Below are 57,671 nucleotides of genomic sequence, written 5' to 3'. Positions count from 1 at the left end.
TTTCTACGTCGACCTCGGTGCGTCGGATCTGGTTGCCGACGGCAGCATTCGCCTCGCGTCGGGACAGGTGGAGAAGCTGACCGAGGATGCCGTGGTGCTCGCTGATGGCACCGAGTTGTCGGCCGATCTGGTCGTCTATGCCACCGGCTACGGTTCGATGAGCGGCCGGGTGGCCGACTTGATGGGTCAGGCGGTGGCCGACAAGGTCGGGAGGTGTTGGGGACTTGGCTCCGCAACCACCAAGGATCCGGGTCCGTGGGAGGGCGAGTTACGCAACATGTGGAAGCCCACCCGGCAGGAAGGGCTGTGGTTCCAGGGCGGAGGTCTGTCTCAGGCGCGGCAGTACTCTCTGTATCTCGCTCTGCAGTTGAAGGCCAGGTACGAGGGCATCGCGACCCCGGTATACGGGCTGCCGGAGGTTCATCACCTCAGCTGATACGGCTCGACCCTGTCTGCGACCGACAAGCGCTTCGCTCCCTCTGCTGTGACATCTCCGTTGCTTCGACATATCCGGGCCGCCATGACGGCGCTCTACTCTGGGTTGCGGAGCGAAGGAGAGACCCATGACGAAGTCAGTCCTGCCGCCTTCTGACCAACTAACTCTGACCCCTCAGGAACGTGTCGATCTGTGGTTGGCGAGCTTCGAGTCCGCCCTCTCCGACCGCGACATCGACCGCGTCGCGCGCATGTTCGAGGTCGACAGCTTCTGGCGCGACCTGGTTGCCTTCACCTGGAATATCACGACCGTCGAAGGCCGCGATGGCGTCACCGAGATGCTTCGGGCACGGCTCGACGACACCGATCCGTCGAACTTCCACACCAGCGAGGTGCCGGAGGAAGACAACGGCGTCACATCCGCGTTCATCGAGTTCGAGACGGCGATCGGCCGCGGCAAGGGACACCTGCGGCTGAAGGGCGACGAGGCGTGGACCCTCCTCACCACGATGGAGGAGCTGAAAGGCTTCGAAGAGCGGCTCGGGCCCCATCGCGTAAACGGTGCGGTCCACGGTCCCCGCGGAGCCACCCAGACTTGGGCCGAAAAGCGCGAGATCGAAGAGCGGGAGCTCGGCTACACCCGACAGCCATATGTGCTGGTGGTCGGCGGCGGCCAAGCCGGTATCGCGCTGGGCGCGCGGCTGCGTCAGCTCGACGTTCCGGCGCTGGTCGTCGACAAGCATGAACGGGCCGGCGACCAGTGGCGCAAACGGTACAAGTCACTGTGCCTGCACGACCCGGTCTGGTACGACCACCTCCCCTACCTGCCCTTTCCTGAGAATTGGCCGGTTTTCTCGCCCAAGGACAAGATCGGCGACTGGCTCGAGGGCTACACGAACTTGATGGAGATCCCGTACTGGGCCTCCACGAGGTGCATGTCAGCGAATTTCGACGAGGAACTCGAGGAGTGGACTGTCGTCCTCGATCGCGCCGGGCAGCGCGTGGTGTTGCACCCGAAGCATGTCGTGCTCGCGACCGGGATGCACGGCAAGCCCAACGTCCCGGACTTCCCCGGTCAGGACGTGTTCCGCGGCGAGCAGCATCACTCCAGTCAGCACCCGGGTCCCGACGCCTACGCCGGCAAGCGTGTCGTGGTGGTCGGCTCGAACAACTCAGCTCATGACATCTGCCAGGCGTTGTACCTGAACGGTGCCGATGTGACGATGGTCCAGCGTTCGTCCACCAATGTCGTCAAGTCGGAGACGCTGATGGATCTCGGACTCGGAGACCTGTATTCGGAGCGTGCCCTCGCAGCGGGCATCACGACGGAGAAGGCCGACCTCACAACGGCGTCACTGCCCTACAGGATCATGCACGAGTTCCAGATCCCGATCTACGAGAAAGTCGCCGAACGGGACAAGGACCTCTACGACCGGCTCGCGAAGGCCGGTTTCAAGCTCGACTTCGGTGACGACGGGTCGGGGCTCTCCATGAAGTTCCTGCGCCGCGGCTCCGGCTACTACATCGACGTCGGTGCCTCTGACCTGGTCGCCGACGGCAGCATCCACCTCGCGTCAGGTCAGGTTGAACGGCTGACCGAAGATGCTGTGGTTCTCACCGACGGCACCGAGTTGCCGGCCGACCTGGTCGTGTACGCCACCGGCTACGGCTCGATGAACGGCTGGGCGGCCGACCTCATGGGTCAGGACGTGGCCGACAAGGTCGGCAAGTGTTGGGGACTCGGTTCCGCAACCACCAAGGATCCGGGTCCGTGGGAGGGCGAGCTGCGCAACATGTGGAAGCCCACCCGGCAGGAAGCACTGTGGTTCCAGGGCGGAAATCTGGCTCAGGCGAGGCAGTACTCCCTGTACCTCGGCCTGCAGTTGAAGGCCAGGTACGAGGGAATCCCTACTCCGGTCTACGGATTACCGGAAGTCCATCACCTCAGCTGAGACAGCAGGTGGGACCGCCACATGACGAAGTCAGTCCTGCCGTCCACGGACCACATGACATTGACACCTGAGGAACGAGTCGATCTGTGGTTGGCGAGGTTCGAGTCCGCCCTGGCCGGCCGCGATACCGACCGCGTCGCGGCGATGTTCGCGGCCGACTGCTTCTGGCGCGATCTGGTGGCGTTCACCTGGAATATCGCCACGGTCGAAGGACGGGATGGCGTGGCCGCGATGCTTCGGGCGCGGCTCGATGACACCGATCCGTCGAACTTCCGTACCACCGAGGTGCTCGAGGAAGAGGTGCCGGAACGCGGTGGCGTCACGTCCGCGTTGATCGAGTTCGAGACGGCGATCGGCCGAGGCAAGGGGCACGTACGGCTGGAGGGCGACGAGGCGTGGACCCTCCTCACCACGATGGAGGAGTTGAAAGGCTACGAGGAGAGGCGGGGGACAAATCGCGTCAACGGTGCGACGCCCGGTTCCGGTGGCGGCACCCGGACCTGGGCGGAAGGGCGTGCGATCGAGGCGCGAGAGTTCGATGGCACACGCCAGCCGTACGTGCTGGTGATCGGGGGCAGCCAAGGCGGTATAACGCTCGGTGCGCGGCTTCGTCAGCTCGACGTTCCGGCGCTGGTCGTCGACAAGCACGGACGCCCGGGCGACCAGTGGCGCAAACGGTACAAGTCACTGTGCCTGCACGATCCGGTGTGGTTCGACCACCTCCCCTACCTTCCGTTTCCCGACAACTGGCCGGTGTTCTCACCGAAGGACAGGCTCGGCGACTGGCTCGAGATGTACACGAGGGTGATGGAGATTCCGTACTGGGGATCCACCACCTGCCGGTCGGCGAAGTTCAACGAGGAAGCGAGGGAGTGGACCGTCGCCCTGGACCGCGCCGGACAGCTCCTTGTCCTGCGGCCGAAGCACCTAGTGCTCGCAACCGGACTGCAAGGCAGGCCCCACGTCCCGACCTTCCCCGGTCAGGACGTGTTCCGCGGCGAGCAGCATCATTCCGGCGAGCACCCGGGGCCGGACGCCTATGCCGGCAAACGTGCCGTAGTGATCGGCGCTGGTAACTCGGCTCATGACATCTGCCAGGCGTTGCATGAGAACTGCGCTGACGTGACGATGGTGCAGCGTTCGCCCATGTATGTGGTGAGGTCGGAAACGCTGACGGATGTGGGATTCGGGGACCTGTATTCGGAACGTGCACTGGCGGAGGGCATTACGACGGAGAAGGCCGACCTCATTTCCGCATCGCTGCCGTACAAGATCATGCCCGAGTTCCAGATCCCGATCTACCAGGAGGTCGCCAAGCGGGACAGGGATCTCTACGACCGGCTCGAGAAGGTGGGATTCAAACTCCATTTCGGGGACGACGGGTGGGGGTTCGCCACGGTGTACCTGCGTCTCGGCTCCGGCTACCACATCGACGCCGGCGCGTCGGATCTGGTCGCCGACGGCAGCATCCACCTCGCGTCGGGTCAGGTGGAACGGCTGACCGAGGACGCCGTGGTGCTCACCGACGGCACCGAATTACCCGCTGACCTGGTCGTCTACGCCACCGGCTACGGCTCGATCAGCGCCCGGGTCGCGGACCTCATGGGTCAGGAGGTGGCCGACAAGATCGGCAAGTGCTGGGGCCTCGGCTTCGGCACCGTCAAGGATCCGGGTCCGTGGGAGGGCGAGCTGCGCAACATGTGGAAGCCCACCCGGCAGGAAGGGCTGTGGTTCCAGTGCGGCGGCCTGGCTCAGGCGCGACAGTACTCCCTCTACCTCGCGCTGCAGTTGAAGGCCAGGTACGAGGGAATCCCGACCCCGGTCTACGGGCTGCCGGAGGTTCGTCACCTCAGCTCAGGCAGACCACTACGCCCCTGACGCACGCGACCCCGACTCCTCGACGGAGGATTCGGGGCCGCGCCCGTCATGATGCCCCCGATCGTCATTAGACTGCGGTCGTCAGGGCTGGTCGGGCCCAGAACCGACCGAGCGGAGAGCAAGGCGGTTTTCGTGGGACGGCATCGCAACGATCGACGATTTCGTGGCGTCAGCAAGGGGCCGATCATCTCGGCGGTGACGGTGATCGTCCTCGTGCTCGGCGTCGTCGGCTGGTTCCAGTTGAAGGACCGCACAAGTAGCCAGGGCACCGCGGCGGCTGGAGCGTGCGTCGAGGGTGCCGTCACACTCGTCGTCGCCGCCGACCCCGACATCGCCGGCCCGATCCGTGAACTCGCTGCCCGCTTCACCGAGACCCGGCCGGTGATTCGGGACCACTGCGTGTCGGTGTCGGTGCACGATGCCGATTCCGCCGCCGTGACGGGCGCGCTGTCCGCGGCACCGCAAGGTCCCTGGAACAACAACCTCGGCCCGGCCCCGGCGCTGTGGATCCCCGCGACCAGCGAGCCGGTCAACCGGCTCTCCGGAACCGGCGCCATCGACGGCCAACCGAAGTCTGTCGCCTTCAGTCCGGTCGTCGTCGCGGTCCCCCAGGAACTCGGCCACGCCCTCACCGCAGCCAGAATCAATTGGCAGACCCTCCCCACACTGCAGTCAGGGACAGATTCGCTCGCCGGTTTGGGACTCAACGGTTGGGGCAGCCTGAAGCTCGCACTTCCCACCGGCGCCGGATCCGCCGCTACCACGTCCGCCCTGGACGCTGTCGCCGCTGCGACCGCGAACGTCGGCACCGGGCCGCTTGACGCGGCCCAGGCCGCGTCCCCGCGGGTCACCACCGCGATTGCCGCGCTTGCCAACAGCAGCGCGGCACACGAGGGAGCACCCGCGTCCACGCCCGACGCGATCACCGCGTTGGCCACCCAACCCGACCCCGCGCGGGCGCCGTTCCACGCCGTCCCCGCCACCGAACAGCAGATCTACGCCGTCGGAGAAAGAGCACAGCGCCTGGTCGCGTTCGCCCCGTTCGGCGCCACGCCGGTCGCCGACCATCCAGCCGCGATCCTTGCGGCACCGTGGGTCGACGAGACCCTCAGCCGCGCCGCCGCGCAGTTCGTGGACTTCCTGAGCCAGCCCGAGCAGGTACAGGACCTCGTCGATGCAGGATTCCGTGTCGGCGACCAGACGCCCCCGTCAACCGACTGGACCCCGATGCCGCCGCTCGGGCAGGTGCTCGCGCCGGCCACCGGGCCCGCCGCCACCCACCTTGCCGCGACGTTTGCCAGCCCTGTCATCCCGCAGGCAACGACAATCCTGCTGGACATCTCCGGATCCATGGGCTTCAACGACGGAACGGGTACCCGAATGAGCAACACCGTCGACGCGCTCTCCGCTCGAATCGCGGCACTGCCGGATGGGGCCGACGTCGGTCTGTGGGTGTACAGCCGTGGCCTCAATGGAAACGAGCCGTATCGAGTGGAGGTCCCGACCGGGCCAATGAACGAAGACGATCGCCGGCAGCGGCTCGAGACCGCGCTACATTCCCTGCGCCCAGCCACCGCAACATCGACCTACGCGTCCCTGATCGCCGCACACGAGAGCGCCGTCGACGGGTTCGTCGAAGGCCGCCCCAATTCGATCCTGCTCATCACCGATGGACCCAACGACGACACCTCCACCACCAGAGAGCAATTGACGACGGCACTCACCGGCGGCGCCCACCCCGTACGCGTCGACGTCGTCTCGATCGATGACAACAGCGACCAGGAGACACTGCAAGCAGTCGCCGACCAGACCGGTGGCACGTTGATCGCGGTCCCCTCCACTGAAGGCCCCGCCATCGGTGGCGCCTTCGGAGAACTCTTGCTGTAGGGGATTTTTTTGGTTCTTGCGGTCCGGTGCTGAATTTGGGTATTTCATGGGTTCCGTGCGGCTCGGATTTCTTGCATGGGAAAGGCGCCATGTCGCTTTCTTCCGGAACGGGAACGACAGTGGGCTGAGCCCCTCTGGATGCCCCACTGTGCGTATCGACGAAGTCCAGGAGCGTCCGCCCCAACGTGTACACAATCTCGCACGACCGGAACCACAACTTCGCGGCCGTAGCCGGCTCCAGTCCCCTACCCCGCCAGCCGAGATCGTTCCTGTGGCGATGTCATTGTCGATTCGTCGTTGGCGATTCGTCGCTGATTTGGTCGAGCCCTACTGGGTTCGGGTATTCTAATGCTTCCGTCCCGCACCGAGTTCAGTGTGATCGCTTCCCCGGAACGGTGACGGCCCGGATGCTCGATGCGAGCATCCGGGCCGTCGATCGCCGATCGGCTAGCTGGTGAACGCCTCGATCGGCGGGCACGAGCACACGAGGTTGCGATCGCCGCGAGCACCGTCGATGCGGCGGACTGCGGGCCACACCTTGGGGCGAGAGTCACTCCCCTTTCCGCGCGGGTAGACCGCGATCTCGCGTGAGTACGGGTGCTTCCAATCGGAGACCAGGCATGCAGCGGTGTGCGGGGCGCCGCGCAGCGGATTGTCATCGACGGGCCACTCCCCCGCCCCGACCCGATCGATTTCACGGCGGATCGCGATCATTGCCTCACAGAACTCGTCGATCTCGTCGAGGTTCTCGCTCTCGGTCGGCTCCACCATGAGGGTGCCGGCAACTGGGAAGCTCATCGTCGGCGCGTGGAACCCGTAGTCGGCCAGACGTTTCGCGACGTCATCGACCGTCACGCCCGTCTCCTTGGTGAGCGGACGCAGGTCCAGGATGCACTCGTGCGCGACCATGCCGTTCTCACCCGTGTACAGCACAGGGAAGTACTCGTCGAGGCGCCGGGCGATGTAGTTGGCCGACGCGATTGCGGTCAGAGAAGCACGACGCAGGCCCTGCGCGCCCATCATCTTGATGTACATCCACGTGATCGGCAGGATCGACGCGCTGCCGTACGGTGCCGCGGACACCGGGCCCGAACCACCGAGTTCGGGGGCCATCGGATGACCCGGGAGGAACGGAGCGAGGTGTTCACGGACACCGATCGGACCGACGCCCGGGCCGCCGCCGCCGTGCGGGATGCAGAACGTCTTGTGTAGGTTCAGGTGGCTCACATCACCGCCGAACCGGCCCGGCCGAGCCAGTCCGACAAGCGCGTTCAGATTCGCGCCGTCGACGTACACCTGTCCGCCGGCGTCGTGCACCGCCGCGCAGATCTCACCGACCTCTTCCTCGTAGACGCCATGCGTCGACGGGTAGGTGATCATGATCGCCGCCAAGCGTTCGGCGTGGTCGGCGATCTTGGCACGCAGATCGTCGAGGTCCACGTCGCCGTTCTCACGGCATGCGACGACCTCGACACGCATTCCGACCATCACCGCCGACGCCGCGTTGGTGCCGTGCGCACTGGATGGAATCAGGCAGGTGTCCCGATGGTGGTCCCCGCGGCTGAGATGGTAGTTGCGGATCGCGAGCAGCCCCGCGAACTCGCCTTGACTCCCCGCGTTGGGCTGCAGGCTCACCGCGTCGTAGCCGGTGATGGCGACCAACCAGTCCTGCAGATCGGAGATCACCTTCAGCATGCCCGGCGCATCCTCGGTCGGCGCGAACGGATGAAGCCTCGCGAAGGCGGGCCATGTGATGGGCTCCATCTCGGCGGTCGCGTTGAGCTTCATCGTGCACGAGCCGAGCGGAATCATGCTGCGATCGAGTGCGATGTCCTTGTCGGACAGAGCCCGCAAGTAGCGGAGCATCGCTGTCTCCGTGCGGTACTTCGTGAAAGCCTCGTGCTGCAGGAATGCGGTGGTGCGGTCCCCAAAAGAAGTCGGTGCATACGCGATCTCGACGCCGGATGGCAGCCCGAACGCCGCGAGCACCGACTCGAGGTGCTCCTCGGTGGTTGCCTCGTCGCACGCGACGCCCACGTGATCGTCGTCGACCAAACGCAGGTTGACGCCCCACGCCTTCGCCTGCCCGACGACGTCGGCGGCGCGCCCCGGCACCCGCGCGAGGACGGTGTCGAAGAAGCGTTCGTGGACGACCTCCACGTCGGCGGCGCGCAGTCCGGCCGCGAGATAGCCGGCCCGATCGTGCACACGCTGCGCGATCGCCTTCAGGCCCTCGGCGCCGTGGTAGCTGGCGTACATGGCCGCGACGACGGCGAGCAGCACCTGCGCGGTGCAGATGTTGCTGGTCGCCTTCTCACGGCGGATGTGCTGCTCGCGGGTTTGCAATGCCAGCCGGTAGGCCTTGTCGCCGTCAGCATCCACAGAGATACCGACGAGCCGGCCCGGGAGCTGCCGCGCGTGCTTGGTGTGAACGGCCAGATAGCCGGCGTGCGGACCGCCGAAGCCCATCGGCACGCCGAACCGCTGGGTGGTGCCGAAGCACGCGTCGGCACCCATCTCACCGGGAGGGGTGAGCATGGTCAGCGCCAGGAGGTCGGCACCGACCGCCACCAACGCGCCTCGCTCGTGCGCCGCCTCGATCATCGTCGAGTAGTCCACCACGCGGCCGGACGCACCCGGGACCTGCGCGAGGACACCGAAGAACTCGCCGTCCGGCAGGCCCTGCGTGAGGTCTGCTTCGACGATGTCGATGCCTAGTGGCTCGGCCCGGGTCACCACGATGGCGCGGGTCTGCGGGAACAGATCGGTGTCGATGACGAACCGAGACGACTTGCTGCGCGACGCGCGGCGCAACAACGTCATCGCCTCGGCTGCCGCAGTGCCCTCGTCCAGCATCGACGAGTTCGCGATCTCCATGCCGGTCAGGTCGCCGACCATGGTCTGGAAGTTCAGCAGCGCCTCGAGCCGCCCTTGGCTGATCTCCGGCTGGTACGGCGTGTAAGCCGTGTACCAGGCCGGGTTCTCGAGGATGTTTCGTACGAGAACCGGCGGAGTCAGCGTGTCGTAGTAGCCAAGACCGATCATCGACGTCGCGACGGTGTTCTGGTCAGCAAGTGCGGCAAGCGCGTTGAGCGCCTCGTGTTCGGTCAGCGGCTCGTCGAGCGTGTCGAGACCCGCAGCGACACCCTCGGTCGCAGGATCGAGAATGCTCGCGGGCACGGCACGAGCCGCGAGTTCGCCGAGCGAGTCGACGCCGACGACATCGAGGATGCGTGACAGCTCGGCCGAGTCGGGACCGACATGGCGATCGGTGAACGAGTGGCTACGAGGGTCGATCAAGTGAACTCCCAAGCGGTAAGTCAGGTTCAGGATGCGTTCCACCGGTGGAACGTTCCTCCCCCTCTGTCACCTGCTCGGGAATCCCGAGCGCCTGAGAGATTCGGCTGCCGCCGCGTCCACAACGTTCCGCGGACGCTACGCGCCTTTCCCCGTGGGCGGGTGGGTGCTCCCACCGCTCTCCAGAGGCGTCGTAGCCCGCACGGTCCTCGGTGCCTGAGAGATTGACGGGGAGGTGTTGCTCCTTCGGCGTCCGAACAGCCCTGACGGCCTGCCCAGAACTCTCCCGTACGGCGGCGACGCTACGTCAGTCTATGCCACTGGACGACACCTGGACGAATGCCCAGAACACGGCTACCCGGTCTTGCGATCGCCACGATTTCTGCGTCGGGACGCCAGCTCGTCCTCGGGACGTTCAGTGGCGTCGCCTCCGCTGGCGCGCTCGGCGGGAAAGCCGGCGATCTTCCCGGTCAGCTCGCGCATCGCGCCGCTCACCGCTATGCCGAAGACGCCTTGGCCGCCCTGCAGCAGGTCCACGACCTCCTCTGGCGACGTGCACTCGTAGACCGTGGTGCCGTCGGAGAACAAGGTGATGTGTGCCAAGTCGCCTACACCTCGTTGGCGGAGGTGGTCGACCGCTACCCGGATGTTCTGCAGAGAGATACCGGTGTCGAGCAGTCGCTTGACGATCTTCAGGACGAGAATGTCCTTGAACGAGTACAGACGCTGGCTGCCGGATCCGGCGGCTCCACGAATCGAAGGCACGACGAGGTTGGTACGGGCCCAGTAGTCGAGTTGCCGGTAAGTGATGCCCGCGATCTGGCATGCGGTCGGCACGCGGTAGCCGACGAGTTCGTCAGGAATGGAGTCGTCGGGAAACAACCCTGGCTGCACGTCCTCGTCGAGGGCGGGCGCCCCGATGGTCATTTCGCCAACAAGGTCCAACTGGTGTTCCTCTGGTTGATCTCCCACGGACTACTCCCTCTCGCGTTCAGTGGCGACCAGCAAGGAGAGGAATGAAACACTTCTCCACGCTGCTAGCCACCCACTCGTGACATAGAGCAAACCCGAACGGTGGATCCACTCAGCGTACGCCCGGGGCACCCGGCGTGGCTGACGTTTACGGACCCAGACGCTAGAACCCCGGACACACGCGGTCAATGCGACACGCCCATAACTCTCAACCTCAACTTGAGGTTGAGCAGTTCGGTCAACCGTCGGTCGCCTTGAAGTCGTCCGGCGACACCGACTCGAGAAATTCCTTGAACTTCTCGACCTCGTCCTCGCGCTCGTCCGGCATCACCAGGCCAGCCTCCTCGAGAACCGCTTCCTCCACGAAGATCGGCACACCGATGCGCAATGCGATCGCGATCGAATCCGACGGTCGCGCAGACACTCTCACATTGTCCTCGAACACCAGATCCGCGTAGAAGGTGCCGGCCTGAAGATCCACTATCCGCACTTCGAGCAGTGTGTGCCCCAATGCCTCGAGCAGGTCCTTGATGAGATCGTGCGTGAGCGGACGGGCGGGTTCGACACCCTGCTGCTCCAGCGCGATCGCGGTGGCTTCGGTCTGCCCGATCCAGATCGGCAGATATCGATCCCCGTCGCTCTCACGCAGCAGCAACACCGGTTGGTTCTGCGGCTGTTCGACACGGATTCCGATCACACGCATCTCACTCATCGTGTCCTCCACCTCGTACCGGTGACCGGGTCCACCTCGAACGGCGAACGAGCCCCGTTTGACGTACTCCCCGATTCTATTCGTTCCCGCTGTGGCCGTCAGCGATCGAGAGCCCCACGCACCGCACCTTTCACGAGGCACGTGTGCAATGTCAGCGAGAGCGCGGCGAGTTCACGAACCATCTCCTCGGCACGATCTCGGGCACCGGCGTCGCGTCCTTTGGCGACGGGTCCCGCAATCTGCGCCACGAGGCCGGCCTCACGATCTGCGGCTAGCTTGAATGCGCGCAGGTGTCGGACCTCGAGACCGAACTCCGACATCGACTTCGCCGTGCGCGCCAGGGTAACCGCGTCCTCGTCGAAGAACCCGGCGGGCCCGGGGACCACGAGACCGCTGCGGAGCAACTCGCTCAGGAAGCGGTCGTCGATGCCCGAGCGGCCGATCAGGTCATCGCGACTGATACGGACCGCGCGATCCGTCCGGAACTCTTCGGGCGACACCTCACCCGGGGCGACGGCCAACGCGCGGGGGCGCCGCGGAACCGAGTCCACGGCGCCCACCGTCGCAACACCCCTGTCGATCGCCTCCAACTGCTCCTTGATCACCTTGAGCGGAAGGTACTGGTCCCGCTGTGCAGTGAGGACGTAGCGCAAGCGTTCGATGTCCGCGGCTGAGAACCGCCGATAGCCCGACGGTGTCCGCTCAGGACTGATCAATCCCTCGGCCTCGAGGAACCGGATCTTGGAGATCGTCACGTCCGGGAAATCTGGACGAAGTCGATCAAGTACCGTCCCGATGGACATGCCTGTAGCGGCGCCCTGCCGAACGGCTGTCATTGGTTGCCCGCACCAGCCGCGGACTCACCGATCGGCGAACCGCCTGCGTTGTCGCGGGGACCGGTCAGGAACACCAACCGGAACTTGCCGATCTGAACTTCGTCGCCGTTCGCGAGCACCGCAGAGTCGACCGGTTCACGGTTGACGTAGGTGCCGTTGAGACTACCGACGTCGACCACTTGGAACTCGTCGTCATCTTGGCGGAACTCTGCGTGCCGACGACTCACCGTGACATCGTCCAGGAAGATGTCGCTGTCGGGGTGACGCCCCGCGGAAGTGGTCGGCTGATCCAGTAGGAAGCGCGAGCCCGCGTTGGGTCCCCTCTTGACCACAAGCAGTGCAGACCCGGCGGGCAAACCTTCGACCCCGGAGACCGGAGCCTCGGCCGCCTGAGACGTCCCGCTCTCCATCTCGGTGAGAAAATCCGCACGAAAAACCGATGTGGTCTCGGCCGGTGTCTCCCCGTAACCCGCATCGTTGTCGTTTTCGCTCACCGCTTCTCCTCCTCAGTCCGTTTGCCCAGAAGGCCTCTCGCGCCCCGGGGCCACGCGATACAACTCGGCCCAGACGGATCTCGGCCACGATCACATTCCGATGCGGAACTGCACACCGACACGGCATTGCGCTCACCTTGACCGTACCCTGACAGTGGCAGCGCGTGTAGGTGGACAGGCCGTTCCAGGACCGGTCAAGTCTCGCAATTATCCCCGGGGATCAGCTTTCGGAAACCGCGCGGTATGCGTCCGCATCCAACGTCCCGGCAAGCGCCTCATCCAGCGCGGCCTCGCTCTCGACCTCGAGGTCGACGAGCCATCCTCCGCCGTAGGGCTCGCCGTTCACCAGTTCTGGGCTGCCCTCCAGATCGGCGTTCACACCAACTACTTTCGCGGTCAGTGGCGCGAAGATGTCGGACACGCTCTTGGTGGACTCCACCTCGCCGAACGACTCGGCCTTGGTCACGTCTTCGCCCTCGGCGGGAAGCTGCACGAACACCACGTCACCGAGCTGCGACTGCGCAAAGTCGGTGATGCCGACACGCACTGTCGTCGGGCCGGTGCGTCGCACCCATTCATGCTCTGCTGTGTATCGCAGATCGGCAGGGGTGGCGAGGTCGCTCACGGTGGATTCCTTTCGGGGACAACTCGACTGTGGATCAAAGAAGATCAGTTCTCGGGTTGAGCGTATTTGCGTGGTTTGATCTCTCGCAAGGCGGCGATGGTGACCTGCGTGGATTGCTCGATCTGCAACCGGCCTCCTGTCCGTGCGACCGCGTCCACCGCACCTCCGGGGATGTTGAGAGCGGCCGCCAGCGTCGGCGGATCACCGATAGCAGTCACCTGGAAGGGCGCGGCGACCCTGCGTCCGTCGATGGTGACGTTCCCACCGCCGCCGCTGATCCACGAGTCGACGCCGATCCGGATCGAAGCGGCTTCCGACCCGCTGATCTCGATCGCCTCGGCACCGGCAGCGCGCAGTTCCTGCACGACGTCGAGCAACACTTCGGAGCCCACCGCATTCCCGGGATCCTGCACGGTCAACTCGACGCCGGGGCCGGTCGCGGCGACCGTTCCCACCTGAATGGCCAGTGCCGACAGCCGCGCTCTCGCCTCGTCGAGCGCAGCGCTCGAACTCCCGCCGCCTGCCTCGAGCTTCGACAGCGTCTGCTCGAGGTCCGCGATCTCCTGCCGCAGCGCCGCCTCGCGCTGGTTCAGATTGCCCAGCACCGCGAGCAGATCCGCGGGACGCGCGGAATCGAGGTGGTCACCCGAACCGGCGCTACTCACTTGAGTCGCGATCCCGACACCGAGTGCCGCCATCAGCAACAACGCCAACAGACCGAATCCGAAGCGGGAGCGCGTCCGCCCGCCGGTCGGCGCAGGAACTTCGTGCCGCCCCTCGCTGCGGGGCCCCATAGTTGTTTCGGAGTGTGCCTGTGCGTCGGGCTGTGCCTGTGCTTCGGGCTGTGCCTGTCCGTCCATCCGCGTCATGCCCCGAACAGGCGGCGACGGAGAGCCGCGGCGTTGCCGAAGATGCGTATGCCGAGCACGACGACGATCGCGGTCGACAACTGAGTTCCGACGCCCAACTGGTCGCCGAGCCACACGATCAACGCCGCGACGAGCACGTTGAACACGAAGGACACCACGAAGACCTTGGCGTCGAAGATCTCATCGAGGTACGCGCGTAGACCGCCGAACACGGAATCGAGGGCCGCCACGACGGCTATCGGCAGATAGGGCTGGACGATGTCGGGTACCTGCGGGCTGAACACGATCCCGATCCCGATTCCGGCGACGAGCGCGAGCACGCCGTAGAGCGCGTAGCCGTTTCTCAGAGTTTTCACGGTCCTCAAGGCGCCCCCGTTTCCTGTACGAATTCCTGCGCGAACCTCGTTTGGCGACCTGTCGCGGCGGGCAGCGTCAGATCATCGGACCCGGCGATGGTAAACCCCACCTCGTACAGGTCCCGGACCGCTTGCATCCTGAAGAACGCGTCGCTGACGACGAATCCCGTCTCCAATCTCGACGGCGACCCGATCGCGGCCACCCGGTACGGCGACGGTACAGGCTGATTGTCCACGAGCATCGCGCCGCCGGCCTGTCGGATGGTGACGTCGGGCCCGACTCGTACTTCTCCGACTGCGATGGCCTCCGCGCCGCTCGCCCACAGCGAGTTGACGACTGCCTGTAGATCGCGGTCCAGGACTCCGGCTTGCGGTGAACCGGGCACGCGTTGTGACGAGTCCGACAGGTCGGGTCGGGTGGACGGGTCGGTGAGGGTGACAACCAAACCGGGCCCCCGCACCGATTCGTTCGCGGCAGCAGCCTGGAGATCGCGCAACTCGCCGAGCACCTTCGCGCCCTCGGCATCGTTGGCGAGGACACTCGCCTGCAGCTGCTGGACCTGGACGGTCAGCTCTTCACGATTCGCGGCGAGCGTTCGGCCCTGCTCTTCTGCGGCACGCACCTTGGTCAGTAGTTCGGTCCGAGTCTGGTCGACGTCACTCGCGGACGACGACGCCTGTGCGTACCCGATTCCGAATACCAACCCGACCAGCGCCGCGCCCACCGCGATCCAGGCGCGTACGCCCACCCGCCCACGTTTGGCGTGACCCAGTCTCCGATCCTCGGCAGCCCCCGCATACCCGGGGTCGAGGTGATCGGTCATGAGCGATTTGAGCAGTGAAGGGACCGGATTCCGTCGGACCTGCCGTGGGGTTTCCGTCATGCGCCACCCCGAGTACCGATCGGCGGCAGGTCCCGAGCCACCCCGACGGCCTTCGCGATGTACAGCCCCGCTGTCCACACGTACAAGGCGGTTCCCCAGATGAGCAGTGCGTAACCCAACGCCTGCGCGGCGTCGGCAAAGCCCCAGTCGCCCTGAGCCGCAAGCAGGAGCGGCAGCGCGACCATGAGCGCGAACGTCGCGGCCTTGCCCAGGTAGATGACCTCGGGCGGTGGGAGTCCGCGGCGACGGTAGATGGGCAACGTCAGGGCCAGTATCAGGTCACGGCCGATGAGGATCGCCGCAAGCCACCAGGGGATGATGTCGCGTAGAACGAACGCGATCAGCGTCGTTACTACATACAGGCGGTCGACGAACGGGTCGAGAAGCTCGCCGAGCCTCGATGTCTGGTTGAGCAAGCGCGCAAGCTTGCCGTCGGCCCAGTCCGTGAATCCACTCAACATGAGGACCACGAGCGCCCAACCGTCGGCTTGCAATCCCAGCAGCAGGTACAGGAACAGCGGCACCCCCGCGAGCCGCACGACGCTGAGCAGGTTCGGGACCGTCAGGACGCGGTCGGTACGCTGACCGACACCGGGCTTGTCCTGTCCCACCCCATCCAACGGCATTCCCCTCAGATTCGTCCGAATTGTCGGTGGCCAGCTTGCCACATGTCAGAAACTGGCCCTCCACCAGCGCATATTCGCCTAGCCAGCGCCGGCAACGCCAAATCCTTCACGAAATCGCGGTTCGCAGCCGCTGATCTGTTCGGCCACGTTGCGTTCGGCTAGGTTGCCAGTTCGCTCCTCGGCACCCGCGCGACAGTCCCAGCGGTCAGGCTCCCAAGGTAGATCCAGTCGGGCGTCTCTCGAACTCCGGTGACCGGCGCGTAGCTGCCCTTGCCGCCCCGCAGGCTGTGCACGACCCGGCCGTCGCCGTCGAGTCCCAGCACCCACGCCCGGTGTTCAGGGTCGGGCTGGATGAAGTCCGGCAAGTTCGCCGTGAGGATCCGCAGCGTGGGGTGCGGCGCCACCTGATCGAGCAGTCGCATCCGGGGGCTGTACAGCGCGACCCAGAAGATGCCGTCCGAGGTTTGCGAGGTGACGTTGTCCGGGATTCCGGGCAGATTGTCCGCCAGCACGGATACCGTTCCTGCGCGAGGACCGGTCAGCTCGACTCGCTGTATCCGGTAGGAGCCGGTCTCGGCAACAATCACGTAAGACTCGTCGCTGGACAATCCGACACCGTTTGCGAACTGGAGTCCGTCGGCGAGCAGGTCCATCTCGCCGGTACTTGGATCGAAGCGAAGCAGACGCCCGGTGCCGCTGTGTTCGAGCAGATCGAGACGGTGGTCCTCGATGGTGAACCGCGCAGAGGAATCGCTGAAGTACACGACGCCGTCCCGGCCGACAGCGGAATTGTTGCACGCCAACACAGGTTGCCCCAGCGCCGTGTCGGCGAGCAGTTCGACCCGGCCCGCCTCGTCGACGCGCAACACGCCGCGCCGGCTGTCGCACACGAGGTAGCGGCCGTCGTCGAGCACCTCGACACCGAGCGGGCGCCCGCCCGTGTGCGCGAGTTCGGTTGCACGCCCGTCGACGTCGAACCGCCACAGACGCCCGTCGTCGCCCCCTGTGATCACACGCCCGTCACCGTCCACGGCGACATCTTCGGGACCGCGCCCGGTGGGCAGCTTCCACAGCTGAGCTCCGTCGAGTTCCCGGCTGGGGCCGAACAGCCCGGTCTCGGGCGGGGCGGGCGGCGGCTGCCAGGCCACCGGTTCGATGCCGGTGCGATCGACGGAACGCAGAATCGATCCAAGGATGCTCACGGTCCTGACGCTAGTCGTGTTGGCAGGCGCCCACCGGGATTTTCGCGGCAGCGCGCCGACATGGGCGGCTGCGATCTGAGTTCACCCGGAAGAAAACCAGCCTCGTCTGGCGACCCGAATGCGATCGCCTAGCACTGGTAAGGCAAGATCTCGCATCGTGATTCGAACCGCCCGGCTCGGCCTCGCCGCACTCAGCACCGCGCTCCTGGTCCTGACAGGATGCAGCAGCTCACCGGAAGACGCTGACCCTGTCGAGCTCGCGCAGACGTCGCCGAATCCGACGACGACTCATCAGGTCCAGGAAGCACCTGACCCTGCCCCGGCCGCACCCGATGCGGACCCAGCCGATGACTCCGTCGCCGAGCCCCCAGTTCCCCAGGAGCCAGCCACCTCCCAGGATGGCCAGGTCTCCGTACCGAACCCGGTTCTGGGCGGCGAAGATCTGATGTTCCTGTCGTACATCACCGATTTCAACCTCATTCAGCGGCCCGAGGCCGACCAGATCCGACTCGGGCGGTCGATATGCGACGGGCTGACCGGGGGTCAGAGCAAGCCCGATATCACCGCCGAATTGGTCACCGGCGGAGGCTATTCCGAGGGAGAGGTTGCCAACGTTCTCATGGCCGCAACTGTCGCGTACTGCCCCCAGTTCGCGTGAGCGGCTTGGCCGAGCCGACCGATCTCCGAGCATGAGATGCGTGTCATTCCGGTTTCCGTGAGGCGCCCGCACGCTCAGTGCACGGTGCTCTAGGTCCCTACCGGAGAACCCGCCGGGCAGCGACGGACCTGGTGGACTGCAACGTCGAATCAGGTTCTGGTCGGGGCATTTTCGGGCTTGAACTTCAGAGACGACCTGCATGCCCGCGGGTGTAGGACGCCAGTGCTTCTTTGATCAGAGCCTCCCCCGAGGAGAGGCTGCCTCACCGAACCGGCTACAGAGCGAAGCCGTCGCCGGCACTCGAGTCGGCGATGGTGAAGACCGGATACTTGTCTCCGGGTCGGTGCTTCAGGTACCGGACGCGGACACCGGATTCGCCGCGACGCCGTCCAACGACTCGGGCCATGCACCAGTTACCGCTGTCCAGCGCAATGAGCGTCTTACGCCCGCGCCCCATCATCTCAGTCACGCTCCAAAGGTCGGTCTGAACGACTAGTTCCAGACTGCCGCGCGAATGGGGACTACGGGGACGTGAGGACTACCTGTTCGACTACCTGTATTCGCCCCACCGGCGCAAGACAGGATGCAGCTGCTCGTCCACCTGGGCAGCGATGCGGGCGGTGCCGATCCCCATCAAATCGGCACCGCCCGCGCCCGCCCCCCTTTTACGAGCAGTGGAATCAACCCACGCCCGACCCACTGTCCTTCCGGTCGAGAAGGGCAGCGAGTTGGACGATAGTCCAAGTAGCGCTTCTTCGCCAGATGCTTGCGAAAGAACGGCGCTGGGGCGGATCCATCGTTGTCTACGCTCCGTTGTCGTTTCCTACTTCGCGACCACGACGGTGACGTCGTGGTCGGTACAGAGTCGTTCGAGTTCGGGGTCGTCTTGGTCGGTGATGAGCACGTCGACGTTGCCGAGTTCACACACGATGGCGAAGTCGCTGACTCCCATCTTGCTGCTGTCCATGGGGACGATCACCCGGCGTGCCTGCTCCATCGCGGTTCGTTTGACTTGGGCCTCGGACAAGTCCGCGACGGTCAGGCCAACTTCGTTCAACCCGCTGACGCCGATGAATGCGGTGTTGAGGGTGAACTGCTGTAGCGCGGAGATGGCTAGGGGTCCGACAAAACTCCCACCCGCACTTCGGTACTGCCCGCCCACGACGGTGTGACGGGTGGGCGAGTTCGCGAGCAAACGCGCGACGTCGATCGAGTTGGTGAGAACGTTGACGTTTCGAGGAACGCGGACGCCGTCGAATCGTTCCGGGCCAGGCGAACCAAGCAGTCTAGCCAGGGCACTGACTGTGGTTCCCGAATCGAAGAACACGGCGTCGCCGTCGACGATTTCTTCCAGGCATGCCCGGGCGATCGCCGCCTTGGCTGCCGCGTTCGTACCCACCCGTTCGCTGATGTCCACCTCGTTTGACGGGGTGATCGCGACTGCCGCGCCGTGGACGCGCTTGAGCAGTCGAGCCGCGGCGAGGTCGGTGATGTCCTTGCGAACCGTGGGTTCCGTCACCCGCAGCAGCGCTGCCAAATCGCGAACCCGAACTCGGCCCCGCGCTTGCACAATGTCGACGATGCGTTGACGGCGTTCGTCGGCGAACTCGGGTTTCTCGATCGCATCCCGGGTTCGGGCGGAAGTTCTCGGATGAAGTCGTGCGCGAACGCGATGCCGGGGTCCGCCCCCCCGCCGACCATCCGGCGACCCCAAGGCCGACCGGCAGCGCTACTACGTACTCGGCCACGGCAGTCGCCTGCTCGACACCGCGCGCGGCGTCCGGGTCGGGCAGGTCGCCGAGTTCGACGCCGCCGACCACCAGGGCGCCGAGCAAGCGTTCTCGGTCAAGGATGAACAGTTCCACCAGCCGATCGGCGCCGACGCCAACGTGTTCCGCCTGCGGATCGAGGACCTCGCCAGGGCCGCCCGTACCGGGTCCACTCCTCGCGGCGCCACCGCCGTCGACGGGCTGGCCAGTGTCCGTGGCATGGTAGCCCTCGCCCGCTCCGTCGAATCCGGTGACTGGGTCCGTCTCGCCGACGTCGAGGGTGGCCTGTGATGAAGCTCGGCATCTTCGCCAAGACGTTCCCCGGCGACATCGACGAGAACATGGCCGCGGTCGCCGCGGCCGGCATTCGCGCGGTCCAGTACAACCTGTCGATCGCCGGCATCGGCACCGTGCCCGAGCAGGCCCCGCCCGCTGTGCTCACCCGAATCGCGGGGGCCTCCGCAAAGCACGGCGTCGAACTCGCGGCGATCTCCGGCACCTTCAACATCACGCACCCCGACCCCGCGGTTCGTCACGCCGGGATCACGCGATTCCCGGTACTTGCGGCCGCCGCCGACGAACTCGGCGTGTCCGTCATCACCCTGCGCAGCGGCAGTCGACACCCACAGGACATGTGGCAGCACCATCCGGACAACTCGACCCCGGAGGCTTGGGAGGATTCGCGGACAAGCCTCCAACAGCTCGCCGTGATCGCCGAAACCACCGGCGTCAAAGCTGCCTTCGAACCCGAGCACACAAACGTCGTCTCGACCGCCGAGCTCGCCCGAACCATGCTGGACGAGGTCCGATCCGACCGCCTGAAGATCGTGTTCGACGCCGCGAACCTGCTCGATGCCGCCGACCTGAGTGCCCGCACTATCGGGGCGGTGATCGATCGGGCCCTGGACCTTCTCGGCCCGGACCTCGCATTGGCCCACGCCAAGGAACTCGTCGTCTCTCGGGAGCAGGTCGCGCCAGGCGAGGGTGTGTTGCCGTGGCAGCACATCATCGACAAGCTCACTGTGGTGAACTACATCGGGGCCGTCGTCATGCACGGCCTGCCCCCTTCCGGAGTTCCGATCGCGGTCGAGACCCTCGCACCGCTTATCGACACCGAAACTGGCGCGCCGCCCAACAATAGGAGCGTGTGATGCCGCGGATCATCCGAGACGACGGCGCCCGCGTCGAGTAAGAGGTTCGTCCCGCAGCCAGCGGTACGACCACCACCTCGTTCCTCTTCCAACACGGAATGGGCGGTAGCTGGCAACAGCTCCCGGGCTACGTCAGCGCCCTGCCCACAACCGATCTCATCTCGATGGCCGCACGGGGACACGGCAACGCAGCGACATCATCGCCCCGTCCCGGTAGAGATTCGATGCCTTCGCCGACGACGTCATCGCCCTGGCCGACCACCTCGATCTCGAACGGTTCGTCATGGGCGGGATCTCCCTCGGCGCCGCAGTGGCACTCAACGTCGCGAGGCACTCGAGCTGTTCACTCAGACCTCGACCTACGAGCAAGTCGAGGCCGAGTCGCTTCCTGCCGCACAATCACTGCGTCACCAGATCACCCGACCTCGGGCAGCGGTGAACGCTTCTCGCGAGGGTGACCGCGCCCTGACCTGTATCACCGCCGCAACACCCTCGCCGTCGGCGTGCACAGTGCCGTTCTTCAGTAGCTACCCTTATGCCAGCGAAATCCCGCCCCCATGGCCGCTCCCTATCGGGTGACGTGGATCGTGTTGATGCCGTTGCGTTCCCACATCTCGACGATCCTCGGATCGTCATCGGCGGCGAAGACGATCTCCTTGCCGGACTCACGCAGTTGTATGAGAATCTCCTCCTTGACGACATGCCCGGGACGCCGGTCACCTTCCGGTCGCATGAACAGTCCCGCGTGCCGGGGGAAGTGCTTGGCGAGCCAGCGTTGGGTCTGACCGATCCACGCCCCGTCCCTCCCGGTAACGATGAGGGTCTCGTATCCGCGTTCGTGCAACCATTCGGCAGTCGCGAGGACGGCCTCGTTGGGCGGGCAGAACTCGCCATACGTATAGAAGGCGTCGTAGTTGCGGGGCTCCTCGAATAGGTGATGCACGATCGAGCGGGTATCGACCAGCGTGCCGTCCATATCGAAGATCACAGTGCGCGTGGCACCTTCGGTCATATCAGCTTCCTTTGGTTCATGGCCCAGCCAGGACGTTCATGGCCCAACCAGGTAGTGCCTCTCCGGAACATTCGGGTCGCGGACATACCGCAACGGGCTTGCCGTCACGAAGGTTGAATGCCTCATCAGCCCTTCTCAGGGGTCCTCGCGTGGACGGGGCAAGCGTGATCTGCGGGTCGCAGCGATCTCGACAACCGCGAGCATCATCGAGGTGTCGTTGTTGAGGCGTCGTTGTTCACTCGCCTGGGACAAACGAGTCGAACCCGCCTCCGATCATGTCAATCACCCCGTCGGGCCCCGGCGTCGTCAACTCGTTTACGGCACCGAGCGAGTCACCGGCCGGCGGTTCGCATCTCGGACAACCTCATCACACCCCCCGTTAGAGTCATTTCATTTCAAACTTTAGCGCAGTATCGCGCTAATCAGCAAAGGTGCGCTCTTGGACGCAGTACGGGCGGCAAGATGCCGACAGCAAGGCTCTCACCGAACTACCCGTGGCCGGGTCTGCCGGCTAGTCCCGTGGGCATGCTCACGGAGTTGAGCGGCGCCGAGCATCCTCACTCGCTTGGTAGTCTCTTGCTCGTCAAACGCGACCTGGATGGGCCGCGACAGAGATTCGTAGCGGGGCGGCGAAGTGGCACAAGGCAGTGACCGGTGGGTCGAGGTGTCGAAATCGGCGTTCGCCCACGAGACCGAGGGCCTGAACTTCCTCCGCGAAATTGTTCCCAATGCATCTCCGTACCGGGCGTGGACGAACTTCGAGTTCATGGACAACCACGGCATGTGGCATGAGGTTGATGCTCTGGTCCTGGGCCGGCGCCGCCTGCACCTGATCGAGTTGAAGCACTTCGCGGGTAGCCTCGGCGGCACCGAGACCAACTGGGTCCGTCGTTGATGACGGTGTAGCAGGTGGTAGCCGAAAGCGCCCACTGCTCGGCCGTGTACACGCCCCGAACGAACACCGATGGGTGACCCTGATACGGAACGCGACTCGCCTCGTATTCCCGCCAGTCCGGAAGACGCCGGGAGTCGACGGCGGCACAGTTCAACAACTCTCCGGCGTCGACTGTCGTGGAGAGTTTGCCGTGAAGGAGCACGGCATTGGGGCACCCATCCTCGGTGATGTGAGCGGGATTGACGAGGACGGTGTACGCACCGGGCACCGCGTCCGGTGGGGCCGGGACCCACCCGCAGAGTTGCGGAATCGCCACAACCACCGGCTCGGCGGTGTCCGGGTGACACGGGGAACAGGTCACCTGCTGCGCATCGAGGTATTCCGCCACGGTCATCGCCCCCGACCTGCCGGGGAATTCAGCCATCGGACACCGCCTTCTTCGCCTGTCGTGCCGCGCGGAAGCGTTCGCGCAGCGGCGGGGGTGTGAGCAGTTCGCGTGCGTCGGGCCGGGCGACGATGTCGCGTTGGTCGGGGCTGTCCTTCAGGAACCGGAGCAGGGACAACAGGGTGTTCGGCTCAGCCACGAACAGTTTGGCCATCAGAGCCAACTCGTGGGTGCTCTCGAACTTGAGGAGCATCCGGTCCGGAACATTTGAACTGTTCTGTAGCTTGATTATTGGATGGCGAACCGCAGATTGACCGTTTGCGATTACAATCTCGTCGGCGACTACATTTTGAATGTTATCCCAAGGTAGGAATATTTCAGAACGCCTGACGGAGAATAACATCCGCTTTCGGGTGAATCGCTCGACTCCACCCGGATAGATGCGGAGTGTCGTAGAACTTCGGAACATGAGAAGAACTGTGGCGATCACCAATGCACCCACGAAAAGGACCGCCATGTACGTTCGTCCAGTTTCCGTGTCTCGGCCCGCGGGTAACAGCTTGTTCCCCAAACCCGAGTAGGAGGCAATTACGGCGACCAGCGCGTACGCACTGCAGCCAACGAACATGACGCTCAGGCTCAACACGCCTGCGCGTCCCGTCGGAATCTGTATTCCCTCGCCGTACTCGCTACCACAACGAGAAATCCTGCGCGACAACCCGATCCATCGAAATCCAGAAAGCATGATCGTGGAGAGTAGTAGGCCCACAAAGAGAATGAACCCACCCGCGGTCCCGACGGCTATACCAGGTTCCTCATCGCGAATGTCTGTAATGGTGGAGAACCCCGAAACCACTGCCAACATGAACATGAGCGCGGCGAGAGCGAGCCAGGCGACGCGGAGACTCTGCGGCCAAACGGTGGCCGGGGGCTTGCCCACCAAAGACCCGGAGTTCGTTTGAGATGATCCGGCAATCACGTTTGTCGATACTCCTCGGATCGGTCAACCTAGCAGGGCGGCGCACCAGTCATCGGCGCGGCAGGACGCTGACGAGGGCCGTCTGCTACGCCGGGTCGCCAGTCAGCTGGTGGTGATGGTCAGTCCGAGGTTGATCACGGTGACGTCGACGTCGAGGTCGTCGGCCTGGTCGAGCAGTGTGGTCACGGTCAACTGTGTCAGGTACTGGTGGGGTCCGTCGTTGACGACGGTGTAACGGGTGGTAGCGGACAGCGTCCACTGTTCGACCGTGTAGACGCCCCGGACGAACACCGATGGGTGACCCTGATACGGAGCGCGATTCGACTCGTATTCGCGCCAGTACGGAAGACGCCGGGAGTCGACGGCGGCACAGTTCAACAGTTGTTCGGCGTCGACTGTCGTGGAGAGTTTGCCGTGCAGGAGCACGGCATTGGGGCACCAATTGTCCTTGATGTGGTCGGGATTGACGAGGGCAGTGTAGGCGCCGGGGACTGCCTCGGGTTGGGCGGGGACCCATCCGGGAAGTTGCGGGATCGCCACGGTCACCGGCTCAGCGGTGTCCGGGTGACATGGGGTACAGGTCACCTGGTGGGCCTCGAGGTATTCCTGCACGGTCATCGTGTCCGACCCGGTGGGAAATTCAGGCATCGGGTGCCGTCTTCTTTGCCAGTCGTGCGGCGCGGAATCGTTCGCGCAGCGGTGGGGGGGTGAGGAGTTCGCGGGCGTCCGGCCGAGCGACGATGCCGCGCTGGTCGGGGTTGTCCCGCATGAACTGAAGCAGGGCGAGCAGGGTGTTCGGTTCGGCGACGAGTTGATAGGCCATCAGGGTGATCTCGTTCTCACCGTCGAAACCGAGTTGATGCTCGGCTGGAACGGGAGTCGCTGACTTCAGTGTGATGCGGGGTCTGCCGGTTTCGCTCGACCCACCGCCAACGACCAACTCATCAGCCGAAATTCGTGCGATGTCGTCCCACCGGAGGAACGCGTCGTATGTCTTGAACGAGAGTCCCCGCCACTGGCGGACGTGTCGGCGGACGCCGGTGGGGTGGATGCTGACTGTGGTCGGCAAGCGAATGGCGAGGAGGAACAGGGCAGCGATCAGTGCGACGCCACCGCAGACCCCCATGAAGTTGGCGCCCGCGTTGGTCTCGCGTCCGAATGGCAACAGGGTTTCGCCGATCCCGAGGTACCAGGTGATCGCGGTTGTCAGCCCAGCGGTCGCGGCACCAAAGAGGGCAGTGATCAATGCCGCGTGCTCTAGACGTTCCTTAGGGATCTGAATGCCCTGGCCGTATCGGTCGCTGTCGCAGGCGGTGATTCTGCGCGGCAATCCGATCGAACGAAAACCGGACTTTCCCAACATTCCCATGGAACTCAGTCCGAGCATGACCACGAGCGAGATGAATCCGACGACCAACCCGGGCTCGTCGTCTTCGACTGCCTTGACCACGGCAAACAAAATCACCGCAGAAACGCAGACTACAAAAACGGTATAGAGCAGCCAGCCGACTCTCAGGGGCTGTGGCCAGCGCGGTGGTAGACCACTTTCAGGTAAGGGCGATCGCAGTGGTGTAGCCGAGCCGGACTCGGTACCGGTCATTCCAACCTCCTCGAGAGTTTGTTCACGCGGCCGGCCCTAGTCCCACACCGCTTGAATTCCCTTTGACGTAACCCACGTCGCGGCAGCCCCGAACACGGCTCCAACAACCAGACCCGCGGCCGTGCCTGCACCTGGAACTACCGATCCGATGGCAGATCCTGCCACCGCATAGCTGGCAACCATGCCAACCCCCGTAGCTACGCCTACACCCACCGCGGTGCCAGCGCCTTCGGACACGATGGCTTTCGCGGGATCCATTCCGCCCTCGATGTCATTGGCGATCGCGGGCACGGTGCCGATGACGGCACCGAACGGGCCCAGGCCACGCCCGATCGTCCGCGCCACGTCGTCGGCCGAGGCGGCCGCGGCGCTGGTAAGGGCCTTACCGGTCGTGTCGGTCATTACCCCGATCGTGGATGCGGCGACGGTGGCCGGCCAGTCCGGTTCCCAGGAGAACTCACCGTCACCGCGGTCGACGACATTGCCCGGCGTGGCCGCCAGCCCCGCCTGTTGCAACGCATCGACTGCGGTCTGGATGCGAGCGGCCGCGTCGACCGCAGACTCGTCTGCCTGCCTCAACGCATCGGCGACGACGAGGGTGAGTTCGGCGGCCTCCTGCAGGATTCGCAGCCGGACAGCCTCTCGGCTGTGCTCCGGGGCCAACACAACCCAGGCGACTTTGCCGGTCGGGTCGACCCACCCGTCGTCCTCGACAGCGAATCCGCGTGCGCGCGCATCCGCGACGACGGAAACCAGATGTGATCGCGCCCCGTCCACGATTGCCGCCGCTTCCCGAAACTGCGCGGCCACTTCCTCGAGAGCGCCGGCCACGGCCCGGCCCAACGATTTCTCCTGCACCACCCGTTCGGCCGCCGCGGTGGCCGCCGCGCCGTGCCAGGTTTCGGCGAGCGCATCCTGTTCGGCGGCCACGGAGTCGAACTGTCCGTCCAGTCCGGTGACGATCGCGTCGATCCCCTCGGCCGTCGTTCGGAGCGACTCGGGCGTCCACCCGGTGACCTCGGAGACGGTCAGGCTCACGCCGGAACGTCCATCGCGTGCAGCATGCCGGTGAAATCGGCCTCGGACACTTCGTACTCACCCGCCGTGCCGTGGGCGAACTCGGTCCCCGGCAGCGCGGCCTCGGAGTCCGCGAACGGAGTGCTCACATCGGCACCGATGATCGAATCCGCCACATCGGTGATCGCTGCAGCGAACCGCCGCAGCATCTCCACATCGACGTCCAACGAAACGTCCCCCCTCGAATCGGTGACCCCGGCGGATAACCTAGCAGGACGGCCTACGCACCGGTCGTGGGAGCGTGTGTCGGCTCCACCGGAACCCGTCGAATACCCTTGGGACGAAGGGTTTCGGCGACGGAAGGCCGGCAAGGTTCCGGCGTAGAGGTAGCCGCGAGTAGGAGTGTGAGAGAGCCGGCGGTCGTCGTCTACTCGTCATGCCGCGCTGTTCACAACCAGCGTCGAAGATACGCTTCGCGCTTCCGTGGTTGCTTCGTCCCGCTGCTCCCTCGAGAGGACTGCGCCGATGCAGGTGGTGGCTTCATCTGGTTACGCGGCACCCGTCCGCCCTGCACAAATCGCAGTGTTCTGGGATATCGCTCACCGTTCGTGGCCCGGCCACCACCCGAACCCCGACCTGGGGTGCACCGCAATTCACCCCACACATGGCACCATGGACCCGCGCGGAGCCGACTCGTTTGGCACGCACCACCCGCAGGAACCCTGCTCGAATGGAGTGCAGACCCTGATGTTCCCCGGCGCAACGCCCAGCAACGCACGCACGCTCAAGCCCGAGCTGGCGGACGACCTTGTCGGGGAAGAAGTCTCGACGTCCAGCATGTGCATCTCGGGGAGGAGTTCCGATGCGGCGGCAGCGAAGAGTACGTGCTCTGGGCCAAGCGACTGCGTGGGCTGGCTGAGGGTGGACCGTCCCCGTGGAAGGGCGACCCTCAGTTCACTGTCCGCGTTGCCGACAGCCCTGAGGAACTCGAGCACCTTCTTGCCCAACAGATCGAGGGCGGCTACGGGGCGCGTATCACCGCCGGCTACTGCTGGCCGTGGAGCGACGCCCGCAAGGATGGCACCCTCATTTCTGACGTCGCCATCGACGACTGGGCTCGGCCATGGAACAGTAAGAGCGACAGACGCATCGGTGACGTTCCCCCGGCACCGATGTGGGCCACCGCGGAGGGCGGCTTCGAGCAGGTCGGCTGTGTCTACACCGCGCAGGGCTTCGAGTACGACTGGAACGGTGTCATTCTCGGCCCGGACCTGGTCTGGCGCGACGGTCGATTCACCACAGTGCGAGCAGCCAACCGGGATCCCGACTTCAGGAATTCTAAAAGGGTCAGTGAACCGCACTTCGGCAAGTTGGTCCGCAATGTCTACAAGGTGCTCCTGACCCGCGGTATGGTCGGCACGGTCATCTACTCGACGGATGAGCAGACGAGGGACGCGCTCCGCACATTGATCCCCGAGTCCGCTGACGCTTACTCGGGACGTCCTCGCTGAGCATCTTCGAATCTAGCCATTCGGCACCGTAACGGCCCCTGCCCCTTGGCGGCCACGCCGAACAACGGGTCTAGCCGAGGATGTAGAGGGCCTGATTCGTCGCTGCGTAGGCGGTGTCGCCCTCGCCGCCCCCCGCACCCCAAGCCGATTCGGTGGCTGGCCCGGTCGAGGCCTATGCGTGGCCGGCTGCGATCGAGTCTGCGTGGCCGGGCTCGACCTTCGCGGCCCTCAGGTGTCCCGAACGCTCGAGCCTGTGCAGTGCCGTGGCGCAGCCCACGCCGATGGCGATCAACATCACCCAGATCACCGAGCCCATCTGCGCTGCCTGCAGGCTCCCGAACACCGCGCCGGTCCCGAGGTTGCCCAGCAGGATCCCGATCCCGACGACGGTTTGGTAGAACCCGTAATGAGTGGCGACCAACCGCCCACCCGACAGCGCGACAACGGTGTCCATCTCGAACGGAAACACCGCCGCGGTACCCACCGCCAACAGCCCAGCCGACAACAGCAGAGCCACCACCGCGGCAGTCACCCCCAACGGCGACGTCCCGGGAACGATTGCCAACGGCGCGAAGCCAACTGCCATGACGGACATGCCGATCACCAAGCTGCGCTGCGGCCCCCATAATTTCGAGAACCAGGCGGTGATCCGCATCTGCCCAGCGATGGCCACCAGCGACGAGATGACGAAGATCGAGGTCACCAGAGCAGTCGACGACGCAGCCCCGGTGATGACGGCAGCCTGCAGAGGCAGCGCCAAATAGATCTGGAACAACAGAACGTACGACCCGACCATCGCCACAGCGAACAGCACGAACGGCCGATTCGTTGCCACCGTCCGCCAATCGTGCAGCACCCGGTTCGGCTGATGGACATCATCGACCCGTGCAGCCGGCAACGCCCAGATCTGCGTGATCGTCAACGCGGTGAACACCCCCGCCGCCACCAAGCAGGTGATACGGAAATCCAACGTCGTCAGTGCCAGCCCGACCAGCGGGCCGAGCAGGATTCCGGCCTGGTAGAAGACGTTGAACACGGCAAACGCCTCGACCCGTCGGGGTCCGGCGTCGGCAGCGAGGTAGGCACGAACGGCAGGGTTGAACAGTGCACCGGCGAACCCAGTGGCGGCCGAGGCCACCAGGATCGCCGGCAACGACTGGACAACGGCCAGCAGCCCGAACCCAGCCACCCGCAGAAGGCAACCCGCAACGATGAGCGGCTTGTACCCCAACCGGTCGGCGAGCGTGCCCCCGACCAGGAACAGGCCCTGCTGGGAGAAGTTCCGGACACCGAGCACCAGCCCGACCGCCCATGCCGCCAGCCCGATCGAACCCGACAGATAACCCGCCAGGTACGGCATCAGCATGTAGAAGCCGATATTGATGGAGAACTGGTTGACCATCAACACCCGGCTGGCACGGTCGAAGCTGCGGAACTCGGCCACCAGGCGTCTCATGACAGATCCTTGGGAGCGACCACGGTCGTACAACGTGTCCAGGACCTGACGACCCGTTCGGTCGGGTGCGCAATGACATCCGGCGCTCTGGGGGCGTCGATACCGAAGAGTCCGTGCTCGGCGCAGTAGCTGTCGTTGTAGACGCTGTCGAAGTACCGATCGGGACCGTCGGGGAAGATCGCGGCAATCCGGGTGCCCTCGTCGCTGGTACGGGCGACCCACCCCGCCACCAGCGCCACCGCACCCACACTCCAGCCGCCACTGGCGTGATGACAGGTCGCGGCCAAGGCCCGGCACGACCACACCGCTTCCGGCGGCGCCACCCAGTGCACCTCGTCGAAGGCCGCATAGTCCACGTTGCTCGGATAGATGCTCGAACCGAGCCCACGCATCAGCCGCGACCCCGCGGGCTGGCCGAAGATCGTCGAACCCACCGTATCGACCCCGACCAGCTTCAACCCCGGGTTGACCCGGCGCAGCCCACGCGCCACCCCGGCAGAATGACCCCCCGTGCCCACCGAACAAACCAGAGTGTCGATCCGGCCGAGCTGAGCGATCAGTTCAGTAGCGAGCGGCTCGTAACCCGCAACATTGTCAGGGTTGGTGTACTGGTCCGGACACCACGACCCGGCATACAAGTCGAGAAGTTCACGCACTTTCTCACGGCGGGCCTGCTGCCAACCGCCGACCCGATGAGGCTCCGTGACCACGACAACGGTCGCCCCATAGGCCGACAGCATCCGGTGGATGATCGGTTCCATACCCGGATCGGTCACCACCGTGACCGGATGATGGTGCACGATGCCGGCCAGCGCCAATCCCAGACCGAGAGTGCCGCTGGTGGATTCGATGATCATCGCACCCGGAGCAAGGTCACCACGCGCCCGGGCACACTCGACCATGTGCAGGGCAGGGCGGTCCTTCATACCACCCGGGTTACAGCCTTCGAGTTTCGCCCAAAATCCGCGACCATCACGGGCGAAAGGAGCACCGATCCACAGGACCGGTGTATTACCGACCAACCTGCCCGGTTGCGCGGACCCACCACACGCCAAAGGGTCCGAGCAACGGTCAGGAAGAGCAGACGCGAGAAGAGAGGATGCACAGTTCATGATGGTGCCCCCGACATTTCTTTCAAACAGGGTGGTCCTACGTATCTGACTGCGAGCAGCGCAACACAGAATCAGGCCCCAAGGATGGGTGCTCAGTGCCTGTTAGGACTGATCAGCACCTGCTGATGCAGATGTCGTGCAAGACCATGCGGCCATGCCGGATAGGTAGCGCCGCAGGCGATCGCGGCCGCGGAATCCCCGGTGCCGCGATCAATATCGCCGCCGAACCGATTGCGCCCACAGCAAGAACCGCGACGATCGCCGAACGCAGTAGTTTGCCGTCGTCGCGCGGCATCGCCACGACGGCCATCGGTTCATTGGAGGGGGCCGGGGACATGGCCTGGATGTGGGTATGCCCAGGCGCTCCCTCTTCGGTCGATGGCGTCGAGAACACCGACTGCACATGCACATGCGTGGCAGGGCCGGCGCTCATGATGGTGATACCGCCCTGGAGAATGATGCCCAAGGCGAGAAGGAGGCCAGCGAGGGCTGCGACGCGGTTCCCCGTCCGCGCCGGACCAAGTGCAATCGTGTTCACAACGCCCTCGATCCCGGCAATGCCCGGTTCGCTTAGCTGGCTCGATGATCTCTAGCCCGTACACACGATGCTACCGATCACAGATAGGCGGCGTCGCGCCGATCGGCCAGGTCGGTAGCTCGCGATGTCTCGGATCGCCCGCCATGCGGCGCCGTAACAACCATTTCTCCGCGGTTGACCACCACGCAGCAGGCAGCTAGCCGAGAATGAAGAAGGCCTGATTGGTCGCGGCGTACGCGGTGTCGTAGTCGACCGCGGTCAACGCGTCGACCGCACCAACCCGGTCGACCTTCTGCCAGTCGACTCCATCACGACTGCGCCAGGCGTCGCCGCTGGCATCGATGCCCCACAGAGCGTCGCCTGCGCCGGCCAGCAGCACCAGCGTGGGACTGTCGACTGCCGCCGCAAAGGACTGGGCACCATCCGTGCTGCGCATCAAGCCGTCCGGGGTCAAAGCCCAGACAGCCGCGGTTGTCATAGCCAGGGCATAGGCATCAACGGATGCTCCTCGCGTCCAGTTGTAACCGGCGTCCGTGGACACCGCCAGACCCTCGGCGCCGTCGAAACCGACGAGAAGACGTCCGTCGGACGCCAAGGCGTGGAAGTCCGTTTGTCCACCCAGCGAACGGTCGGACCAGGTGGTGCCGCCGTCGTTGCTACCCCGCAGCCCAAGCGGATTCGGGGCGTCGCTCGATACGCCGGGATGGCCGGAGGAATAGAGGGTGTCGGTGCCGGGTACTCCTGTAAGGCCCATGAAATCGTCGTCCGAGTCCCCGACCCGAGAGGTACCGCCCGCTGAGTCGAGGGCGTAGAGACCGGTGTGGGTACCGGCCAATACGGTTCCATCGGCGCGGACATGAAGTCCGTGCACATGGGTGAGCGCAGTATCCAACGCCACTGCCGGGGCGGTGGCGGGCTCCGGCGTTGTCGGCTGTCCCGCCCCTGAACAGCCGACAAGAACGAGTGCGGCCGCCGACAGTATTGAGACAGTGACACGGGTGCGTGGGACACGGGTGCGGGGCATCGACGAACTCGTTTCGTGTTCGGAGGGGCGGTGGACATGCAACCACATACGCAGCTGAACCGGAGACGACGATACCGGTGACCCGGCCCGGTGGCCGGGCCCCGTGATCAAGGCCTACGTGTGGCCGGCTGCGATCGAGTCTGCGTGGCCGGGCTCGACCTTCGCGGCCCTCAGGTGTCCCGAACGCTCGAGCCTGTGCAGTGCCGTGGCGCAGCCCACGCCGATGGCGATCAACATCACCCAGATCACCGAGCCCATCTGCGCTGCCTGCAGGCTCCCGAACACCGCGCCGGTCCCGAGGTTGCCCAGCAGGATCCCGATCCCGACGACGGTTTGGTAGAACCCGTAATGAGTGGCGACCAACCGCCCACCCGACAGCGCGACAACGGTGTCCATCTCGAACGGAAACACCGCCGCGGTACCCACCGCCAACAGCCCAGCCGACAACAGCAGAGCCACCACCGCGGCAGTCACCCCCAACGGCGACGTCCCGGGAACGATTGCCAACGGCGCGAAGCCAACTGCCATGACGGACATGCCGATCACCAAGCTGCGCTGCGGCCCCCATAATTTCGAGAACCAGGCGGTGATCCGCATCTGCCCAGCGATGGCCACCAGCGACGAGATGACGAAGATCGAGGTCACCAGAGCAGTCGACGACGCAGCCCCGGTGATGACGGCAGCCTGCAGAGGCAGCGCCAAATAGATCTGGAACAACAGAACGTACGACCCGACCATCGCCACAGCGAACAGCACGAACGGCCGATTCGTTGCCACCGTCCGCCAATCGTGCAGCACCCGGTTCGGCTGATGGACATCATCGACCCGTGCAGCCGGCAACGCCCAGATCTGCGTGATCGTCAACGCGGTGAACACCCCCGCCGCCACCAAGCAGGTGATACGGAAATCCAACGTCGTCAGTGCCAGCCCGACCAGCGGGCCGAGCAGGATTCCGGCCTGGTAGAAGACGTTGAACACGGCAAACGCCTCGACCCGTCGGGGTCCGGCGTCGGCAGCGAGGTAGGCACGAACGGCAGGGTTGAACAGTGCACCGGCGAACCCAGTGGCGGCCGAGGCCACCAGGATCGCCGGCAACGACTGGACAACGGCCAGCAGCCCGAACCCAGCCACCCGCAGAAGGCAACCCGCAACGATGAGCGGCTTGTACCCCAACCGGTCGGCGAGCGTGCCCCCGACCAGGAACAGGCCCTGCTGGGAGAAGTTCCGGACACCGAGCACCAGCCCGACCGCCCATGCCGCCAGCCCGATCGAACCCGACAGATAACCCGCCAGGTACGGCATCAGCATGTAGAAGCCGATATTGATGGAGAACTGGTTGACCATCAACACCCGGCTGGCACGGTCGAAGCTGCGGAACTCGGCCACCAGGCGTCTCATGACAGATCCTTGGGAGCGACCACGGTCGTACAACGTGTCCAGGACCTGACGACCCGTTCGGTCGGGTGCGCAATGACATCCGGCGCTCTGGGGGCGTCGATACCGAAGAGTCCGTGCTCGGCGCAGTAGCTGTCGTTGTAGACGCTGTCGAAGTACCGATCGGGACCGTCGGGGAAGATCGCGGCAATCCGGGTGCCCTCGTCGCTGGTACGGGCGACCCACCCCGCCACCAGCGCCACCGCACCCACACTCCAGCCGCCACTGGCGTGATGACAGGTCGCGGCCAAGGCCCGGCACGACCACACCGCTTCCGGCGGCGCCACCCAGTGCACCTCGTCGAAGGCCGCATAGTCCACGTTGCTCGGATAGATGCTCGAACCGAGCCCACGCATCAGCCGCGACCCCGCGGGCTGGCCGAAGATCGTCGAACCCACCGTATCGACCCCGACCAGCTTCAACCCCGGGTTGACCCGGCGCAGCCCACGCGCCACCCCGGCAGAATGACCCCCCGTGCCCACCGAACAAACCAGAGTGTCGATCCGGCCGAGCTGAGCGATCAGTTCAGTAGCGAGCGGCTCGTAACCCGCAACATTGTCAGGGTTGGTGTACTGGTCCGGACACCACGACCCGGCATACAAGTCGAGAAGTTCACGCACTTTCTCACGGCGGGCCTGCTGCCAACCGCCGACCCGATGAGGCTCCGTGACCACGACAACGGTCGCCCCATAGGCCGACAGCATCCGGTGGATGATCGGTTCCATACCCGGATCGGTCACCACCGTGACCGGATGATGGTGCACGATGCCGGCCAGCGCCAATCCCAGACCGAGAGTGCCGCTGGTGGATTCGATGATCATCGCACCCGGAGCAAGGTCACCACGCGCCCGGGCACACTCGACCATGTGCAGGGCAGGGCGGTCCTTCATACCACCCGGGTTACAGCCTTCGAGTTTCGCCCAAAATCCGCGACCATCACGGGCGAAAGGAGCACCGATCCACAGGACCGGTGTATTACCGACCAACCTGCCCGGTTGCGCGGACCCACCACACGCCAAAGGGTCCGAGCAACGGTCAGGAAGAGCAGACGCGAGAAGAGAGGATGCACAGTTCATGATGGGGTGATCCCTACATTTCGTCAGTACGGGGTGATCTGTGCACGCCTGATTGCGCAGCTGCGCAATGCGAAGCCAGATCCCAAAGACGGGTGCTCAGTGCCTGTTAGGACTGATCAGCACCTGCTGATGCAGATGTCGTTCAAGACATCCACCTTTAGCTGATAGGTAGCGCCCCATGCGGTGGTGGTCGCGGACTCGCCGGTTCCGCAACCACCACCGCCGCCGAACGGATTGGGTCCTCAGCGAAACCAGCGACCATCGGCAAACGCGGTGAATTGTCGGCGTTGCGCGGGACCGCGATGATGTACAGCGGTTCATCGAAGCGATCCGGCGGCGCGGCTTGGATGTGCGCCCGCCCAGGCGCTCCGTCCTCGGTCAATGGCGTCAATGGCGTCGAGGAAGCCGACAGCACATGCACATGCACGTCAGGTCCGGCGCTGGCAGTGGTGATACCCCACTGGAGAATGACGCTGAGGACGAGGAGGACGCCCGCGAGGACTGCGACGCGGTACCTCCGCGCCGGACCATGTACAACCGTGTTCACAACGCCCTCGATCCCGGCAATGCCCGGTTCGCTTCGCTGGCTAAACACTTCTAGCCCGTTCTCACGATGGTACCTATCGCGGATAGGTGGTGCAGCGCCGATCGGCCAGGCGGGTAGTGCTCGCGAAGCTAACCGGCGTGGTACGCCCAGGCGGGCTCCGGTACTCGAGCTTTCCCTGCGATCCTCGTGGCAACGCGTTCACGGCATCGGCGTAGGCAAATCCATGATCGGCCAGCGGGATGAACAATGTTCCGTACCGCCATCAATGCACTGGCGGGGCCTGTGTGTGGCCTCAGCGCCGACCCTTCCTGGCAACGTTGCCGACAGCGACAATGGTGGCGATCGCCCACACGACCGCTACGCCGGCCATGAACCAGTTGGGAGTGATGGCGGCGGCGATGAGGACGACGATCCCCGCGAAGATCGACGCCACTATGCCAGTGTCGTTCAGGTGCGTCTTGATGGTCCTGCTCCTACAACATCTGGGTCGAATATGTCGGTCGGCAACAAATCTCGGACAATCTACCGGGTGTCACGTACGACCAGCGGTATCGAGGGCTCCCCTGCTCTCGGCTGCGCCGAGAGCGACTGAGGCCCGGGCCAGTCCATCAAGACAAGACCGGGCCTCAGTTCGTCAGCTACTCGATGATCCGTCGCCAGCGAGCGATCCCAGGCTGCCGGTGATGGAACCCACGGCCGAGGTGCTACCGAGTTCGAGGTATGGCCCCACGCTGCCGATTCCGCCGGGAACAACCAAGACCTGAACTGCCAATTCCGTCAAAGGCAAGCCGGTGCACTCGCCGACGAGTGCGTACACGCCGTCCTCGACTTTGCCGACGCTTTCCCACGTGTTCTTCCTCAAGATGTAGGGGATGAACACCTCCCTGTCACCCTCGAGGCTGCCGGAGACCGAGCCGGACTCCATCATGAGTTCGGCGAGGTCGTCCACACGAAACAGGGTCGGGGAGCAGGTTCCGCGAAAGTCCTCCGGGGGAACGACCTGAACCGTGACTTTGCCGTCTTTCACGGTCGCCTCCATTTTCGGGGCGGTATCCAGTACCCCGAGGGAATCGGTGTCCCAGACACCCAGGGACCCCATGTCGAATCCGAACACGTAGCCCGTGTCTTCCCCCGAACCGAGTGAGCTGGACCCCATAGATTGGGCCGACGCGGTTGCGGGGGTGGCAACCGCAACCGTACCGATCATCGCAGCCGAGGCGGCGACTCCTGCGGCGAGCTTCTTCATGCCGCTAACTTCCATGTTCTTTTTACCCTCTATTCTCTCTGGACCAGATCTGGATGAGCCGGTCTCGTAGGTGATGGTGGTCTCTTCTGTGGGATGTCGGATAGAGCAACTGCCAGCTGAACTACCCACCTCCGGCCGGCAGCCGCGTTGCCACGATGATGCGGGAACAGCGTTGTGCGAGTGTCGCATTCGGACCGATGGTGTGGCAGAGCGCTGAGGTTATCGAGGTGCGAAGGTGCTGTTGGCGCCGCTAGTCACCCTGGAAGTACTCTGGGTCCGGAACGTAGATCGCCTCATTCACAAATCCCCCTCGACACGACTCGGTCTCCCCCGCCACCCGATACTTCCGACGTCTTGACACCCTATCCGGTTCCAGTCATGTGAATTGCCCGCCCTCCCGGGGCTCGCCCAAAGCAGACGAGGGGCGGTCCTCCGCTTCCGGGAAACCGCCTCCACCACGCTCGATCTCGGTCGGGCTAACAGGATTTGAACCTGCGACCACTTGCGGCCAGTCAGAGAAGATGGGGCTCTGACCAGAGCCCTGAGCGATCTTGCTGCCTGGCGGCTCTCGGTCGCCGCTGTTCGAGCACGGCGTCACCCAGTGTGCGTGGTTCGGAAGGTCTCAAAGGCACACTCGAGCTAGCGGTCTGATGAGGCCTGCTCAGGATGAGCCGCCGCTCTACCCTGCCGCCCCTCTCGCAACCCAGGCGCGAACCGCGTCGGCGGATGCTCCCATTCGGCGTCCGGCTTCCTGCTACGAAACACCGGTTTCGGCGAGGTTGGCGAGTTGCGTGATGAGTCGAAATCCCCCACGGCAGAAGGTGTGGTTTGCCCCCAAACCGGGCGTCGTAGCGCCGAAGGTGAACCGGAATTCTTTTACGGACAGCGCCTTCCATGCCCAGTTCCGGACAAGATCCATCCAGATCCATCCGACTACGACGGACACTGCACGCCTTTGCCTCGCCTTCGGGGAATGCTGGCGTTACGAGGACCGCTGCGGGACCCCAACATGCGCTCGAGAGCCGTTCGGATCACCCCCACTTTTGGAGATGCGCCTCATCTCTGAGTTGGTTCCGCAGCGTCTCGAACTCCTTGTCACTGTCGAGATCGAGCCCGCGAACCCAACGTTGCTGGTCGGCAGTAGCGGTGAAGTCTTCGTGCATCTTCCACTTGCCTTCGATGCCGAATTGGAAGCGGTGGCAGGTGTACTCGATGACCGGGTGATAGGTGACATGGTGCGGGATGATCGAAGTAGTCGCTCCAAGACTTGCTTGGATGAGGGCGATTCGGTACTCGGAGCGGAGCCCGAGGAAATCGAACGATGAGGGGTTTCCGACGATCCGCAGGAATATCGGCCGCATCCGGTCTTTCGTGTGCTTGCGCACCTGGCACGCCGCATCCGTTTCGGGATAGAGGTTCTCCGAGATAGTTTCGCTGAACAGCTGGTAGTCGTAAAGGACTTTGCTTGCTGGTGCTTCGGGCTCTTGTTCCCCGTTGTCGTCGTAGGTGCCGAAGTCGTGCACGGTGGGTTCGCGGAACAGCCTGATCAAGAGGTCGTCACGCTTGGCGTAGACAGCAGCGAAACTCGCGGTCATGAGCGCCAACCATGCGGGGTAGTGCAACATGCGCTGCCAATCAGGGCCGAAACGTCCGCCGGAGAGGTGTGGGCAGGCGCGCATGAGCTGTTCGATGACCCAGATCCAGAGATCATCGTGGTCTCGGGTGTTGTCGAGGATGATGCCGTGTGCGAGCAGATGGTTGATGATGTCGACGTGTGCGGAGAGGCCGTCGAGTTCCCTTCCCCAGTCGACCTCGTTCGTCTCCGGTGACAGCGGACGTTCGCTCAGGATGTCGCGCAGGCGCAGGATCTCCTGGTCGAACAGGTCCCGTAGATCGAGTCGTCGGACGGGGTCGGGCAGGCAACGCTTGAGTTGCCCGACCGCGAAGTCGAGCGTGAGCGGCGGGTTGGCCATCCGGTCGAGGGTGCCGAGGCGTTCGGCGAGTGTGGTGAAGAACCGATCGGCGTCGGTGATCGGGACGATCATGCCGCGGCGCTGGCCGATCAGTTCGTTGGCATTGCCGCCGAGGTCACCGCGGGTGGCCCAGTAGAGCGGATATCGTCGGGCCGGTGCACGTCTGATGGCGTCGACAAGTGCGGTGTCCCAGTCTGCGGACCATCCACACACAAGGAGTCCGTACTCGTCGAAGACCTGGTCGAGTAGCCCATCCAAATCTTGGTGGTATCCGGCGAGTTCGTCGGCGGTATTGAGCACGTCGATGCGGCTGTAGTCGCCGTGAACCTTGATGACGGTACAAGCGCTGTGCCGTAGGGCTTCTGATCCTTCAATCGCACTCGGCGTCGCGATCACCTGATAGGGGGCTCCGATCTCGTCGAGCGCCTTCTCGATCAGGTCGTCGAAGTTGGTCGTGACAACGACCCGAACTGTGCCGCGCTTGACGAGTTGGGCGATCGCCTGGTGAGCGGCCGCCGGCACCTTCCGGCCTGCCTCGAGATCCTCCGCGGTGGGGAGGAAGAACGGTTCGAGGACGCGCCGCCGTTCGGCTGCAGTCAGGGTAGAGGCTTCGAGCACACTGTCATATCCGAGTTCGATACCGGGGTGCGTTGTGTTCCACCACGTCTCGACGTCGAAGTCGCTCCCCAGGGCCCTGCCGGGAGTCGCTACCGCTGCCATCTTGCGGACCAGTGCCTGAATGACGTCCCAGCCCGTCGCGACGCCCGAACCCACCGAGATCCCGGAACCCACGAGCAGCGCGTACACGCCGGGACTTGAATGCATCGACAGAGCAAGCCTCTCGCTGGCGTTGTACGGAGACGGAGGTGAAGTGGTCACGAAGTAACTCTAGGCATCCCAGGAGTCTTCACGCCGCCACGCCGCTCGGTGCCGCTTTCAATGTCGCGCCAACGTGGAAGATGTTGGGGCGTTTCATCGTCCAGAGGTGAGTCAGCGTGCGGCGACCTGGGCGAACATTCGCCGCACCGTCGCCTCGGAGGCCCCTACGCGCGGGCGTTGGCGCCGACGATGAGCGCCCAGGCGTAGGCCATGAACTCGCCGCAGCCTGCGCGGCCCGTTTCGGTGCTCATCAGGCCACCGCCCGGGCGCCGAAAGTCTTCCACGCGCGGGCGTCGAAGAAGAGGTTCGACCCGAGTTGCTGCAGATCAAATCGTGGACAGAGGCGATCGGATCGGAGTTGGGAGTCTTCGGCCATGCTCCGGGGGTGTTAGCGCACGCGCCGGAGATCAATTTTCGGTTTGTCGATCAGGGGTCTCGCACACCAATCCGGTCCGGGTGGGGCGCAATCTGCTACTTGCCGGCTGGTGGCTCTATCGCCGATTCCTCGGGCTCTTGCGGGACCCAGCGGGACGCTCCGGAAACGGAGAATCCCCAGGTGAAACAGTGTCTCACCTGGGGATTCTCGGTCGGGCTGACAGGATTTGAACCTGCGACCACTTGACCCCCAGTCAAGTGCGCTACCAAGCTGCGCCACAGCCCGTCCACGCCCCTCGGGCGCCTCAAGAGATTACAACAGCGGCGCTCGGGAAGGCGAATCGCCTGGTCAGCGTGTCCCGCGACTGGTTGGGGGTAGCACAGCGGGCGGTAGGTCAGCGATTCTTGCGGACTCGCTTCTCCCGCACGCGCACTGAGATGCGCACTGGGCTGCCGTCGAACCCGAACTCCTCACGCAGGCGGCGCTCGAGGAAGCGGCGGTAGCCGGCCTCGAGGAAGCCCGTGGTGAAGAGCACGAAGGTCGGCGGGCGTGTGCCGGCTTGGGTCGCGAACATGATGCGCGGCAAACGCCCGCCACGCATCGGCGGCGGCGTCGCCGCCACCACCTCCTTGAGCCACGTGTTGAGGCGCCCGGTCGGGATGCGCTTGTCCCACGACTCCAGCGCTGTCTCGATCGCAGGCACCAGCTTCTGGACAGCCCGCCCGGTCTGCGCGGAGATGTTGACCCGCTGTGCCCACGGAACGCGGACCAGTTCGCGGTCCACTTCCTTCTCGAGCACGTAGCGGCGATCCTCGTCGACCAGATCCCACTTGTTGAACGCGAGGACCAGCGCCCGGCCGGCGTCCGCCACCATTGACAGGACCCGCAGGTCCTGCTCGGTGATCGGCTGCGCCGCGTCGATCAGGAGGATCGCGACCTCTGCAGCCTCGATCGCAGACTTGGTGCGCAGCGACGCATAGAACTCGTGCCCGCTGGCATGGCTCACTTTCCTTCGCAGGCCCGCCGTGTCCACGAACCGCCAGACCTTACCGCCGAGTTCGACGAGGGAGTCCACAGGGTCGACAGTGGTGCCTGCCACATCGTGCACCACCGACCGCTCATCGCCCGACAGCTTGTTGAGCAGGCTCGACTTCCCGACATTGGGTTTGCCGACCAGCGCCACCCGGCGTGGCCCACCGCCGGTTCCTTCGCGCGGGGTCTCCGGAAGCACCGACAGGACGTCGTCCAGGAGGTCGCCGGCGCCGCGGCCGTGCGTGGCACTGACCATGCGCGGCTCCCCCAGACCGAGCGACCACAGTGCTGCCGCTTCGGCCTCGGTGCGGGCATCGTCGACCTTGTTCGCAACCAGGATGACGGGTGTCTTGGACCGGCGCAGAACCCTGGCGGCCGCCTCGTCCGTAGCGGTCGCGCCGACGACGGCGTCGACGACGAGCAGAACGGCGTCGGCGGTCCGCATCGCTTGCTCGGCCTGACGCGCCACCGACTGCTGCAGCCCCTTCGCGTCGGGTTCCCAGCCGCCGGTGTCCTGGACGGTGAACCGGCGTCCGGCCCAGGTCGCGTCGTAAGAGACGCGGTCCCGTGTCACGCCCGGGAAGTCCTCGACGACCGCTTCACGGCGACCGATGATCCGGTTGACCAGCGTCGACTTGCCGACATTGGGTCGGCCGACGACAGCGACCACGGGGACCGCGAGATGCTCCTCCGCATCGTCGCCATCGATGAATTCGGCTAGATCCCAGTCAGATTCTTCGATCCAGGTGCCGTCACCGGCGAACCCGCCATCGGCCAGGTCGCTCACAACATCGTCGGTCACCGCACTGCTCCAGTTCTGTCGCTGACCACTAGCAGCAGTCTGCCGATCACGTCTTCGATGCCCAATTCACTCGTGTCGACCGTCACCGAGTCCTCCGCCGGACGCATCGGCGATACCGCTCGGGTGGAGTCGAGGTGGTCACGTCTCTGTACGTCGGCGAGGACGGCGTCGAAGTCACCGTCGCGGCCCTCTGCAAGGTCTTGGGCGTGGCGCCGCAACGCCCGCGCCTCCGCGGAGGCCGTGAGGAAAATCTTGACGTCCGCATCCGGTAGCACGACGGTTCCGATGTCGCGGCCCTCGACGACGATCCGCTCGGCCTCTTCGGCGATCCGCCGCTGCAGGTCCACGAGGAACGTTCGCACGTCGGGTACCGCCGACACCGCGGAGACGGCACGCGTGACTTCCGCGCCGCGGATCTCGGCGGTGACGTCCTCACCGTCGAGTTGCACCCCGGCGTGCTCGGGATCGGTCCCGATGGTCAGCGGCAGCGATGCAGTCACCTCCGCCACGGCGGCCGGATCGGCGAGGTCGACGCCCTGACGCAAGACGTGAAGCGTCGCAATCCGGTACATGGCACCGGTGTCTAGGTAGCGGGCACCGAGCCGTGCCGCCAGCCGGCGGGACACACTGGACTTCCCCGTGCCCGACGGTCCATCGATCGCGACGACCAGTGCGCCCTCGTTCGCCGCGCTCACAGGCCGACCGCCCCGTACAGGCCGCCCACCTCGTGGCGGCCGAGCACCCGCAGGGTTCCGGGCCGCTGGTCGCCGAGCGCGACCGCACCGATGTCGGTGCGGACCAAGCGAATCACCGGATGCCCGACAGCCTCGAGCAAGCGGCGCACGATGTGCTTGCGTCCCTCGTGCAGCACGACCTTCACCAGCGACTTGCCCTCGCTGATGTCGAGCAGTGCGAACGAGTCCACCTTTGCGGGCCCGTCATCGAGTTCGACACCAGATTTGAGGGTCTTGCCGACGCTGCGACCCACGACGCCCTGCACCGTTGCCAGGTACGTCTTGGACACCTCGTATGAAGGGTGCATCAGGCGGTGTGCCAGATCCCCGTCGTTCGTCAGCAGCAAGAGCCCCTCGGTGTCGGCGTCGAGACGTCCGACGTGGAACAGGCGCTGGCCTGCGGCGACGCGCTCGGAGACGATGTCGCCGACGCACGGGCGCCCCAGATCGTCGGACATCGTGGACTGCCATCCGCGCGGCTTGTTCAGCGCGAGATGAACCAGATCCTCCTTGACGACCACGCGGGTGCCGTCGACACGCACGACGGCGTTCTCGGGATCGATGCGCAGCCCTTGCTCGACGACGATCCGTCCGTCGACCTCGACGCGGCCCTGCGCGATGAGCTCTTCGGCGGCGCGGCGAGATGCGACACCGGCCTTGGCGAGAACCTTCTGCAGCCGGACGCCATCGCCCTGCACGACCGTGAGGTCACGGTCGACGGGTGTGTACTGGTGCTTTGCCGGTTTGGCGTTGCTGATCTTGGGGACGTGAGGTTGCAGCTGAGCACGTTGTGGTTTAGGCGCCTTCGGCTTGCCGTGCTTGTTCGTCTGCTTGTTCGTCGCTTTGTTCGTCTTCTTGCTCGATGCAGGGGTCGGTCGGGCAGTGCCGGGGGCACCCTCCCTGGCCTGCCTTCTTCTACGGTCCGGTATGCCATCACGGCGAGCGGGCTTGTTCACTTCTCGATCCCTGTCAGTCTTCTATGTCGATCTCGGGGTCCAGCGTGTCCGCCGACCCCAGTGAGGACGGAGTCGTCCCCATTCTCGCAAATCGTGGATCCGCTTCGAGACTCTCACTGATGTCGTCGATCACATCGACGTCCGGCAGCAGCGGCGCGAGCGGTGGCAGATCCTTCAGTGAGGCCAGCCCGAGGCGTTCGAGGAACAGTTCAGTGGTCGCATAGGTTGTCGCATTTGTCTCCGGATCTGGGCCGGCTTCGGTGATCAGACCGCGGGCCAGCAGCGTGCGGACGACGCCGTCGACGTTGACGCCGCGGACCGCGCTGATCCGAGCCCGAGTCAGCGGCTGCTGGTACGCGATCACTGCGAGCGTCTCGAGCGCCGCACGGGTCAGCTTCGACCGGGCTCCGTCGAGCAACAATCGTTCGACGTACCGGGCGTGGTCTGTGCGGGTGTAGAACCGCCAGCCATCCCCGGCAAACCGCAGGTCGATGCCGCTGCCGCGGGCAGTGAGGTCGTCGGACATCGTGCGCAGCATCGTCTCGACCCGCGCCTCGGATTCCCCGAGTGCAGACGCCAGCATCTCCGCAGACGCCGGGGCGTCGACGACAAGCAGCATGGACTCGAGTGCCGCCACCAGGCGATCGTCCGGCATCGGTGCAAACTCATCCTCGAATGGGTTCACGTCCTCCGCATCTTCCTGCGTGTTCAGGGACGTCATCCGTAGTCCTCCTCGCTCGCGGGTGCGTCCGTGGTCTCACCGGTCCAGCTCACCAGCAGGCTCCCCAGCGGCTCGGTTTGCGTGAACAGTACCGACTGCTCCCGGTACAGTTCGAGCAGCGCGAGGAAGCGGGCCACGATCTGGACGGGCATCTCGCATTCGACGATCAGTTCACCGAACGGGACCCACTCGTCCCGTCCGCGCTCCCGAAGTAGCTCGAGGATCCGGGCCGCCTGCTCCGGCACCGACACCGTTGGCACGTGCAGGTGACCGAGCCCGACCGTCGGGACCGGTCGGGGCCGCATCGCCGCCGCCGCTACCTCCGCGAACTGCTGCGGATCGACGCCGAGCAACACCTCAGGGAGCAACTCGACATACCGGTCCTCGACTGACACCGACCTCGGGTAGCGGCGTAGCGCGGCGGCCTCGAACTCGCCGAACAGTTGGGCGACCTGTTTGTAGGCCCGGTACTGCAGCAGGCGCGCGAAGAGGAGGTCGCGGGCTTCGAGCAGCGCCAGGTCGTCGGCGTCGTCCACCTCGCCCGCGGGAAGCAACCGCGCCGCCTTGAGGTCGAGGAGCGTCGCTGCGACCACCAGGAACTCGGTGGTTTGATCCAGGCCGATCTCGCGGCCGAGGCTGCGCGTGTATGCGATGAACTCATCGGTGACCTCGTGCAACGCGACCTCGGTCACGTCCAACTGGTGCTGGTTGATGAGGGTCAGGAGCAAGTCGAACGGGCCCTCGAAATTGCGCAGGCGCACCCGAAAACCGGCGTCATCCGGGGCACCGGTGCCCGGCTTCGCCGTCTCGGCGTCCTCAGCCTCCGCCGTCTCGACCCCCTCAGCGACGTCCGCGTTCACCGGGCACAGCGGTGGATGACCTCGCGAGCCAGTGCCCGGTACGCCTCCGCACCACCGGAATTGGGCGCCCATGTCGTGATCGGCTCGCCCGCGACACTCGTCTCGGGGAACCTCACGGTGCGGTTGATGACGGTGTGGTAGACCAAGTCACCGAAGACCTCCACGACCCGCGACATCACCTCACGGGCGTGCAGCGTACGCACGTCGAACATGGTCACCACGATGCCCTCGAGCGACAACTTCGGGTTGAGACGATCATGCACCTTCTCGATCGTGTCGTTGAGCAATGCGAGCCCGCGCAGCGAGAAGAACTCACACTCCATCGGGATGATCACGCTGTCCGCGCACGCCAACGCGTTGACCGTCAGCAGGCCAAGGGAAGGCTGGCAGTCGATCAGCACGTAGTCGTAGCGGTCGAGCACCGGATCGAGGACCCGCCCCAGCGTCTGCTCGCGCGCGACCTCGGTGACGAGCTGAATCTCGGCCGCCGACAGATCGATGTTGCTCGGCAACAGGTCGAGTCCCTCGATCCTCGTCCGCATGAGCACATCATCGATGGATCTCTTGCGCTCGACCAGCAGGTTGTGAACGGTCAGGTCCAGGTCGTGGTGAGCGACGCCGAGCCCCGCGGACAACGCCCCCTGCGGATCGAGGTCCACGAGCAGCACCCGACGACCGTAATCCGCGAGTGAAGCACCCAAGTTGATCGTCGATGTGGTCTTGCCGACGCCACCCTTCTGATTGCACATCGCAATGACCCGGGCAGGTCCATGACTGCTGACGGGTGTGGGCTCCGGTATGTCGCGCAGCGGGCGGCCGGTGGGACCGAGCGGCACATCGTGCCCCGATTCGAGGTTCCCCACGTACGACAGCGCATCCTGGTGCGCCTGCTCCGCCTGCGATGGCTGAGGTGTCACCACCAATGTCCCCTGTCTTGTCGATCCCGTCCCGTCGCCGAGCTGCTTCCATAACGCTACCGCTTCGTGATCTGAAACGACGCCAACACGCACCACGTCAGCGCGCCCGGGGATGCGCCTGAGACCACACCTCTCTCAGAGCACCCGCGGTGACCATGGTGTACAGCTGTGTCGTCGTCACCGAGGAATGCCCCAACAATTCCTGCACGACCCGTACATCTGCGCCCCCGTCGAGCAGGTGCGTGGCGAACGAGTGCCGCAGCGTATGGGGCGACACACCGACCGATATGCCTGCCTTCTCCGCGGCATCGTGCAAGACCTGCCACGCGCTCTGCCTCGACAACCGGCCTCCCCGGGCGTTGAGGAACAGCGCCGGCGTCCCCTTCGTCACAAGGCCAGGTCGGCCTCGGACGAGGTAGGCGTCGATCGCCGCAATCGCGGGGCGGCCGACAGGTACCACTCGCTCCTTACCGCCCTTTCCTCGCAACAGCACCGAACGTGACTGCCCGTCGATGTCGTCGATGTCGAGACCGACCGCCTCCGAGATACGCGCGCCTGTCGAGTAGAGAAGTTCGAGCAGCGCCCGGTCCCGAACCATGCGCGGAGTGGCCGACGCACCGTCTCCACCGGCCGCGTCGAGTATCGACAACACGTCGTCGAGAGGCAGAGACTTCGGCAGTCGCCGCCCCGGGGCCGGGGGCTTCACCGCACGGGCCACGTCGCCGATCGTCGTGCCTTCCGCGGCCGCGAACCGGTGCAGGCCGCGGACCGCGATCAGCGCCCGCGCTGCCGAACTGGGCGCGAGCGCGGCAGTTCCTGTCTCCGGGTCTCCGCGTCGCAGCGATACGACGAACTCGCTGACGTCGCTCTCGGTGACCCCACCTAAGTCGCGGACGCCCCGATCGGTCAGGAATCGCGCATATCGATCCAGGTCACGCCGGTACGAGCTGAGGGTGTTGCTAGCCGCACCGCGCTCGACCGCAAGGTGGTCCAGATAGGTGTCGATCTGACCGCTCAGCGCGGTCATGTGACATCGCTGTCGGGCCGACCCTGCTTTCGCCGCGCGAACGACTCGGGCCGGTCGACCCATTCGGCGCCCGACGGCCGGAGGGCATCGGGCCGAGCCCGGGCAGCGGCGAGCGCGAGGATCCCGGATACCGCGGTTGCGCTCACGACGTCCCCTCGCAACGCCATCGCCACCGCCTCGTCGAACGGCACCCGGGCGACCTCGAGATCGGCCTCCTCGTCGTGGGCGTCCGGACGACCGACCTCGTGCAGACCTGTCGCGAGAAACACACGCACCGACTCGTCGGTGAACCCGGGTGAGAGGGCGACATCGACGAGGACCGACCACTCGTCGGCCGCGAGTCCGGTCTCCTCCCCGAGCTCCCGACGGGCAGCATCCAGCGGATCCTCACCGGGCTCGTCGAGCAGCCCGGCCGGCAACTCCCACAACCGTCGGCCGAGCGGGTGCCTGTACTGCAGGATGAGCACCAGCCGGTCAGCATCATCGAGCGCCGCGATCGCAACAGCGCCGTGGTGCTCGACAACCTCCCGATCCACTACTCGCCCGCCCGGCATCACCACCTGGTCCACGCGCAGCGCCACGATCGCTCCGCTGTACACGTCACGCGACCCAACGGTGTCGAACTCGTGTTGCCCCGGCCGGCCCATCGGTGGCCGCTACCCGACGCTGTCAGCAGTCGTGGTAGCTGTCTCGGCTTCGTCGTCCGCGCCTACCGCGACCGACCCCTGCTCGCCGGCTTTGAATGCCAGCGCCGCGCCGATGAAGGCCGAAAACAGCGGGTGCGGGCGGGTCGGACGGCTCTTGAGCTCCGGATGCGCCTGCGTCGCAACGAAGAAAGGATGCTTGTCGGCGGGCAACTCGACGAACTCGACGAGGTGGCCGTCCGGCGAAGTGCCGGAGAACTGCAGCCCGCTCTTGGCGATACGGTCGCGATATGCGTTATTGACCTCGTAGCGATGGCGGTGACGCTCGGAGACGTTCTCGGTACCGTATGCCCGCGCGATGACCGAGCCCTCTTCCAGCACCGCCGGGTACGCGCCCAGCCGCATGGTGCCGCCCAGATCCGCCTCTCCGGCGACGATATGCTCCTGGTCCGCCATCGTCGAGATCACCGGATGCTGGGTGTCGGGATCGAACTCCTCCGAGTTCGCGTCGTCGAGACCCACCGAGCGCGCAGCCTCGATGACCACGGCCTGCAGGCCCAGGCACAGGCCGAGTAGCGGAATCCTGTGGTTGCGCGCATAGCGGATGGCACCGAGCTTGCCCTCGATGCCACGGATGCCGAAACCTCCGGGGATCAGCACCCCGTCGACCGCACCGAGCGCCGCGTGAGCACCTGCCTCCGTCGCGCACTCGTCGGAGGGTACCCATGAGATTTCGACCTTGGAATAGTGCGCGAAGCCGCCGGCACGCAACGCCTCGGTCACCGACAGGTACGCATCGGGCAGGTCGACGTACTTGCCGACCAGCGCGACCTTGACGGTCTCGCGCGGGTTGTGGACCCGCTCGAGCAGGTCGCCCCACACACTCCAGTCGACGTCGCGGAAGGGCAGCCCCAACTGACGGACCACGTACGCGTCCAGGCCTTCGCTGTGCAGCACCTTCGGGATGTCGTAGATCGACGGCGCGTCCGGGGTGGAAATGCACGCGTCGACGTCGACGTCACACATCAGCGCGATCTTCGCCTTCAGCGCCTGCGGCACTTCGCGGTCGCAGCGCAGGATCAAGGCGTCGGGCTGAATACCGATGTTGCGGAGTGCTGCCACCGAATGCTGCGTCGGCTTGGTCTTGAGCTCGCCGGACGGACCCAGGTAGGGAACGAGCGAGACATGCAGGAAGAAGACGTTCTCCCGACCCACGTCGTGACGCACCTGCCGGGCCGCTTCGAGGAACGGCTGCGACTCGATATCGCCCACAGTGCCGCCGATCTCGGTGATCACGACGTCGGGCACCTGGCCCTGCGAATCCGGCCCGGCCATCGCGATGACCCGGCTCTTGATCTCGTCGGTGATGTGCGGGATCACCTGGACGGTGTCGCCGAGGTACTCGCCGCGACGCTCCTTGGCGATCACGGCCGAATAGACCTGCCCGGTGGTCACGTTGGCGAACGCATTGAGGTCGCGGTCGAGGAAACGCTCGTAGTGTCCGACGTCTAGGTCGGTTTCGGCGCCGTCCTCGGTGACGAAGACCTCACCGTGCTGGAACGGGTTCATCGTTCCCGGGTCCACGTTGAGGTAGGGGTCGAGCTTCTGCATCGTTACACGCAGGCCGCGCGCGGTGAGCAACTCACCGAGGCTGGAAGCGGTCAATCCCTTACCGAGAGAAGAGGCGACACCCCCGCTCACGAAAATGTGCTTGGTGACCCTACGCGAATGGATGCGTGACTGTGGCAAAGGGGGCTCCCGTGACGACTGTGCAGGACTTGGTCTGATTTGAAGCATGTTGGGGGCCTGCCGACCCACGGGACTTCACGGTAACACCTGTCGGCCTCAACCCTGCACGACGCTCCGTGATACCCGCACGAGATACGTTGCAAACACACTACGACTGCTCCGATCCGACGGTAACCGCGGTCGCGCCGGGACCGGTCCCGTACCGCCCCGAACCGCCTTCCAGCTGTTCCTGGAGCGCGAGAGCGGTCGTGATCCTCCCTGATTCACGGTCGACGTCGTCGACCGTTGTCAGTACCGCCGACACCGCGGCGTCGGCACGCGCAACAGCGATCGGACCGTTGCCTTCAGAGGAAGCGCGATGACCTGCCAGGACCGTTCCGGCCCCGCGACCGTCGAGTGCGTCCGCGAAGCGCGCGATGGCCGCCCCGCGGTTGCCACTGGTGTTGTCCGGGTCACCGCTTCCGGTCAGCACGACCGCGAGCCGGGCCGGCTGTACATTCCCGTCGAAGTCGATGAAGCCGCCACCACGGAGCGTGTCGAGCGCGAGTGCCAGTTCCTCGGGAGTGGTTTGCGGCTGCGCCGTCTGCGGGTTGAGCAACAGCACCGAGCCCAGCAGGTCGCCCGCAAGGCTGCCTTGGTCGATGGCACCGGTCCGGAGCTGAACACCGGCGGGAATGATGTTCGTCACCGTCGTGCGCAGCTGGTCCCCATTGGCCCCGTTGACGAACGACTCCGTGAGCGATACCGGGCCGATGACCGTACCCCCGGCCTGCGCGACGATCCGCTGCAGCCCCTCGAGGTCGCCAGGATCGGCGTCCGGGGTGGTGATGACGACGACCGAGCGCTCCGCGAGGGTGTCACGCACGACCCGGTCGGAGACCGCGGAGTCGAATTGATCCGCCGAGGTGAGCTGCTCGCCGAGGCGATTGTTCGTCTCGGTCAGTTGCTCGATCTCGTTCTGCAGTTGATCCTTGTCGTCACGCAGGCCCGAGAGCATGCCGTCCGACAGCAACCCGGAGCCGAGAACCACGCCGATCGCGAGGGCCAGGAAGATCGCCGCGATGGAGATGGCGTGTTGACGCAACGAAATCACTCGAAGAGCCCCTGAACCCAAAGGGCAAAGCTGTTCCACGTATCGATTGCCCAGTCCACCGCGTCCCCGCCGATGTTCGAGACGGCGAGCGCCACGATCACCGCGGTCAGCGCGGTTAGCACCAAGAGCGCAATGGCGGCACCGGACACCCGACTGCGGTACAGCGTCGCGACGGCCTTGGCGTCAACCAGTTTGGGCCCCACCCTCAGCCGGGTCATGAACGCTGCCGGGTTCGTGTCGCGGCGGTCGCTGTCGAAGAACTCGTCGAGCGAGACCTTGCTGCCGACTGTCACGATCAACGCCGCACCATGGCGATCGGCCAGTAGCAACGCCAGTTCGCTCGCAGACGCCGACGAAGGGAAGGTGACGGCACCGACGCCGAGGTCCTGGATGCGCGAGAGTCCCTGGGCGTGACCGTCCGAGTCCGCGGGCAGCACGACCTCGGCGCCACACTTGAGGGTCTCGCTGGTAATGCCGTCCGGATCCCCGACGATCAGATCGGGGCGGTAGCCGGCCTTTGTCAACGCATCCGCACCAGTGCCGACGCCGATGAGGATCGGTGAGTACTCCTTGATGAACGGCCTCAGCGCCTTGAGATCCGCCTGATGGTCGGGCCCACCCGCCACAATCACGACGTGACGGTCCTCTAGGTTCACGTCGAGGTGCGGGACGCCGACACCATCGATCAGGAGCGGGCTCTCCGACCGAATGAACTCGATCGCGTTGCCCGAGAACGCCTCCAGGTGGTCGACGAGACCGGTCTTGGCTTCGATCACCCGATCGGAAATCTCCGCCTCGGTCAACTCTGTTCCCTCGGTCAGCTTCCTCTCGCCGACATACACGGAACCCTCGTGCAGACGAACCTTCGAACCGTCCTTGATCACCTTGAAGATCTCGGCGTCAGCGGCGTCGATCAGCACGATGCCATTCGCGACCAGGACCTCCGGACCGAGATTCGGGTAGCGGCCGGTGATCGACGTCGATGCGTTGACGACAGCGAGCACGTCGGCCGCGACCAACGCGTCCGCCGTCACTCGATCCAGATCGATCTCGTCGAGAAAGACGACGTCGCCGTGCCCCACGCGACGCAGCAACTTGCCGGTGTCGCGGCCGACCCGAGCGATGCCGCTGATTCCAGGTAGCGATTCGGTCTTACGGGAGAGCAGCGCCGGCATCTTCATGGCCTCGATGATCGCCCGTCGCGATCGGATGTTCCGGAAGGCGCGCCGTGTCGGCTACCACACACGCCACGGCCTCACCACCGAAAAGGCCTGACTCACGGCATCATGCGAACACCGTGCTGCGCTCCTGCCCCGCGATCGACAACAGTTCCTCCGCGTGCGCACGTCCGGTCTCGGTGTCGTCGAGGCCCGCGAGCATGCGGGCGAGCTCGACCACCCGATCATCCTCTGTCAGGGCGCGGACACCGCTGTCGATGCCGCTGCGCTCGTCGTCGATCTTGTCGACGACGAGGTGCGTGTCCGCGAACGCCGCAACCTGTGGCAGGTGAGTGACGACGATGACCTGGTGCGTCCGCGCGAGCCGGGCGAGCCGACGGCCGATCTCGACGGCCGCCCGGCCGCCGACCCCTGCATCTACTTCGTCGAACACCATGGTCGCGCCGCGATCCGATCCCGCGAGCACCACCTCGAGTGCGAGCATCACGCGGGACAGTTCGCCGCCCGACGCGCTCTTGCTGATCGGGAGGGCCTGAGCCCCGCTGTGCGCGGCCAGACGGAACTCCACCTCGTCGACGCCAGACGCTCCGGCGTGCACTTCCCGTCCGTCCACGACGAGCGGAGCCGAGTCATCGGGACCGACCTCACGCGGATGTACGGAGACCTCGAGCGCTGCCCGGCCCATCGCGAGGCCGGACAGTTCCGCACTGACTGCCTTCGCGAGCTTCACGGAAGCCTTTGCCCTTGCGGCGGACAACGCGGCAGCGGCGTCGGCGGTGAGCTCTGCCGCCTCATCCACCCGGGTGGCCAGTGCGGCCAGCGCGTCCGACGAGGTGTCGATCCGCGCGAGCCGCTCACGGGCGGTGTCAGCCCACTCCAGGACACCGTCTATGTCGGCCGCGTACTTCCGGGTCAGCGTCTTGAGTTCGGCCTGGCGGGTCAGCAGGTTGTCGAGTGCACCCGGGTCGCTCGGCAACCCCGACAGGTATGCGGACAGTTCACCCGCCACGTCGGCGACGACAGCAGCCGCTTCGCCCAGCCGTGGGCCGAGTTCGGAGAGTGCGGCATCGTCGGAGGACTCGACCCGCGACCGCGCCTCCCCGAGCAGATCCAGAGCACCGCTTTCGCCGACCGCTCCGTCGTCGAGGCCGGTGAGTGCCGCATGAGCGCCCTCCGCAGCAGCCCGCAACGAATCGAGGTCGCCGAGCCGACGTACCTCGGCCACGATCTCGACGTCCTCGCTCGGGGTCGGCCCGATCCGGTCTATCTCCTCGAGCGCGAATGTCAGCTGATCGGCTTCCTGCGCGAGTTCGCGGGCCCGACCCGTGCGTTCGTCCAGTTCCCGACGGGCTTCCAGCCATTCGGAGCGATGCTTGCTGTACCTGGTGAGCAGCGGCCCGATGGTCTTGTCTGCGAACCGGTCCAGTGCGCTGCGCTGCTCGCCCGGACGCAGCAGGCGCAGCTGATCGTTCTGGCCGTGCACGGTGAGCAGCGGATCGGTGAACTCGGACAATACGCCCGCGGGGACGCTGCGCCCGCCCAGGTGAGCCCGGGAGCGGCCGTCTCCCCCGACGGTCCGGACCGCGATGACACTGCCGTCGTCGTCCCGCTCGGCGCCGCACGATTCGAGGAGCCGGGCCACCGCGCGATCGATCTCCGGCGCTGACTGGTCGACCTGGAACCGTCCTTCGACAACGGCACGGGACGCGCCGACCCGGACCCGGCCCGCGTCAGCGCGCTCCCCGCTCAGCAGATGCAGGCTGGTGACCACCATCGTCTTGCCGGCGCCAGTCTCGCCCGTCAGCACCGTCAGGCCGGAATGGAACTGCACGGACGCCGACGAAATAGCCCCCAGGTTGTCGATCCGAATCTCCGCCAACACCGCTATCGTTTCCTCCCTCGCCATCCCGTCACCGGAAGATCGAACTTGCGCACCATTCGGTCGGCGAAAGGCGCGGAGTCGAGCCGCACCCATCGGATCGGATCCTTGCCTCGGACCACCTCGACGCGACCTCCGGCAGGCAGCTCCAGCGTCCGCCTACCGTCACAGAAGACGAGTCCGTCGTGGCTGTCGGCGACGGTCTCAACCGCGATGACCGACTCCGGGCTCGTGACCAGTGGACGAGCGAAGAGTGCGTGCGCATTGCTGGGGATCACCAGCAGCGCCTCGAGTTGCGGCCACACCACTGGCCCGCCCGCAGAGAAGGCGTATGCGGTGGACCCAGTCGGAGTCGCGATCAGGACGCCGTCACAGCCGAATGAAGACACCGGACGTCCGTCGACCTCGAGCACGACCTCGAGCACCCCGAGACGTGATCGGTTCTCGATGCTTGCCTCGTTGAGCGCCCAGCCACGCTGCACGACCCGGTCCTCGACTCTCACCAGCACGTCGAGAGTCATTCGATGCTCGATGCGGTACTCGCGCCGAATCACCTGTTCCAGTGCGGCTTCGAGGTGCTCGGCCTCTGCCTCCGCGAGAAACCCGATGCGGCCGAGGTTGATCCCGAGTACGGGAACGTCGGCTGACTGGGCGAGTTCGGCGGCTCGCAGAAAGCTACCGTCACCACCGAGTACGATCACCATCTCGCAATCGGACGCCGCACCTGGGCCTTCGGGCACGACGCTGATCACCGGCTTGTCCGGCCCGTCCAACGGCGACCCGACACGGGCGACGTCGACCTCGTTCTCCAGCAGTCGAAGCGCAATCCCTGCACGGGAGCAGATCGCCGCGACGCGACGCGCGGTCTCTGTGATCTCCTCGCGCCCAGAGTGCGCGACGAGGAGAATCTGCCGCTCAGGAAGGTTGGATGCCGACACGTCGGTCCCTGGGGAATCGGTCACTGGGGACCTTCCTCAACCACCCGACGGATCAGGGCCTCGATCGAGGTGCTCTCCACCTGTTCGGATCTCAGTGGCTCACCGTCCTTGCGTAGCCACAAGAAGTACTCGACATTGCCGGACGGGCCCGGAAGGGGGCTCGCGACGGCTCCGACGGTACGCAGACCCAGATTCGCGGCCGCCTCGGCAACCTCCGACACGGCACGCGCGCGCAACTGCGGATCCCGCACGACGCCCCCGGATCCGACTCGCTCCTTGCCGACCTCGAACTGGGGCTTGACCATCGGGATCAGGTCCGCCCCGGCGTCGACACACGCGGCGAGCGCCGGCAACACCAACTTCAGCGAGATGAACGACAAGTCGGCCACCACGAGATCGACTGGGCCGCCGATCGTGTCGGCGTCGATTGATCGCACGTTGGTCCGGTCCACGACGTGGACCCGATCGTCGGACTGCAGACGCCACACCAGTTGGCCGTACCCCACATCGACCGCAACCACCTCGCGCGCACCGTTGTGCAGTAGGACGTCAGTGAAGCCGCCCGTGGAGGCGCCCGCGTCCAGGCACCTACGGCCTTCGACCGTCAGTCCCTGCGGCACGAAGGCGTCGAGCGCGCCGATCAGCTTGTGCGCACCCCGGGAGGCCCACGAGATCTCGTCGTCGAGCTCGGTGACGAGAAGTGGAGTACCCGTCTCGATCGCGGTCGCGGGCTTGGTCGCAACGGTGCCCGCAATCCGCACGCGGCCCGCGGAGATCAACTCCACCGCTTGCTCGCGTGAGCGCGCAAGCCCCCGCCGCACCAACTCCGCATCGACTCTTGCTCGACGTGCCACCTCAGACCTTGTCCACTGCTGCCAAGGACTCGACGAGAACATCGTGAGCCCGTTCGAGAATCTGTGCCTGCCGGGCGAGCGCTTCGGGGTCACCGCTGTCGGCGCCGGCACCCTCGGCGCCGACACTGTCCAACCGGTCGAGCAGGGCGTCGACCCGGCTGTGAACGTCCGCCGGGTCGACACCACCACCCGATCCGGGTAGGTGTTGGCCTGGAACTGGTACTGACGTGCCCATCGGTGCAAACCTAGCCCATCGACCTGACCACCGGCGACTGCGGCACGGGACGTTCTGTCGGACCGTCACATATCGCCAAGTAGAAACGCCACCGCCGCGTGGGCGTCGTCGTCAGCCGTGCGGACCCGGACGAACTCGGGATGCCGCCATGCGGCGTCGAGAACGGACAGGAAAGCCGCTGAACGATCCACGCGGGACTCGACCGCGGCCTCGCGATTCTCCGACCGGACGACCAGATCACCACCCACGAATTCGACGCTCCACCCGGGACGAGATGTGACTGCCGCGTCCCCGGCCAGGCGGTTGAGCGCGTCGAGGGACTCGGCGACGTAGGTCGGGCGGTGGAGCGTGTCCGCGCGCAGGAGCTCTGCCGTCGTGCTGACTCCGGTTAGGACGAGCAACGAATCCACCCCGACCGCGTTTGCCCCGGCGATGTCGGTGTCGAGACGATCGCCGATGACCAACGCCCGGGCCGCACCGGAACGGTTCAGCGCATCCTCCAACAACGGGGCCGCCGGCTTGCCCGCGACAACCGGTTCTCGCGCCGTCGCGGTCCGCAACGCGGCCACCAGCGAGCCGTTGCCCAGGACCAGGCCACGCTCGGTGGGAAGAGTCGTGTCCACGTTCGCCGCGACCCACGTCGCACCCGCACGGATCGCCAACGTGGCTTCGGCGAGGATCGACCAATCCGTGGCCGGCGAATGCCCCTGGACGACGGCAATCGGTGAGTCCTCGAACCGCCGGACCGGCCGCAGACCGACGTTCGCCACCTCATCCGCGAGGGCATCGGTGCCGACGACCAACACGGCGGACCCTGGCTCGAGCCGCTCGAACAGAAGGCGCGCCGCCGACTGCGAACTCGTGACCACATCGGCGTCCGTGGCGTCGAATCCGAGCTCGCGCAAGTGGCTGGCGACCTGCGCCGGACTGCGGCTCGCGTTGTTGGTGACGTAGAACTGACGCTCAGCGCCCGCGGCCAGCGCCTCACGCGCGCCGGGAATGGCCTCCGGACCCTGATAGACAGTGCCATCCAGGTCGAGGAGCAGAACGTCGTACCCTGCCCTGAGAGGGGTGCTCACGGAATCCGTCACTATCCCTCCCCGGTCAGCTCGGCCACCCGCTCCTCTGCATCCGTTTCACCATCGAGGTCAGCTGCGGCGGAGTTGAGGAACCACTCGAGTCCGTCCTTTGTCCGACCCGCCGCGACCAACGCGTCGGCGTAGGCGTAGAACAGCCGTGCGGCAGCCGATCCGGTGCGCTTGGCATCGAGATCAGAGGTCTGCAGTGTGACGACCGCCTGGTCGAACTGTCCGAGATCCATGCGTGCTCCTGCCACGACCATCCGCAGCTCGCTCGCGTCGTCCCCGGTGAGCTGGCGAGCCTCGTCGCTTCGGCCCAGCTCGATCGCGCGCTCGGGACGTCCGAGCCCTCGCTCGCAGTCCGCCATGACCGACAGGAAACCCGGGCCACCCGACATCCGTCGAGCGGCACGTAGCTCCGACAAAGCCTCCGCCCACTCACCCGCGCGATAGGCGGTGATACCGGCAGTCTCGCGTACAACAGCGATGCGCCCAGCGCGCTGTCGCGCTGCCCGAGCATGCGCCAGAGCCAGGCGCGGATCATCATCGATGAGGCGGCTGGCCATCACGAGATGACGCGCAACCGCATTCGCATTGTTCTTGTCCAGGCTCAGCAAATCGCGGCGAACTGCGGAGTCCAGTTCGCCTGCTTCGACATCCTCGGGAATGTCGGGCTCGTCGCGGCGTGGCTCGCGGCGCTGCGGACCGCCTGCGCGGTCGCGACCACGTTCCGGACCGGAACTGCCTCTGCCGCTTCGGTCCCGAGGTGCACCACCGGTTCGACGACGATCGTCACCTCCGCGGCTGGCGAACTGGCGGCGGTCATCACCACGACCATCGCCTCGGCGTTCCCGTCGTTCCTCACCGCGTCTGTCGTCACGCCTGTCCTCGCGGCGGGCGTCAGCGCGCCGCTCGTCGCGACCGCGCCACTGACCCGTTCCTCGAGCCTGTCGGTCGCCGCGGTCCCGGCCCCTAGGCGCCTGGCGCCGGTCATCCTCCCGGCCGGCCTGGCGTAGGTCATCCCGCTGGCCACGACGGTGTACCGGCCGGCCGCTACGTCGTTCCTCGGAATCATGGGTGCCGTCTCCGCGGAATTTCCGACGATCACCACTGCTTTCCGACACGGCCATTCCTTTCATACAAAACACGAAAGGGGACCCACTGTGTCGGGTCCCCTTTCGGCAACGGGTGTTCGGCGGTGTCCTACTCTCCCACACCCTGTCGGGTGCAGTACCATCGGCGCTGGAGGGCTTAGCTTCCGGGTTCGGAATGGGGCCGGGCGTTTCCCCTCCGCTATGGCCGCCGTAACT

At 65.5% G+C, this 57,671-nt stretch carries 54 protein-coding genes, 1 tRNA gene, 1 rRNA gene, 1 pseudogene and 1 riboswitch (1 of these 58 running past the window's edge); of the genes and pseudogenes, 9 read left to right on the top strand and 48 right to left on the bottom strand.

All coding sequences use genetic code 11. The annotated features are described in order from the left end of the window. From EF834_RS08505 to EF834_RS08490, 4 genes are all read left to right on the top strand, one after another. A protein-coding gene (locus EF834_RS08505; protein WP_127946799.1) for an NAD(P)/FAD-dependent oxidoreductase crosses the window boundary here: on the top strand, positions 1 to 436 show its 3' end. 1,397 nt of this gene lie to the left of the window's left edge; 436 of the gene's 1,833 nt are visible here — the last part of the coding sequence; the start codon falls outside the window, past its left edge; its stop codon occupies positions 434 to 436. A gap of 127 nt (positions 437 to 563) precedes the next feature. Further along, a complete protein-coding gene (locus EF834_RS08500) occupies positions 564 to 2,387 on the top strand; it encodes a flavin-containing monooxygenase (RefSeq protein WP_127946798.1) in 1,824 nt (607 codons plus the stop codon). 21 nt (positions 2,388 to 2,408) lie between these two features. Continuing rightward, positions 2,409 to 4,265 (top strand): NAD(P)/FAD-dependent oxidoreductase, encoded by a 1,857-nt coding sequence (locus tag EF834_RS08495; protein WP_127946797.1) that lies wholly within the window; start codon positions 2,409 to 2,411, stop codon positions 4,263 to 4,265. 132 nt (positions 4,266 to 4,397) lie between these two features. Beyond that, positions 4,398 to 6,152, top strand: a complete 1,755-nt coding sequence (locus EF834_RS08490; protein ID WP_164874103.1) for a substrate-binding domain-containing protein — start codon at positions 4,398 to 4,400, stop codon at positions 6,150 to 6,152. Between the two features lie 447 nt (positions 6,153 to 6,599). Here EF834_RS08490 and gcvP read toward each other — a convergent pair whose 3' ends face one another. The 11 genes from gcvP to EF834_RS08435 all read right to left on the bottom strand — a co-directional run bounded on the left by gcvP (position 6,600) and on the right by EF834_RS08435 (position 17,025). Further along, positions 6,600 to 9,452, bottom strand: coding sequence for an aminomethyl-transferring glycine dehydrogenase (gene gcvP, locus EF834_RS08485; protein WP_127947297.1), 2,853 nt, complete (start codon positions 9,450 to 9,452; stop codon positions 6,600 to 6,602). Between the two features lie 190 nt (positions 9,453 to 9,642). Then, positions 9,643 to 9,748, bottom strand: a riboswitch (glycine riboswitch). Between the two features lie 55 nt (positions 9,749 to 9,803). Then, a complete protein-coding gene (locus EF834_RS08480; protein ID WP_127946795.1) occupies positions 9,804 to 10,421 on the bottom strand; it encodes a MerR family transcriptional regulator in 618 nt (205 codons plus the stop codon). A gap of 238 nt (positions 10,422 to 10,659) precedes the next feature. After that, entirely contained in the window at positions 10,660 to 11,133 is a 474-nt protein-coding gene (locus EF834_RS08475) for a bifunctional nuclease family protein (protein ID WP_127946794.1), read from the bottom strand. A gap of 98 nt (positions 11,134 to 11,231) precedes the next feature. Further along, positions 11,232 to 11,969: a transcriptional regulator FtsR gene (ftsR, locus tag EF834_RS08470; protein WP_127946793.1), complete on the bottom strand. Its 738-nt coding sequence runs from the start codon at positions 11,967 to 11,969 to the stop codon at positions 11,232 to 11,234. Further along, positions 11,966 to 12,463, bottom strand: coding sequence for a glycogen accumulation regulator GarA (garA, locus tag EF834_RS08465; protein WP_127946792.1), 498 nt, complete (start codon positions 12,461 to 12,463; stop codon positions 11,966 to 11,968). Before garA ends, ftsR begins: the two co-directional genes overlap by 4 nt. 220 nt (positions 12,464 to 12,683) lie before the next feature. Continuing rightward, positions 12,684 to 13,088 carry a glycine cleavage system protein GcvH gene (gene gcvH / locus EF834_RS08460; RefSeq protein WP_127946791.1) on the bottom strand — a complete coding sequence of 135 codons (405 nt, stop codon included), beginning with the start codon at positions 13,086 to 13,088 and terminating at the stop codon, positions 12,684 to 12,686. A gap of 44 nt (positions 13,089 to 13,132) precedes the next feature. Continuing rightward, complete coding sequence (locus tag EF834_RS08455) at positions 13,133 to 13,882, bottom strand: DUF881 domain-containing protein (RefSeq protein WP_127947296.1); 750 nt, start codon at positions 13,880 to 13,882, stop codon at positions 13,133 to 13,135. Between the two features lie 71 nt (positions 13,883 to 13,953). After that, positions 13,954 to 14,304, bottom strand: coding sequence for a small basic family protein (locus EF834_RS08450; RefSeq protein WP_127947295.1), 351 nt, complete (start codon positions 14,302 to 14,304; stop codon positions 13,954 to 13,956). 14 nt (positions 14,305 to 14,318) lie between these two features. Beyond that, positions 14,319 to 15,197 carry a DUF881 domain-containing protein gene (locus tag EF834_RS08445; protein WP_127946790.1) on the bottom strand — a complete coding sequence of 293 codons (879 nt, stop codon included), beginning with the start codon at positions 15,195 to 15,197 and terminating at the stop codon, positions 14,319 to 14,321. Further along, on the bottom strand, positions 15,194 to 15,817 hold the full coding sequence (locus EF834_RS08440; RefSeq protein ID WP_235871073.1) for a CDP-alcohol phosphatidyltransferase family protein: 624 nt from the start codon (positions 15,815 to 15,817) through the stop codon (positions 15,194 to 15,196). Before EF834_RS08440 ends, EF834_RS08445 begins: the two co-directional genes overlap by 4 nt. Positions 15,818 to 15,981: 164 nt before the next feature. After that, entirely contained in the window at positions 15,982 to 17,025 is a 1,044-nt protein-coding gene (locus tag EF834_RS08435) for an SMP-30/gluconolactonase/LRE family protein (RefSeq protein WP_127946788.1), read from the bottom strand. Positions 17,026 to 17,182: 157 nt separating this feature from the next. On the opposite strand from EF834_RS08435, the gene EF834_RS08430 reads away from it, so the two are divergent. Further along, positions 17,183 to 17,683, top strand: a complete 501-nt coding sequence (locus EF834_RS08430; protein WP_164874101.1) for a DUF732 domain-containing protein — start codon at positions 17,183 to 17,185, stop codon at positions 17,681 to 17,683. A gap of 274 nt (positions 17,684 to 17,957) precedes the next feature. Here the strand turns inward: EF834_RS08430 and EF834_RS08425 are convergent, their stop codons facing one another. Next, a complete protein-coding gene (locus tag EF834_RS08425) occupies positions 17,958 to 18,143 on the bottom strand; it encodes an enoyl-CoA hydratase (RefSeq protein ID WP_127947294.1) in 186 nt (61 codons plus the stop codon). 363 nt (positions 18,144 to 18,506) lie between these two features. After that, the gene (locus tag EF834_RS08420; RefSeq protein ID WP_127946786.1) at positions 18,507 to 19,397 is read right to left on the bottom strand and encodes a DeoR/GlpR family DNA-binding transcription regulator; all 891 of its coding nucleotides are present in this window, start codon (positions 19,395 to 19,397) and stop codon (positions 18,507 to 18,509) included. A 175-nt stretch (positions 19,398 to 19,572) separates the two neighbouring features. Here EF834_RS08420 and EF834_RS18185 point away from each other — a divergent pair, with 175 nt between their 5' ends. Continuing rightward, entirely contained in the window at positions 19,573 to 19,743 is a 171-nt protein-coding gene (locus tag EF834_RS18185; protein WP_164874099.1) for a hypothetical protein, read from the top strand. Further along, on the top strand, positions 19,743 to 20,603 hold the full coding sequence (locus EF834_RS08415; protein WP_127946785.1) for a sugar phosphate isomerase/epimerase family protein: 861 nt from the start codon (positions 19,743 to 19,745) through the stop codon (positions 20,601 to 20,603). The genes EF834_RS18185 and EF834_RS08415 overlap by 1 nt, the downstream gene beginning before the upstream one ends. Positions 20,604 to 21,171: 568 nt before the next feature. On the opposite strand, the gene EF834_RS08410 is transcribed toward EF834_RS08415, so the two are convergent. Continuing rightward, a complete protein-coding gene (locus tag EF834_RS08410) occupies positions 21,172 to 21,615 on the bottom strand; it encodes a phosphatase domain-containing protein (protein ID WP_127946784.1) in 444 nt (147 codons plus the stop codon). 634 nt (positions 21,616 to 22,249) lie between these two features. On the opposite strand from EF834_RS08410, the gene EF834_RS08405 reads away from it, so the two are divergent. After that, entirely contained in the window at positions 22,250 to 22,510 is a 261-nt protein-coding gene (locus tag EF834_RS08405) for an NERD domain-containing protein (RefSeq protein WP_235871071.1), read from the top strand. A gap of 46 nt (positions 22,511 to 22,556) precedes the next feature. On the opposite strand, the pseudogene EF834_RS18740 reads toward EF834_RS08405, so the two are convergent. The 6 genes and pseudogenes from EF834_RS18740 to EF834_RS08375 all read right to left on the bottom strand — a co-directional run. Next, positions 22,557 to 22,904 (bottom strand): annotated as a pseudogene (locus tag EF834_RS18740) (LpqN/LpqT family lipoprotein); the annotation flags it as partial. Between the two features lie 22 nt (positions 22,905 to 22,926). Beyond that, a complete protein-coding gene (locus tag EF834_RS08395; RefSeq protein ID WP_127946782.1) occupies positions 22,927 to 23,874 on the bottom strand; it encodes a hypothetical protein in 948 nt (315 codons plus the stop codon). 102 nt (positions 23,875 to 23,976) lie between these two features. Next, positions 23,977 to 24,522: an LpqN/LpqT family lipoprotein gene (locus tag EF834_RS08390; RefSeq protein ID WP_127946781.1), complete on the bottom strand. Its 546-nt coding sequence runs from the start codon at positions 24,520 to 24,522 to the stop codon at positions 23,977 to 23,979. Beyond that, on the bottom strand, positions 24,515 to 25,324 hold the full coding sequence (locus tag EF834_RS08385; protein ID WP_127946780.1) for a hypothetical protein: 810 nt from the start codon (positions 25,322 to 25,324) through the stop codon (positions 24,515 to 24,517). The genes EF834_RS08390 and EF834_RS08385 overlap by 8 nt, the downstream gene beginning before the upstream one ends. Positions 25,325 to 25,510: 186 nt before the next feature. Continuing rightward, complete coding sequence (locus EF834_RS08380; RefSeq protein ID WP_127946779.1) at positions 25,511 to 26,512, bottom strand: WXG100 family type VII secretion target; 1,002 nt, start codon at positions 26,510 to 26,512, stop codon at positions 25,511 to 25,513. Next, positions 26,509 to 26,718 carry a hypothetical protein gene (locus EF834_RS08375; protein WP_235871070.1) on the bottom strand — a complete coding sequence of 70 codons (210 nt, stop codon included), beginning with the start codon at positions 26,716 to 26,718 and terminating at the stop codon, positions 26,509 to 26,511. The genes EF834_RS08380 and EF834_RS08375 overlap by 4 nt, the downstream gene beginning before the upstream one ends. 612 nt (positions 26,719 to 27,330) lie before the next feature. On the opposite strand from EF834_RS08375, the gene EF834_RS08370 reads away from it, so the two are divergent. After that, entirely contained in the window at positions 27,331 to 28,002 is a 672-nt protein-coding gene (locus EF834_RS08370; RefSeq protein ID WP_328590549.1) for a DNA/RNA helicase domain-containing protein, read from the top strand. A gap of 172 nt (positions 28,003 to 28,174) precedes the next feature. Here the strand turns inward: EF834_RS08370 and EF834_RS08365 are convergent, their stop codons facing one another. The 28 genes from EF834_RS08365 to rrf form a co-directional block, all read right to left on the bottom strand. Continuing rightward, entirely contained in the window at positions 28,175 to 29,458 is a 1,284-nt protein-coding gene (locus tag EF834_RS08365) for an MFS transporter (RefSeq protein ID WP_127946778.1), read from the bottom strand. Continuing rightward, a complete protein-coding gene (locus EF834_RS08360) occupies positions 29,455 to 30,570 on the bottom strand; it encodes a PLP-dependent cysteine synthase family protein (protein ID WP_127946774.1) in 1,116 nt (371 codons plus the stop codon). Before EF834_RS08360 ends, EF834_RS08365 begins: the two co-directional genes overlap by 4 nt. Before the next feature lie 112 nt (positions 30,571 to 30,682). Then, on the bottom strand, positions 30,683 to 31,108 hold the full coding sequence (gene lpqS, locus EF834_RS08355; RefSeq protein WP_127946777.1) for a putative copper homeostasis (lipo)protein LpqS: 426 nt from the start codon (positions 31,106 to 31,108) through the stop codon (positions 30,683 to 30,685). 196 nt (positions 31,109 to 31,304) lie between these two features. Next, positions 31,305 to 32,132 carry a F510_1955 family glycosylhydrolase gene (locus tag EF834_RS08350; protein ID WP_127946776.1) on the bottom strand — a complete coding sequence of 276 codons (828 nt, stop codon included), beginning with the start codon at positions 32,130 to 32,132 and terminating at the stop codon, positions 31,305 to 31,307. 114 nt (positions 32,133 to 32,246) lie between these two features. Then, a complete protein-coding gene (locus tag EF834_RS08345; protein ID WP_127946775.1) occupies positions 32,247 to 33,530 on the bottom strand; it encodes an MDR family MFS transporter in 1,284 nt (427 codons plus the stop codon). Further along, a complete protein-coding gene (locus EF834_RS08340; protein ID WP_127946774.1) occupies positions 33,527 to 34,642 on the bottom strand; it encodes a PLP-dependent cysteine synthase family protein in 1,116 nt (371 codons plus the stop codon). Before EF834_RS08340 ends, EF834_RS08345 begins: the two co-directional genes overlap by 4 nt. 839 nt (positions 34,643 to 35,481) lie before the next feature. Continuing rightward, positions 35,482 to 35,622: a hypothetical protein gene (locus EF834_RS18180; RefSeq protein ID WP_164874098.1), complete on the bottom strand. Its 141-nt coding sequence runs from the start codon at positions 35,620 to 35,622 to the stop codon at positions 35,482 to 35,484. A 201-nt stretch (positions 35,623 to 35,823) separates the two neighbouring features. Further along, the gene (locus tag EF834_RS08330; RefSeq protein ID WP_164874097.1) at positions 35,824 to 36,450 is read right to left on the bottom strand and encodes a hypothetical protein; all 627 of its coding nucleotides are present in this window, start codon (positions 36,448 to 36,450) and stop codon (positions 35,824 to 35,826) included. 1,016 nt (positions 36,451 to 37,466) lie between these two features. Further along, a complete protein-coding gene (locus EF834_RS08325) occupies positions 37,467 to 39,287 on the bottom strand; it encodes an SIR2 family protein (RefSeq protein WP_127946771.1) in 1,821 nt (606 codons plus the stop codon). Positions 39,288 to 39,874: 587 nt separating this feature from the next. After that, positions 39,875 to 39,948 (bottom strand) — tRNA-Pro (locus EF834_RS08320). Between the two features lie 109 nt (positions 39,949 to 40,057). Then, complete coding sequence (der, locus tag EF834_RS08315) at positions 40,058 to 41,497, bottom strand: ribosome biogenesis GTPase Der (RefSeq protein ID WP_127946770.1); 1,440 nt, start codon at positions 41,495 to 41,497, stop codon at positions 40,058 to 40,060. Further along, positions 41,494 to 42,192: a (d)CMP kinase gene (gene cmk / locus EF834_RS08310; protein ID WP_127946769.1), complete on the bottom strand. Its 699-nt coding sequence runs from the start codon at positions 42,190 to 42,192 to the stop codon at positions 41,494 to 41,496. The genes der and cmk overlap by 4 nt, the downstream gene beginning before the upstream one ends. Continuing rightward, complete coding sequence (locus EF834_RS08305; RefSeq protein WP_127946768.1) at positions 42,189 to 43,187, bottom strand: pseudouridine synthase; 999 nt, start codon at positions 43,185 to 43,187, stop codon at positions 42,189 to 42,191. The genes cmk and EF834_RS08305 overlap by 4 nt, the downstream gene beginning before the upstream one ends. Positions 43,188 to 43,200: 13 nt before the next feature. After that, positions 43,201 to 43,842, bottom strand: coding sequence for an SMC-Scp complex subunit ScpB (gene scpB / locus EF834_RS08300; protein WP_235871114.1), 642 nt, complete (start codon positions 43,840 to 43,842; stop codon positions 43,201 to 43,203). A 62-nt stretch (positions 43,843 to 43,904) separates the two neighbouring features. After that, a complete protein-coding gene (locus EF834_RS08295) occupies positions 43,905 to 44,768 on the bottom strand; it encodes a segregation and condensation protein A (protein WP_408014485.1) in 864 nt (287 codons plus the stop codon). Further along, entirely contained in the window at positions 44,765 to 45,640 is an 876-nt protein-coding gene (locus EF834_RS08290; protein WP_235871112.1) for a ParA family protein, read from the bottom strand. Before EF834_RS08290 ends, EF834_RS08295 begins: the two co-directional genes overlap by 4 nt. Before the next feature lie 142 nt (positions 45,641 to 45,782). Further along, the gene (xerD, locus tag EF834_RS08285) at positions 45,783 to 46,712 is read right to left on the bottom strand and encodes a site-specific tyrosine recombinase XerD (RefSeq protein WP_127946764.1); all 930 of its coding nucleotides are present in this window, start codon (positions 46,710 to 46,712) and stop codon (positions 45,783 to 45,785) included. Next, positions 46,709 to 47,359, bottom strand: a complete 651-nt coding sequence (locus EF834_RS08280; protein ID WP_127946763.1) for an NUDIX domain-containing protein — start codon at positions 47,357 to 47,359, stop codon at positions 46,709 to 46,711. Before EF834_RS08280 ends, xerD begins: the two co-directional genes overlap by 4 nt. 9 nt (positions 47,360 to 47,368) lie before the next feature. Then, the gene (locus tag EF834_RS08275; protein WP_127946762.1) at positions 47,369 to 49,105 is read right to left on the bottom strand and encodes a CTP synthase; all 1,737 of its coding nucleotides are present in this window, start codon (positions 49,103 to 49,105) and stop codon (positions 47,369 to 47,371) included. Positions 49,106 to 49,253: 148 nt separating this feature from the next. Beyond that, a complete protein-coding gene (locus EF834_RS08270; protein ID WP_164874096.1) occupies positions 49,254 to 50,198 on the bottom strand; it encodes a copper transporter in 945 nt (314 codons plus the stop codon). Next, positions 50,195 to 51,379: a putative cytokinetic ring protein SteA gene (steA, locus tag EF834_RS08265; protein WP_127946760.1), complete on the bottom strand. Its 1,185-nt coding sequence runs from the start codon at positions 51,377 to 51,379 to the stop codon at positions 50,195 to 50,197. The genes EF834_RS08270 and steA overlap by 4 nt, the downstream gene beginning before the upstream one ends. Before the next feature lie 103 nt (positions 51,380 to 51,482). Continuing rightward, complete coding sequence (recN, locus tag EF834_RS08260; RefSeq protein ID WP_127947292.1) at positions 51,483 to 53,258, bottom strand: DNA repair protein RecN; 1,776 nt, start codon at positions 53,256 to 53,258, stop codon at positions 51,483 to 51,485. 2 nt (positions 53,259 to 53,260) lie between these two features. Further along, entirely contained in the window at positions 53,261 to 54,193 is a 933-nt protein-coding gene (locus EF834_RS08255) for an NAD kinase (RefSeq protein WP_127947291.1), read from the bottom strand. A 20-nt stretch (positions 54,194 to 54,213) separates the two neighbouring features. Continuing rightward, entirely contained in the window at positions 54,214 to 55,047 is an 834-nt protein-coding gene (locus EF834_RS08250; protein WP_127946759.1) for a TlyA family RNA methyltransferase, read from the bottom strand. Position 55,048: 1 nt separating this feature from the next. Then, positions 55,049 to 55,282 (bottom strand): hypothetical protein, encoded by a 234-nt coding sequence (locus tag EF834_RS08245; RefSeq protein ID WP_127946758.1) that lies wholly within the window; start codon positions 55,280 to 55,282, stop codon positions 55,049 to 55,051. A 65-nt stretch (positions 55,283 to 55,347) separates the two neighbouring features. After that, positions 55,348 to 56,361: an HAD-IIA family hydrolase gene (locus EF834_RS08240; protein WP_127946757.1), complete on the bottom strand. Its 1,014-nt coding sequence runs from the start codon at positions 56,359 to 56,361 to the stop codon at positions 55,348 to 55,350. An 11-nt stretch (positions 56,362 to 56,372) separates the two neighbouring features. Next, positions 56,373 to 57,491 carry a hypothetical protein gene (locus EF834_RS08235; RefSeq protein WP_408014484.1) on the bottom strand — a complete coding sequence of 373 codons (1,119 nt, stop codon included), beginning with the start codon at positions 57,489 to 57,491 and terminating at the stop codon, positions 56,373 to 56,375. A gap of 60 nt (positions 57,492 to 57,551) precedes the next feature. Continuing rightward, a 5S ribosomal RNA gene (rrf, locus tag EF834_RS08230) occupies positions 57,552 to 57,668 on the bottom strand. Positions 57,669 to 57,671 lie beyond the last annotated feature (3 nt).

The organism is Rhodococcus spongiicola (assembly GCF_004011835.1).
Classification (GTDB): Bacteria; Actinomycetota; Actinomycetes; order Mycobacteriales; family Mycobacteriaceae; genus Prescottella; species Prescottella spongiicola.
This window is presented reverse-complemented; position numbering and strand designations above follow the sequence as displayed.

Excerpts from the sequence above, each read along its gene's own strand:
- EF834_RS08345 (WP_127946775.1), bottom strand. The coding sequence starts at position 33,530 with ATGAGACGCCTGGTGGCCGAGTTCCGCAGCTTCGACCGTGCCAGCCGG.
- EF834_RS08340 (WP_127946774.1), bottom strand. The coding sequence starts at position 34,642 with ATGAACTGTGCATCCTCTCTTCTCGCGTCTGCTCTTCCTGACCGTTGC.
- EF834_RS08245 (WP_127946758.1), bottom strand. The coding sequence starts at position 55,282 with ATGGGCACGTCAGTACCAGTTCCAGGCCAACACCTACCCGGATCGGGT.
- EF834_RS08495 (WP_127946797.1), top strand. The coding sequence starts at position 2,409 with ATGACGAAGTCAGTCCTGCCGTCCACGGACCACATGACATTGACACCT.
- EF834_RS08390 (WP_127946781.1), bottom strand. The coding sequence starts at position 24,522 with ATGCCTGAATTTCCCACCGGGTCGGACACGATGACCGTGCAGGAATAC.
- EF834_RS08365 (WP_127946778.1), bottom strand. The coding sequence starts at position 29,458 with ATGAGACGCCTGGTGGCCGAGTTCCGCAGCTTCGACCGTGCCAGCCGG.
- EF834_RS08500 (WP_127946798.1), top strand. The coding sequence starts at position 564 with ATGACGAAGTCAGTCCTGCCGCCTTCTGACCAACTAACTCTGACCCCT.
- EF834_RS08350 (WP_127946776.1), bottom strand. The coding sequence starts at position 32,132 with ATGCCCCGCACCCGTGTCCCACGCACCCGTGTCACTGTCTCAATACTG.
- EF834_RS08415 (WP_127946785.1), top strand. The coding sequence starts at position 19,743 with ATGAAGCTCGGCATCTTCGCCAAGACGTTCCCCGGCGACATCGACGAG.
- EF834_RS08330 (WP_164874097.1), bottom strand. The coding sequence starts at position 36,450 with ATGGAAGTTAGCGGCATGAAGAAGCTCGCCGCAGGAGTCGCCGCCTCG.
- EF834_RS08425 (WP_127947294.1), bottom strand. The coding sequence starts at position 18,143 with ATGATGGGGCGCGGGCGTAAGACGCTCATTGCGCTGGACAGCGGTAAC.
- EF834_RS08475 (WP_127946794.1), bottom strand. The coding sequence starts at position 11,133 with ATGAGTGAGATGCGTGTGATCGGAATCCGTGTCGAACAGCCGCAGAAC.
- EF834_RS08445 (WP_127946790.1), bottom strand. The coding sequence starts at position 15,197 with ATGACGGAAACCCCACGGCAGGTCCGACGGAATCCGGTCCCTTCACTG.
- ftsR (WP_127946793.1), bottom strand. The coding sequence starts at position 11,969 with ATGACAGCCGTTCGGCAGGGCGCCGCTACAGGCATGTCCATCGGGACG.
- xerD (WP_127946764.1), bottom strand. The coding sequence starts at position 46,712 with ATGACCGCGCTGAGCGGTCAGATCGACACCTATCTGGACCACCTTGCG.
- EF834_RS08455 (WP_127947296.1), bottom strand. The coding sequence starts at position 13,882 with ATGGGGCCCCGCAGCGAGGGGCGGCACGAAGTTCCTGCGCCGACCGGC.
- steA (WP_127946760.1), bottom strand. The coding sequence starts at position 51,379 with ATGAAGATGCCGGCGCTGCTCTCCCGTAAGACCGAATCGCTACCTGGA.
- scpB (WP_235871114.1), bottom strand. The coding sequence starts at position 43,842 with ATGCCGGACGATCGCCTGGTGGCGGCACTCGAGTCCATGCTGCTTGTC.
- EF834_RS08235 (WP_408014484.1), bottom strand. The coding sequence starts at position 57,491 with ATGGCCGTGTCGGAAAGCAGTGGTGATCGTCGGAAATTCCGCGGAGAC.
- EF834_RS08280 (WP_127946763.1), bottom strand. The coding sequence starts at position 47,359 with ATGGGCCGGCCGGGGCAACACGAGTTCGACACCGTTGGGTCGCGTGAC.
- EF834_RS08410 (WP_127946784.1), bottom strand. The coding sequence starts at position 21,615 with ATGACCGAAGGTGCCACGCGCACTGTGATCTTCGATATGGACGGCACG.
- EF834_RS08360 (WP_127946774.1), bottom strand. The coding sequence starts at position 30,570 with ATGAACTGTGCATCCTCTCTTCTCGCGTCTGCTCTTCCTGACCGTTGC.